Raw genomic sequence first — 57,671 nt, 5'->3', positions numbered from 1 at the left:
GCCTGCCGATGGACGCCGACCTGGTCTGCGACGTGCGCTTTCTGCCCAACCCACATTGGGTGCCCGAGCTGCGCGAACATACCGGCCAGGACGCGGACGTTCGCGATTACGTGTTGGGGCAGGACGGGGCACGCGATTACCTGCAGACGTACACGCACCTGCTGAATCTGACCATCGAGGGATACGTGCGGGAAGGCAAGAGGTACATGACGGTGGCCGTTGGCTGCACCGGAGGGAAGCATCGAAGTGTCGCGATGACCGAGGCACTGGCGGCAATTCTCGCCGACCAGGGTGATGTGTCGGTGCGCGTGCTGCATCGGGATCTGGGTCGCGAATGAGCGAGGTCGACACCGAGGTACCGGCAGCGGGCCCCAGGATCGTCGCGCTCGGCGGCGGGCACGGCCTGTACGCCACGCTGTCGGCGGCCCGGCTGCTCGGTCCCGACGTCACCGCCATCGTCACGGTCGCCGACGACGGGGGATCCTCGGGGCGTCTGCGGGCCGAGCTCGGCGTCATTCCGCCCGGAGACCTGCGCATGGCACTGGCTGCGCTGGCACGATCGGACGAGAGGACGCAGCTCTGGACGGACGTCCTGCAGCACCGCTTCGGCGGCACGGGCGCTCTGGCCGGACATTCGGTGGGCAACCTCATCCTCGCCGGCCTCACCGAAGTACTGGGCGATCCGATCGCCGCACTCGACGAGATGGTGCGGATGCTCGGAATCGACGGACGGGTGCTTCCGATGTCGCCGATCGCACTCGACATCGAGGCCGACGTCTCCGGTCTCGAGGACGACCCACGCGTGAGCCGCGTCATTCGCGGACAGGTTGCGGTGGCGACGACTCCGGGCAAGGTTCGCCGCGTTCGACTGCTGCCACCCGAGCCGCCTGCCTCGGCGGATGCACTCGCTGCGATCGAGAAGGCCGACCTCGTGGTGCTCGGACCGGGATCGTGGTTCTCCAGCGTCATCCCGCACGTGTTGGTGCCCGATCAGCTCGCCGCGCTCGCTCGCACCAGCGCGCCGAAGGTACTGGTGTTGAACCTCGCACCGGAGCTGGGGGAGACCACCGGATTCTCCGCCGAGCGCCATGTCCACGTACTCTCCCAACACGCACCGGATTTGGGAATCGACTACGTGTTGGTCGATTCCGCCTCGGTCCCGGAAGGCAGCAACCGCGAGCACGTGGCGCGGGCAGCGGCCCGGCTCGGTGCCGAGGTCGTCTACGTCGACGTTGCCGAAAACGGCACCCACGCACATCATTACGGCAAGCTTGCTGCGGCTCTCGGTTCCATCGTGTCGTCCACCGACGGCACCGCACCGACTACCGCACGCAGAGAGGGGATCACTTCGTGGCCATGACAGCGGAGGTCAAGGACGAGCTGAGCAGGCTCACCGTCAGTCAGGTCAGTTGCCGCAAGGCCGAGGTGTCCGCACTCCTGCGATTCGCCGGCGGATTGCACATCGTGGCAGGCCGAGTGGTGGTCGAGGCAGAGGTGGACCTCGGGTCCATTGCGAGACGGCTGCGTCGGGAGATCTTCGAGCTGTACGGCTACTCCTCCGACGTGCACATGCTCGGAGCGGGCGGGCTCCGCAAGACTTCTCGCTACGTGGTGCGCGTGGCCAAGGACGGCGAGGCACTGGCGCGGCAGACCGGCCTGTTGGACCTGCGCGGTCGCCCGGTTCGCGGGTTGCCCGCCCAGGTGGTCGGCGGCACGGTGGGGGACTCCGAGGCGGCATGGCGGGGCGCATTCCTGGCGCACGGTTCACTCACCGAGCCGGGTCGGTCCTCGGCTCTGGAGATCAGCTGTCCGGGACCCGAGGCAGCTCTCGCGCTCGTCGGAGCCGCTCGACGCCTCGGCGTGGCCGCCAAGGCACGCGAGGTCCGCGGCACCGATCGAGTGGTCGTCCGCGACGGCGAGGCGATCGGGGCACTGCTCACCCGCATGGGCGCACAGGACACCCGGTTGATCTGGGAAGAACGACGGATGCGACGCGAGGTCAGGGCCACCGCGAACCGGCTCGCCAACTTCGACGACGCCAACCTGCGCCGCTCGGCCAGGGCCGCCGTCGCCGCCGCAGCGCGCGTCGAGCGGGCCCTGCACATCCTCGGCGAGGATGTGCCGGATCATCTGGCCGCCGCGGGCTCGCTCCGAGTGCAGCATCGCCAGGCGTCGCTCGAGGAACTCGGCCAGTTGGCCGACCCGCCGATGACCAAGGACGCTGTGGCAGGCCGAATTCGACGCCTGCTGTCCATGGCCGACCGCAAGGCGAAGGAAACCGGAATTCCGGACACCGAGTCCGCCGTCACCGCCGAGTTGCTCGACGAGGCATGACCGGCCCGATCACGTGATGCGCGCGCTCTGCCTGCGCGCACACTAGGGTGGGAACCGCGTGTGGCACCCCGCACGCAGGCACAATCAAACATCTGTTTTCACAACTTTTAGGAGCGAACAGTGACGATCCGGGTAGGCGTCAACGGCTTCGGCCGCATCGGGCGTAACTTCTTCAGGGCTGTCGATGCGCAGAAGGCGCTCGGTACCACCGACATCGAAATCGTTGCTGTCAACGACCTGACCGACAACGCATCGCTCGCACACCTGCTCAAGTACGACTCGATCCTGGGTCGCTTGCCGCACGATGTCTCGCTCGAGGGCGAGGACACCATCGTCGTCGGTGGCCAGAAGATCAAGGCGCTGTCGCTGCGTGAGGGCCCGTCCGCACTTCCGTGGGGTGACCTGGGTGTCGACGTCGTCGTCGAGTCCACCGGCATCTTCACCGACGCTGCGAAGGCACAGGGCCACATCGACGCCGGTGCCAAGAAGGTCATCATCTCCGCGCCCGCCAAGGGCGAGGACATCACCATCGTGATGGGCGTCAACGACGACAAGTACGACGGCAGCCAGAACATCATCTCCAACGCGTCGTGCACCACCAACTGCCTCGGCCCCATCGCCAAGGTTCTCGACGACGAGTTCGGCATCGTCTCGGGTCTGATGACCACCATTCACGCGTACACGCAGGACCAGAACCTGCAGGACGGGCCGCACAGCGATCTGCGTCGCGCCCGCGCCGCAGCCCTGAACGTGGTGCCGACCGGCACCGGCGCGGCCAAGGCCATCGGCCTGGTTCTCCCGCAGCTGCTCGGCAAGCTCGACGGCTACGCGCTTCGGGTACCGATCCCCACCGGCTCGGTCACCGACCTGACTGCGCTGTTGAAGAAGAAGGCCAGCGCCGACGACATCAACGCCGCCATGAAGGCCGCAGCCGAGGGCCCCCTCAAGGGCATCCTGAAGTACAACACCGATCCGATCGTCTCCTCGGACATCGTCACCGACCCGCACTCGTCGATCTTCGACGCGCCGCTGACGAAGGTCATCGACGACCAGGTCAAGATCGTCTCCTGGTACGACAACGAGTGGGGCTACTCCAACCGCCTCGCCGACCTCATCGGTCTCGTCGGCAAGTCCCTCTGACACCGATGGCTGTCAAGACACTGCAGGATCTGCTCGATGCCGGTGTCGAAGGCCGTGGCGTCCTCGTGCGATCGGACTTCAATGTCCCGCTCGAGGACGGCACGATCACCGACCCCGGCCGCATCCAGGCGTCGATCCCGACTCTTCGGGCACTGGTCGAGGCGGGTGCCAAGGTCATCGTGACCGCGCACCTCGGTCGTCCCGACGGCAAGCCGGACGCGAAGTACAGCCTGGCTCCGGTCGCAGCGAAGCTCGGCGAACTGCTGGGCCGCCACGTTCAGCTCGCGGGCGACGTGGTGGGTCAGGACGCCGAGGCTCGGGCCGAGGGTCTGACCGACGGCGACGTGCTGCTGCTCGAGAACATTCGCTTCGATCCGCGCGAGACCAGCAAGGACGAGTCCGAGCGAGCTGCTCTGGCTCGTGAGCTCGTTGCTCTGGCCGGCGACGACGCAGCATTCGTCTCCGACGGATTCGGCGTCGTGCACCGTAAGCAGGCATCGGTCTACGACGTGGCGCAGTTGCTGCCGCACTACGCGGGCACTCTCGTCGCTGCCGAGGTCGAGGTACTGGCCAAGCTCACCGAGGACGCCGCGCGTCCGTACGCGGTGGTGCTCGGCGGCTCCAAGGTCTCGGACAAGCTGGGCGTCATCGAGGCGTTGGCCCCCAAGGTCGACACCCTCGTCATCGGCGGCGGTATGGCGTTCACTTTCCTTGCCGCGCAGGGGTATTCGGTCGGCAACTCGCTGTTGCAGGAGGATCAGATCGGGGTCTGCAAGGACCTGCTCGAGCGTTTCGGCGACGTGATCCACCTGCCCGTCGACATCGTCGTCGGAGACAAGTTCGCGGCGGACGCCGAGGCGAAGACCGTGAAGGCATCCGAGATTCCGGACGGCTGGATGGGTCTGGACATCGGACCCGATTCGGGCAGCCGCTTCGCTGTTGTCCTCTCGAATGCCAAGACCGTCTTCTGGAACGGACCGGCCGGAGTGTTCGAGTTCGCCAAGTTCTCGGCCGGCACCAAGGGCATCGCCGAAGCGATCATCGGAGCCACCGAGAAGGGCGCGTTCAGCGTCGTCGGTGGCGGCGACTCGGCCGCGGCGGTACGCACCCTGGGACTGCCCGACGACGGCTTCTCGCACATCTCCACCGGCGGCGGTGCATCCCTCGAATACCTCGAAGGCAAGCAGCTCCCCGGCCTATCCGTCCTGGAGGCGTAACGCATGGCACGTAAGCCGCTCATCGCGGGCAACTGGAAGATGAACCTCAACCACCTCGAGGCCATCTCGCTGGTGCAGAAGATCGCATTCTCGTTGCCCGAGAAGTACTTCGACAAGGTCGACGTGACGGTGATCCCGCCGTTCACCGACATCCGCAGCGTGCAGACCCTGGTCGAGGGCGACAAACTGCTGCTCACCTACGGTGCACAGGACGTCTCGTCCGAGGACAAGGGTGCCTTCACCGGCGAGATCAGCGGATCGATGTTGGCCAAGCTGGGGTGCACCTTCGTCGTCGTCGGTCACTCCGAGCGACGCACGCTGCACAGCGAGGACGACGCCGTCGTGCTCGCCAAGACGAAGGCGGCCCTGAAGAACGGGCTCACTCCGATCGTGTGCATCGGCGAGGGTCTGAACATCCGTGAGGCCGGCGAGCACGTGGCCTACAACGTGGCACAGCTGCGCGGGTCGCTCGAAGGACTGTCGGCCGACGACATCTCCAAGGTCGTCATCGCCTACGAGCCGGTATGGGCCATCGGTACCGGCCGGGTCGCGTCGGCGTCGGACGCTCAGGAAGTGTGCGGTGCCATTCGTGAGGAACTGAAGGCGCTGTCCTCGGACGAGGTCGCCGCGGGCGTGCGAGTGCTCTACGGCGGCTCGGTCAACGCGAAGAACGTCGGCGAGATCGTCGGACAGCCCGATGTCGACGGTGCCCTCGTCGGTGGCGCCTCGCTCAAGGCGGACGAGTTCGCCACGTTGTCGGCCATCGCCGCAGGTGGACCCCTGCCCTGATCGGCCATCGGCAACGCTGTACCGAACGGTTTTCGGACACCTCGCTTCGGCGGGGTGTCCGAAGCCGTTCGCGGGGCCAGGTAGGCTGCTGAAGGCATCGAATCGAGTTTGAGGTGGACATGGATCTGTTTCTGGATATTCTGCTGGTCGTCACCAGCCTGGCACTGATCTTGCTGATCCTGCTGCATCGCGGCAAGGGCGGCGGATTGTCCAGCCTGTTCGGTGGCGGAGTGCAGTCCAGCCTCTCCGGTTCCACCGTTGTCGAGAAGAACCTCGATCGCCTCACGGTCTTCACCGGCATCATCTGGCTCATCGCCATCCTCGGTATCGGTCTGGAGATCAAATACACCTGATCGGATTCGGCTCCGAGTGCGAGTTGGTGACGGAGCGACGATACTGGGTGGATGAGCGAATCCTCCTACGAGTCAGTCGGTTCCCCAGCCTTCGTCCCACCGACAGCTCAGGGTCGGGAGTTGACAGAGCCTCTCCGTGAGGACATCCGCTATCTGGGCGGCATCCTGGGTGAGATCATTCGCGAGCACGAGGGCGACGACGTCTTCGAGCTGATCGAGTCGGCTCGCGTCGAATCCTTCGCGGTACGCAGGTCGGAGATAGAACGCGACGATTCCGTCGGTCGCTACACCGACGTCGAAGTGGCACAGGCAGTTCCACTGATTCGCGCGTTCAGTCACTTCTCGCTGCTGGCCAATCTTGCCGAGGACCTGCACCGCGAACGTCGTCGAGCGATTCACCTCGACCGCGAGGACCCGCCACAGGACAGCAGTCTCGACGCCACCTGGCTCAAGATCGATGCCGCAGCACCGTCGCGCGAGCAGGTGGCCGCGGCCCTGACAGATGCGTTGGTCGCGCCGGTGATCACCGCGCACCCAACCGAAACACGTCGACGCACCGTGTTCGATGTGCAGTCGAAGATCACCGAGCTGATGCGGCGCCGCGATGTCGCCGCTGCGGCACGTGAGGGCAAGGCCGCCACTGCGGCGAAGGAACTGGCCGCCATCGACGTGCAGATCCGCAGGCAAGTACTGACCCTGTGGGAGACGGCTCTGATTCGGTTGTCGCGGTTGAGGATTCAGGACGAAATCGAAGTCGGCCTCCGGTACTTCGAGTCCTCCCTGTTCGATGTCATGCCGGCGTTGAACGCCGACGTGCGGGCAGCGCTGCGGGCACGGTGGCCCGAGGACGATCTACTGCCTCGCCCCATTCTCCGGCCCGGTTCCTGGATCGGCGGCGACCGCGACGGCAATCCGAACGTGACCGCAGAGGTGGTCCACACCGCAACCCATCAAGCGGGATACGTGGCGTTCGAGCATTACCTCGACGAATTGGTCGCGCTGGAGAAGGAATTGTCGATGTCCGCGCGTCTGGTGGATGTCACCGAGGATCTCAAGGCTCTGGCCGGCGCATCGACCGAGCCGGACGACCGTCGATCGGACGAGCCGTATCGCGTCGCCGTCGCCGGTATCCGGGCGCGGCTCACGGCCACCGCCCGGGCGGTGCTCGACGCGGTGCCGGTCTCCGGGATCGACCTCGGTGCGCAGAAGTACGCCGGTCCGCAAGACGTTCTCGACGACCTCGACGTCATCGATCGGGCTCTGCGGGCCGACGGGGATGCATTGATCGCCGATGATCGTCTGCTCCGGCTTCGGCAGTCGGTCGAGACGTTCGGATTCCATCTGCAGGCGTTGGACATGAGGCAGAACTCCGAGACACACGAAGAGGTGGTCGCCGAGCTGTTGGCCTGGGCCGGTGTCCACTCCGATTACATGTCCCTCGGGGAGGACGAGCGGGTCGCGGTTCTGTCGCAGGATCTTGCGACCAGGCGGCCGCTGGTCGGCCCCAACGCGCAACTGAGTGAGCTCGCCACCAAGGAACTGGGCATCGTCAGGGCCGCCAAGGAGGCCATCGACCACCTGGGCCCCGACACCATCCAGAACTACGTCATCAGCATGTGTCAGTCGGTCAGTGACATGCTCGAAGCGGCGTTGCTGCTCAAGGAAGCGGGCATCTTCGACCCCGGCACCGACGGCTCGGCACCCACGTCGACGGTGGGTGTCGTGCCACTGTTCGAGACCATCGAGGATCTGCAGCAGGGTGCCGCGACCCTGCTCGCCACGCTCGACGTTCCGATCTATCGCGCGCTGGTCGCTGGGCGCGGCATGAACCAGGAAGTCATGCTGGGGTATTCGGACTCGAACAAGGACGGTGGATACCTCGCGGCGAACTGGGCGCTGTACCGCGCCGAGCTGGATCTGCTCGAGGCCTCACGCAAGACGGGTATTCGCTTGCGGCTGTTCCACGGTCGAGGCGGTACGGTCGGCCGCGGCGGCGGTCCCAGCTACGACGCGATCCTGGCGCAGCCGCCCGGAGTGGTACAGGGATCGTTGCGGCTCACCGAGCAGGGCGAGATCATCGCGGCGAAATACGCCGAGCCGTCCATAGCGCGCCGAAACCTCGAGTCTCTGGTCGCGGGAACTCTCGAATCGACTCTGCTGGATGTGGAGGGTCTCGGAGACGGCGCAGAAGCCGCATACGACATCCTGGACGACCTCGCCGCGAAGGCGCGTGCGGCCTACGGCCGGCTGGTGCACGAGGAGCCCGGTTTCGTCGAGTACTTCCGAACGTCGACGCCGGTAGCCGAGGTCGGTGAGCTGAACATCGGCTCCCGTCCGGCATCGAGAAAGCCGACGAACTCGGTGTACGACCTGCGTGCCATTCCTTGGGTGATGTCGTGGAGTCAGTGCCGCGTGATGCTGCCCGGCTGGTACGGCACCGGTTCGGCATTCGAGGAGTGGGTCGGCGACGACGAATCCAAACTCGAGGTGCTGACCGAGCTGTACCGAAAGTGGCCGTTCTTCCAGACCGTTCTGTCCAACCTCGCGCAGGTCATGGCGAAATCGGATCTGGGCATCGCGGCTCGGTACGCGGAGTTGGTTCCCGACGCGGACCTGCGCGCGCGGATCTTCGGGATGATCGAAGCCGAACATGCCACGACGGTGCGGATGTACCTGAAGATCACCGGTCACAGTCGCCTGCTCGAAGACAACCCGTCGCTCGAGCGCTCGGTGCACAATCGCTTCCCGTACCTCGAGCCACTGAATCAGATGCAGGTCGAGATGCTGCGTCGATACCGCAACGGTGACGACGACGAACGGGTCAAGCGAGGAATTCTGCTGACGATGAACGGTCTCGCGACGGCGCTGCGCAACAGCGGTTAGCCACGCACGAGGGGCGAGGAACCGGTTGTCGGTCGATCGCGTCCAACGAGGTATGACGCAGTGCAGCAGTTCGATCGATACCTGGAGAGACGGATCCGCCTACCGCATGAGCAGTAGGCGGATCGGTCGTTCGATATCAGGATATGCCCGGAGCGTCGGCGACTACGACTGCGAGCGGCCCGGATGTGACCCCGACGCTGCCGACCCCGATTAGTCGGGTGGGATCAGACGGTGTCCAGCTTGGACGCAGCGCCTGCATCGACGAACCAGACCGTCGATTCGGTGCCGAGCGCGCCTGCCGACGGGACGTCGTCGGAATCGGCTCCGCCCACCGCAGCGGCGACGGCGTCGGCTTTGTTCGCTCCCGAGACGAGCAACCACACGTGCTGTGCGCGGCGAACCGCAGGCAGCGTCAGTGTGATGCGCACCGGCGGGGGCTTGGGGGAGTCCTCGACCGCCACGACGAAGCGGTGCTGCTCACGCACTGCATCGGTGTGGGGGAAGAGTGAATTGATATGGCCTTCGCCGCCCATTCCGAGGAGATGGACGTCGAACCGGGGCGTCGGCTCACCCTCCGATCCGGAATGCAGGATCTGTGCGTACGTTGCGGCGGCCACCTCGGGGTCGCTTCCGTGTGGTCCGTCGGATGCGGCCATCCGGAACACCCGATCCGGGTGAACATCGACGTGATCGAGCAGCGCTTCCGAGGCCTGGACCTCGTTGCGTTCGGGATCACCCGAGGGCAGGAAGCGTTCGTCGCCGAAGTAGATGTCGACCTTGCCCCAGTCGATCGATCCGGAGTCCTCACGTAGCGCTTCCAGCAGCGCGATTCCGGTGCCACCACCGGTGAGCACCACCGATGCGAAGCCACGCTCGGCCTGCGCGGCCGTGACCACGTCGACGAAGCGAGATCGTGCAGCGTCGACCAGGGCCTGCGCGTCCAAGTACTGGAGTACCGATGTCTTACTCATAGCTCACTTTCGACAGTCCGTGCAGGGCGAGTTCGTAGATCTCGTCCGTGTCGAGTCTGCGCAGTTCCTCGGCGAGGCACTCGCGAGTGTTGCGACGCGCCAGTGCGACCTCCGCGTCGGGCTGACCGGTGCGTCGCAGGGTTGCGGTCTTGCCGGTCTGCGGACGCGTCAGCGAGATGCTGCTGTTCTCTCTGATCAGCTCCACCTTCAGCTCACCCGCACGGCGGTGGACCGGCACGTCGAGTTTGGCGGCCAGCCAACCTGCCAGGATGTCGAGTGCGGGTTCCTCGGCCAGTCCGGACACCGTGGCCGAGACGACCGCCTCGAACGGAGCCTGGTCGAGCGCGGTGGCCAACAGGCCGCGCCAGTACGTGATGCGACTCCAGGAGAGATCGGTGTCGCCCTCGGTGTAGCTGCTGAGCCGACCCTTGATCGTCGCCGTGGTGTCGGGCGAGTTCGTGGCATCGGTGATCCGGCGAATTGCCAAGCGTCCCAGCGGATCCTTCGCCGGAACGGTCGGTGCCTCGTCCGGCCACCACGCCACGATCGGGGTATCGGGCAGCAGGAACGGGATCACCACACTGTGCTCGTGATCGGCGAGTTCGCCGTTCAGGCGCAACACCACGACCTCCGATGCACCGGCGTCTCCGCCCACACGGATCTGTGCGTCGAGGCTCGATTCGGCGGATCGGTCTCCGTGGATGAGCACGATGACGCGGCACGGATGCTCGCGGCTGGCCTCGTTCGCTGCGTCGATCGCCCGTTCGGCCTTGGCCGGATCACGGCTGGCGACGATCAGTGTCAGCACCCGGCCGATGGTCACCGCACCGCCTGCTTCGCGCACCTCCACCAACTTCTTGCCGACCTCGGCCGTCGTCGTGGCGGGGATGTCGACAATCACGGTCTTCTCCATTCGCGTCCGGTGCGGTGCATCATCTCGTCACCCGAGGAAGGCCCCCAGGTACCGGCTTCGTACGGCTCCGCGGTGCCGCCGGAAGCCCAGAATTCCAGAATGGGGTCGAGGATCTTCCACGACAGTTCCACTTCGGCATTGACCGGGAACAGCGACGGCTCACCGAGCAGCACGTCGAGGATGAGGCGTTCGTACGCCTCGGGCGAGGATTCGGTGAACGCCTGGCCGTAGCTGAAGTCCATGCTGACGTCGCGCACCTGCATGCTCGAGCCCGGCACCTTGGAGCCGAACCGCATCGTCACGCCCTCGTCGGGCTGGACTCGGATCACCAACGCGTTCTGACCGAGTTCCTCGGTCATCGTGGCGTCGAACGGTAGGTGCGGAGCGCGTTTGAACACCATTGCGATCTCGGTGACCCGACGCCCGAGTGCCTTGCCGGTCCGAAGGTAGAACGGCACCCCACCCCAGCGTCGCGTATCCACCTCCAGGGTGATGGCGGCGTAGGTTTCGGTGTTCGACTCGGAGTCGAAGCCCTCTTCCTCCTTGAGGCCCTTCACTTTCTGGCTGCCCTGCCACCCCGCGGCATACTGACCGCGCGCCGAGGTTCGATCGAGTGGCTCGGCGAGTTTGGTGGCCGAGAGCACCTTGATCTTCTCCGATTGCAGCTCCTTGGGGTTGAAGCTGACCGGCTCCTCCATCGCAGTGATGGCGAGAAGCTGCAGAAGGTGGTTCTGGATGACGTCGCGGGCGGCACCGATTCCGTCGTAATACCCTGCGCGACCGCCCAATCCGATGTCCTCGGCCATCGTGATCTGAACGTGGTCGACGTAATGCGCATTCCAGATCGGATCGAACAGCTGGTTGGCGAAGCGCAGTGCCAGGATGTTCTGCACCGTCTCCTTGCCGAGATAGTGGTCGATACGAAACACGGTGTCCTCGGGGAACACTCGGTTCACGACCGCGTTGAGCTCTTTCGCACTCTGCAGATCGTGTCCGAACGGCTTCTCGATGACGACGCGTCGCCAGTTGCCGTCCTTGCTCTGCGCCAGGCCCGAGCGCGACAGCTGCTCGAGGACTACCGGGAACGCGCTCGGCGGGATGGACAGATAGAAGGCGTGATTCCCGCCGGTGCCGCGGGTCTCGTCGAGTTCGGTCAGCGTCCGTGACAGCTCGTCGAACGCGTCGTCGTCGTCGAAAGAGCCTTGGACGAACCGGAATCCTTCGGCGAGGGTGTTCCACACCTCCTCGCTGAACGGTGTTCGCGCGTGATCGCGCACTGAATCGTGCACGATCTTGGCGAAGTCCTGGTTCTGCCATTCCCGTCGGGCAAATCCGACCAGGGCGAAACCGGGGGGTAGCAGCCCCCGGTTCGCCAGGTCGTACACCGCAGGCATGAGCTTCTTACGCGCGAGATCGCCGGTCACCCCGAAGATGACCATGCTGCACGGGCCCGCGATACGGGGGAGCCGCTTGTCTCGGGCGTCGCGGAGAGGGTTGAGCCAGTCCGCGGAGTGGAGAGGTTCGGTTTCTGCGGTGGGCACAGTCGGTCAGCTCTTCTGACCTGCTTGGCGAAGCTGCTCGCCGGTGGCCTCGAGCAACTCGTTCCAGGCAGCCTCGAACTTCTGGACGCCTTCGTTCTCCAACGTCAGGAAGACATCGGAGATGTCGATACCGAGCGCCGAGATGCGGTCGAAGATTTCCTGGGATTCCGGTCCCTTGCCCGAGACCGTGTCGCCGACGATCTCGCCGTGATCGGCAACCGCGTCCATGGTCTTCTCCGGCATCGTGTTCACCGTGTTCGGCGAGACGAGCTCGGTGACGTACATGGTGTCGGGGTAGGCGTCGGACTTGACGCCGGTCGAGGCCCACAGCGGACGCTGCGGACGTGCGCCACTGCCGACGAGCTCGCGGAACCGAGGAGCGACCTCGAAGATCTGCTGGTACGCCACGTATGCGAGACGAGCATTGGCCAGCGCGGCCTTGCCCTTGAGCGCCTCGGCATCGGGAGTGCCGATCGCATCGAGCCGGGAATCGATCTCGCTGTCCACGCGGGAGACGAAGAACGACGCGACCGAGTGGATCTTGTCGAGGTCGTGACCGGCCGCGCGGGCCTTCTCGAGACCCTCGAGGTATGCGTTCATCACCAGCTCGTAGCGCTCGACGGAGAAGATCAGCGTGACGTTGACGCTGATGCCCTCGCCGATCACCTTGGCGATAGCGGGAATTCCTGCCTCGGTGGCCGGAATCTTGATGAGCAGGTTCGGGCGGTCGACGATCTTCCACAGCTCGACGGCCTGCTCGTACGTCTTGTCGGCGTCGTGGGCCATGCGGGGATCGACCTCGATCGACACCCGGCCGTCGACGCCTGCACTCGCCTCGTACTGAGGCATCAGGATGTCGCATGCTTCCCGGACGTCGTCCGTGGTGACCGTGCGGATCGTGGTCTCGACGTCGGCACCTTCACCGGCGAGCTTGTTCACCTGCTCGTCGTAAGCCTCGCCCGTGCTCAGGGCCGCCTGGAAGATCGACGGGTTGGTGGTCACTCCGACGACGCTCTTGGTGTCGATCAGGTCCTTGAGGTTGCCCGAGCGGATGCGGTCGCGGGACAGGTCGTCCAGCCATACCGAGATGCCGGCGGCGGAGAGCTCTGCAAGATTCTTGTTCTGGGTCATGAATTATCCCTTCACATTGGTGATGGAGCGCTGTGCGGCTGCGGTGACGGCCTCTGCCGTGAAGCCGAACTCGCGGAAAAGTGTTGCAGCGTCGGCAGATTCGCCGTAGTGCTCGAGCGAGATGATCTCGCCGAAGCCGCCGACGATCTTCCACCACGGCATCGCGATGCCGGCCTCGATCGACACCCGGGCCTTGACGGTGGGCGGGATCACCTGGTCGCGGTAGTTCTGATCCTGGCTCTCGAACCACTCGACGCACGGCATCGAGACGACGCGGGCGGCGATGCCCTGCGCCTCGAGCTGCTTCTGCGCCTCCACGGCGTACTGCAGCTCGGAGCCGGTGCCGATCAGGACGACGTCCGGGGTCGCCTTGGACGACTCGACGAGAATGTATCCACCCTTCGAGACGCCCTCGTAGCTGGTGCCCTCGAGAATCGGGATGCCCTGACGCGTCAGCGCGAGACCGACGGGTCCGCTGCTGCTGGACTTGGCCATCACGGCCTGCCATGCGAATGCGGTTTCGTTGGCGTCACCGGGGCGTACCACCGACAGGTTGGGGATGGCCCGCAGCGCGGCGAGATGCTCGACCGGCTGGTGCGTCGGGCCGTCCTCGCCGAGGCCGATGGAGTCGTGCGTCCACACGTAGATGGGGTCGATGTCCATCAACGACGCCAGTCGAACGGCCGGCCGCATGTAGTCGCTGAACTGCATGAACGTTCCGCCGTAGGCACGGGTCGGGCCGTGCATGACGATGCCGGACAGGATGGCACCCATCGCGTGCTCACGGATGCCGAAGTGCAGCGTGCGGCCGTACGGCTCGGCGTCCCAGTCGTCGGTGGAGATCGACGTGGGGCCGAAGGACTTCGCACCCTTGATCGTGGTGTTGTTGCTGCCGGCCAGGTCGGCGGAGCCGCCCCACAGCTCCGGGAGGACAGGTCCGACGGCGTTGAGAACCTCGCCCGACGCCGCACGGGTCGCGACGGCCTTGCTGCCGGGCTCCCAGGTGGGCAGAACGTCGGTCCAGTTCTCGGGCAACGTGCCCTGGGTCAGGCGGTCCAGTAGCTTCTTGCGCTCGGGCTCGCGCGCGGCCCAGGCGTCGAATTCGACGGTCCACTCGGCGTGGGCCTTACGGCCGCGTTCCTGCAGCTTGCGGGTGTGGCCGATGACCTCGTCGGTGACCTCGAACGTCTTGGCGGGGTCGAAATCGAGTGCCTGCTTGACCTTCGCGATCTCCTCGTCGCCCAGTGCGGCACCGTGAACAGCACCGGTGTTCATCATGGTGGGGGCCGGGAAACCGATGATGGTGCGCAGGACGATGATCGACGGCTTGTCGGTGACAGCCTTGGCAGCCTCGACGGCTTCTTCGATGGCAGTGACGTTCTCGCCGCCCTCGACCACCTGCACGTGCCAGCCGTAGGCCTCGTAGCGCGCGGCCGTGTTCTCGGACAGGGCGATGTCGGTGGAGTGCTCGATCGAGATCTTGTTGTCGTCGTAGAACAGGATCAGGTTGCCGAGCTGCTGTGTACCGGCCAGCGACGACGCCTCGGACGTGACGCCTTCTTCGATGTCGCCGTCGGAGGCGATCACGTAGATGAAGTGGTCGAACGGACTCTCGCCGAGTGCAGGCTCGGGATCGAACAGGCCACGCTCGCGGCGCGCCGCCATGGCCATACCCACGGCGGAGGCGAGTCCCTGACCGAGCGGACCGGTGGTGATCTCGACGCCGTCGGTGTGGCGGAACTCGGGGTGCCCGGGAGTCTTGGACTTGTAGGTGCGCAGCGCCTCGATGTCGGCGAGCTCGAGTCCGAAGCCGCCCAAGTAGAGCTGCAGGTACAGCGTCAGGCTCGAGTGACCGCACGAGAGGACGAATCGGTCGCGGCCGATCCAGTGCGTGTCGGTGGGATCGTGGCGCATGGTGCGCTGAAAGAGGGTGTAGGCGAGAGGGGCCAGGCTCATCGCGGTTCCGGGGTGGCCGTTGCCGACCTTCTGCACTGCGTCCGCTGCCAGAACACGAACGGTGTCGACCGCTCGGGTGTCCAGGTCCGTCCAGTCGCTCGGGTGGTGCGCCGTGGTGAAGACGTCAATATCGTCTGTGATCGACACGAGCAGAAATCTCCTGACATTCGTTCGAGTTGTGGCTCCGAGGAATCGTCGCTCGGCGACCTCTGCGATGCGCCTGGGTGGAGCGCGCACGCAGTCGGTGCCGAAGGACGTCCCCCACCAGCCTAGTTCCGTCCGACCCTACTGTCGTGCCTTCCCCCGGGCGATTGCGCACGGGTTACTCGTAGGCGACGTATTCCTCACTTTGGGTGCCCTGCGAATTGGAGGTGCAAACCCAGCCGTCTACCATCGGTCGTAGTAGGCGTACGTTCGTCGGCTGCCGCGGTAGTGAACGCGGGGGTCGGCGCGTGCGCGAAGGCGCCGAAGTGTCGCCATCGAGAGTCAACCCGCGTGCCGGTGGCATGCGAGCAAGTGGCCGAGCGCCAGAGAACGACAGTCGTGCGAGGAGACGCAGTGCGAATTGGGCAGCAGCCGGGCGGACACGGTTTCGCCGGCGGCCCCGGATTCGGAGCAGACGACGAGGGTGAGCCCACGCAGGCCGCGCCGGCGACGTCCGCCCCGCGCAGAGCATTCGCACTCTTTCTTGCGTATGTCGCGCTCACGAAGCCCCGGGTCATCGAACTCCTCCTCGTCACGACCATTCCGGCGATGCTGCTGGCCGACCGAGGAAACGTCGATCCCTGGCTGATCCTCACCACACTCTTCGGCGGAATGCTGGCCGCAGCCAGCGCCAACACTCTGAACATGGTCGTCGACGCAGACATCGACAAGGTGATGAAGCGCACCGAGAAGCGCCCACTCGCGCGCGGTGCCATGCCCGTCTCGCACGCCCTGATCTTCGGGCTCGTCCTGGGCGTGTTCTCGTTCTTCTGGCTGTGGGCCACCACGAATCTGCTCAGCGGTGTGCTCGCCGTCGTGACGATCTGCTTCTACATTTTCGTCTACACGCTCGTGCTCAAACGGCGCACCTCGCAGAACGTGGTGTGGGGCGGCGCGGCCGGATGTATGCCGGTGATGATCGGTTGGTCCGCCGTGACCGGCACGATCGGGTGGCAGGCGCTGGTCATGTTCCTGGTGATCTTCCTGTGGACACCGCCGCACACCTGGGCGCTCATGCTCCGCTACAAGGAGGACTACCAGGCCGCCAACGTGCCGATGCTGCCTGCTGTCGCCTCGGAAACGAAGGTCACCAAGCACATCGTGCTCTACGCGTGGGCCACGGTTGCCGCAACGCTCGCGTTGGCCCCGGGCTCGGGCATCGTCTACGCAGCCGTCGCTGTGGCCTCGGGAGTGTGGTTCCTCGTCGTGGCCCACCGTCTCTACGCAGGCGTGCGAGCGGGAACTCCGGTCAAGCCGCTCAAGCTGTTCATTCTCTCGAACGAATACCTGGCACTGGTGTTCTGCGGCTTGGCCGTCGACTCCGTTCTGGGCTGGCAGACGCTCGCTCAGATCCTTTCCTGAGCGAGCCGTCCGGCACAGTCGGCGTCAGGGAACCAGCACGATGGACCCCATCGTATTGCGTGACTCCAAATCGATGTGGGCCTGAGCAGCATCCTCCAGCGCGTACTGCGCACCGATCTCGACCGTCAGAGCTCCGCTGGCCATCGCTGCGAACACATCTCCGGCGCGCCACTCCAGCTCGGCCCGGTTTCGGATGTGATGTGCGAGCGTGGGCCGGGTCAGGAACAGGGAGCCCGCGCCGTTCAGGCGCTGTGGATCCATGGGCGGGACGGGACCGCTCGCGGCACCGAACAGAGCCAGTGTCCCTCTGATCCGAAGCGACGCAAGACTCGCCTCGAACGTGTCGGCGCCCACGCCGTCGTACACCGCATGGACACCCTCGCCGTCGGTGATCTCACGCACGCGGGCGGCGATGTCGTCCTCGTAGCGCAACACGTGGGCGGCACCGGCCTGCGTCGACCGCTCGGCCTTGGCATCCGTGGAGACCGTGGTGATCACGTTCACGCCCTTCGCCACCGCCATCTGCGTCAACAACAGTCCGACGCCACCTGCGCCTGCGTGTACCAGCACTGTGTCGCCCCGCTGGGCAGGATAGGTGGACTCGATCAGGTAATGCGCAGTCATGCCCTGGAGCAGCGCCGAGGCGGCCTGATCGGCCGGAACGCCGTCGGGAACCGCGATGGCCGACGAAGCGTCCACCAGGACGTATTCGGCGTAGCTGCCGGGTGCTGCGGCCCAGGCGACGCGAGCTCCCGGAGCAAAGTCCGTGACGTCCGACCCGACCTGATCGATCACTCCGGACCCTTCGTCGCCGGGAACGTAGGGGAGTGCGCGCGGATACAGGCCGCGCCGAAAGTACGTATCGATGTAGTTGATGCCGATGGCGTCCGTCCTGACCAGGAGTTGAGCAGGTCCTGGCGTCGGTATCGGAACATCGACGACGTTCATGACCTCGGGTCCGCCGGTGTTGTCTATTCGAATGGCACGCATGAAGACCGTTCTACACCGGCGCGTCGCACCCGGTGGCACGGATCCGCTCGATGCACGCACGCGGGCGAAGTTACCGATCAGTAACGACTCGACGGGTCGATGCGGGAATTGCGAACGGTCTCGGTATCGTGTCGGCATGGCTACCGAAATCGACAGTGCGGGCATCGAGAAGAACGAGTCGAACGACGTTCCCAAGGGAACGCTCGCGGCGGTGAAGAGCTTCCTCGCCGACCACGGCAACTCTGCCGACGTGGTGATTCAGCCGGTCGGTCGCGCCGGGACTCGGCTCACCATGGTCGGTGCCGACGGAGTTCTGGGGGACCAGGTGGTGGCGAGTACCGCCATCGCCCGCGCGATCGTCGACGGTCTCGACCAGTTGACCGAGGCCGAATGGGACCGCGAGTTGACCAGTTCGGTCAATCCGGCACCCGGACACCACGAGAAGATGGCCGGGTGGGTAGCCCATCAGAAGAAGTTTCCGAAGGCGCGTAACCAGGCGATCGTCTGAGCGGAGACAAGTCGCAAAACTTGTTCGATCAGGCGGGAACCATCTGGGCACCCGGTGCGTCGAAGTCAGTGGAGGGGCAGTCGGCCATCTGAGGGGGAGGTCGGCTGCCCCTCCACCCTGTTCGAAGATCGATCGATCGTCACGAGTGAACTGCGACGTCCTCGGTGGTCTCGATCTTGTCGGCCGCGGCCGGGCCGCGAGTTCGGCAGGCCGCCCAGACGGCTGCGGTTGCGGCGGTACACGCGCCCGCACCGGCCACATGGAAGGCGACGAGTACGGCCGGAACTCCGGTGAAGTACTGGACCAATCCGATCAGAGACTGTGCCAACACCAGGACGATCAGGACATTGAGTCGAAACGTGACCGTCTTGGGCGCACGAACGGCATACAGGGCGAAAGCCAGTCCGACGAGCAACGCCAGGTAGCCGACGAGGAACTGCGAGTGCGCGTGCACCAGCGTCACGATCTCGATACCGAGGCGCGGTACTGGTTCCTCGATGCTCTTGTCGCCTGCGTGCGGACCGGCTCCGGTCACCATGGTGCCCGCGATCAGCACACCCGCCAGAGCAATCCCGGACAGTCCCGTCAGCGCTCGCAGAGCACCGGGCACCGTCGGCGTCGACTCCGATGCCGAATCGCTCTCGCCCACCTTGGCGTACAGCAGCGTGGCCAGCCAGACCATCGCCATCGAGACGACGAGGTGAACGGCGACGGTCCACCACAGCAGTCCGGTCAGCACGGTGAATCCGCCGATAACGGCCTGCACGACGGTACCGAGTGGCATCAGCCATGCGAAGAACAGCACTCCGCGACGACGCCGCGCCCTGGTGACTGCGATCACGACAGCGGCGGCCGCGAGAACGACGACGAACGTGAGCAGGCGGTTACCGAACTCGACGGCCTGATGCAATATCGGTACCTCGGACACCCCGACGGGAGTGAAACTACCGGGGAAGCACTGCGGCCAGGTGGGGCAGCCGAGACCGGATCCGGTGACGCGAACGACTGCACCGGTGACGGCGATGCCGCCCTGCGTCAGGATTGCGATGAAAGCCAGAATTCGCTGCACACGAAGCGACGGCAGTGGCAGGAGATCGACGACGCGCAGGAATACGCCATAGAGCTTCCGTAGGAGGTAAGGCACTCCACGATGGTAAACGCCGATCAACTACACAGCGTCGTTGGGTAGCGAGCGTGACTCAGGTGAACTTGAACGTGCGCACGGCGAGCGTGCTGCACACCGCAGCCCACACCAGCAGGACGACCACACCGAACACGTCGAACGACGACGCCACACCCCTGCTCAGTGCCTCGCCCAGTGCGCCGGACGGAACGATGCGCGCCACGTTCTGCAGGCCCTGCGGGATCTGGTCGTCCACGAACACCACGCTGCCGACGCCCAGCATCACGAACCAGGCGATGTTCGCCAGCGCCAACACGATCTCGGCGCGCAGGGTGCCGCCCAGCAGCAACCCCATGGACGCGAAGGTGACGGTTCCCAGAGCGATGATGACGGCACCGAGCAACAGCCCCGTCGCGCTCGGGCGCCATCCGAGAGCGACGCCGATCGAGCCGAGCAGAATCGTCTGCAGGACCACCACGATCACCACGGCGGCGGATTTGCCGCCGATGATGCCGCACCGCGGAAGTGGTGTCGCCCCGAGCCGCTTGAGAGCGCCGTAGCGGCGATCGAAGCCGACGGCGATCGCCTGACCGGTGAACGCCGTCGACATGATGGCAACCATCATCACAGCCGGAACCACTCGGGCAACGCGGTCGACGCCGAGCTCGCCGAAGGGCAGCAGGGTCAATCCGATCAGCAACGTGATCGGGATGAACATCGTCAGCAGCAACTGTTCACCGTTGCGCAGCAACAACTTCAGCTCGAGGCGGGTCTGCGCGAGCAACATACGTGCAGCCGACGCGGGCTGCGGGCGAGGCGCGAACAGACCTGTCTCGAATCGGTTGTCGGCGAGCCGGGCTTCTCTGCGCACGGTCACTTCCTCAATTCTCTGCCGGTCAGTTCGAGGAACACGTCCTCGAGGCGGCGCTGGTCGACCTGCAGTTCGGTCGCCAACACGTCCTGCTGTGCACACCAGGACGTGACGATCACCAGGATCTGCGGCTCGATCACACCGGCGACCACATAGGAACCGGGCGTCGGTTCCGACGGTACGTACCCCGGGGGAAGAGCCGCGTCGAGCATGGAGAGTTCGAGTCCAGGGGGTGCGGTGAAGCGCAGTTGGCCCTCGGCACCCTGCTTGGTCAGCTCCGAGGGAGTGCCCGAGGCGACGACGCGACCGTTGTCGATGATCGTCAGCCGGTCTGCGAGCTGCTCGGCCTCGTCCATCAGATGTGTCGTGAGCAGAACGCCGACTCCGTCGCGGCGCAGGGCGTCGATCAGCTCCCACACGAGCAGCCGGGCCTGGGCGTCGAGCCCGGCGGTCGGTTCGTCGAGGAACACCAGTTCGGGTCGTCCGACGATGGCGCACGCCAGGGCGAGCCGCTGCTGCTGCCCACCGGAGAGTCGCCGGTACGGGGTGCGGACGGCCGAGGTGAGGCCGAGGCAGTCGAGCAGCCATGCCGGATCGAGGGGGTCGGCCGAGTACGAGGCGACGAGTTGGAGCATCTCGCCGGCTTTGGAACCGGGGTACGCACCTCCGCCCTGGAGCATGACCCCGATGCGTGGCCGCAGCTGCGCCGACTGCGCGACGGGGTCGAGTCCGAGGACTCGGACCGAGCCGCCGTCGGGTACGACGAATCCTTCGCACATCTCGACGGTGGTGGTTTTTCCGGCACCGTTGGGGCCCAGCAGTGCGAGAACCTCGCCGGGGCCGATGTTCAGGCTGAGTCCGTCGACGGCACTGACACCGTCGTACGACTTGCGTACGTCGGTCAGCTGTACGACAGGTTGCGTCGCGTCGGACGTCCCGGAGATCACGAGGACTCAGCGTATTCGTCTGCGCTGCGGTCGCGTGCCGGTGGTCCGGTGCGGGTGGGCCACGGCATTCGGTTTCGCGTGAACAGGTAGAGCACCGCGATCGTCAGGATGGTCATGACTGCGGCCTGCACGATCTGGAACGGCTGATACTCACTGCCGTTCGGCATCAGGATCACACTCACCAACGACGAGAAGGCGATGGCCGGACGCCGGAACGAGGAAGTGGTGGCCCATGCCGCGAGCGGAATCACCGCCCACAGCAGGTACCAGGGTTGGACCACGGGGAACAACAGGACGACGGCACCGAGCGCGACGCCGAGTGCGCCGACCGGATGCAGACGGCCGCGCAGAACGGCGATGAGCATGCGGACGACGATGATTCCCGCGACGACGGCAGCGATCGGGCGAGTGAGACCCAACACAGCGGTGGTGTGGTCGCCGAGGCCGAGGAGTACGCCGACGAATCCGGTGCCCAGCCCGAGAATCGTGGGAATCGACATCCAGCTGCGCACCACGCCGGCGGTCCCCAGAGTGTTGATCCAGCCGAAGCCGAGCCCACTGCCCAGGCTCACCGCGACTTGGACCGCGACGGCTATGGAGCCGAGCAGGATTGCGGCGTACACCACGGATCTGAGGGTCCCGCCCCACCTCCTCGACAGGGCCATTCCCACGAAGCCGAGCGCGATGAGCGAGGGGATCTTGATCGAAGACGACAGTGCGATCAAGCCTGCACCGCCGACGAGGAACGCGATATCGCTGTTGCGGAGGGGACCCGAGCGCTCGATCGCGCGAAGCGCCAGTTCGGTACCGGCCAGCATCAGCCCGATCATCAGGGCCTCGTTGTGGATACCGGCCACCAGATGGAAGAGCAGCAACGGATTCGCGGCACCGAGCCACAGTGCCGTCACCGACGCAACCCCGCAGCGTCGGGCGAGGCGGGGCAGCGACCAGACGATCAACGCCACGCCCGCCAATGCGAGCAGGCGATGCAGAAAGATGCCGGCGACGATGTTCTCGCCGGTCAGGTACGTGATGCCACGCCCCATCCACAGGAACAGCGGGCCGTAGGGTGCCGGGGTCTCCCGCCAGATGTTGGGAACCGTTCGGGTCAGTACGTTGTCGGCCCCGAGTGCATCGACCGGACCGACCTCGTACGGGTCGAGTCCGCGTGCGGTGATCTCGCTCTGAGCCAGGTACGAGTAGACGTCGCGCGAGAACATCGGCGGTGCCACGCACAACGGCAGGATCCACAGCAGCAACGTGCGGTCCATCTGGGAGCGGGTGAGTCGCCGCGGGGTCGCTCCCGATCGCAAGCGTCCCAACGCGAATCTTCCCAGCAGCAACCACGCGAGCACCACGATGACGGTTCCGGTCATCGTGACGGTCAGTGCGGTGGTCGCCATCCGGGACGGCAGGCTCAGGAGTCGGACGCCTGCGATCGGGTTCTGCAGCACCGGCTGCGCGCCCGCGCCGAGTGCTCCGATCGCCATCAGCAGTGCGCCCGCGGCACCGAAACGGCGGATGTTCCTGAGCTGGTTCGTCTCCGCCGGATTCAGCCCCGGTGCCTCCTGCTCGTCTCCGTGCAGGGTGGCGACCACCCCGCCCGGAGGCGTGGGCTCGAGGCCGATGACTCGACGTGCCGGGGCCACGACGAACCTGTGGACGAATGCAGCCGGCGCGGACTTCGATGTGCCGGACACCGGGGGAGAACCGGGACCGCCCGCGGAAGGTGAGCTCTCGAAACTGGGCTCACTGTCGGTCGATGGCACAGTGGGAGCGTAGCGGGGCACTCGGTCACCACCTGCACGGTGCTCCACCCGACGACATGTGCATCGGCCACCGCGCTGGGTGAGTAGCCCGCATAGGGCACCCTTGCTGGACCGAGTACAGCAATTCCGTCACACTGGTGTTGTGAAAACAACCGAGAGCTCGCTCGTGCGTCCGGGAAGTGTCGAGTCGTCGGCCTCCGGCGCAGGCGTTTCGTCGGTGCGACTCACGTCGGCGCCCGAGGGGCAGACGCGGAGCGCAGTGGTCACGCTGCTGCTGGAGGAAGGCCCCATCACCGCCTCCGACATCGGCACTCGACTGGGGTTGAGCGCGGCGGGTGTCCGACGTCACCTGGACGCACTCATCGACGCGGGCGAGGCCCGCATCACAACCCCCGCAGGTGCCCGGCAACGGGGCCGAGGCCGACCGGCGAAGCACTTCCAGCTCACCGCAGCCGGGCGTAACCGTCTCGGCCACACCTACGACGATCTTGCCGGTGCCGCCATGCGGCAGTTACGCAAGATCGGCGGGGACGCGGCCATCGAGACATTCGCGCGGCAACGCGTCAACACCATCGTGGCCGACGTGGAGCCGGCCACGGGTTCCGATGCGCATGCCGTGGAGGACGCTGCCGACCGGATCGCCGACGCGTTCAGCGCGGCGGGCTTTTCTGCCACCACCCGTCAGGTGGGCAACGGTGTGCAGATCTGCCAGCACCACTGCCCGGTGTCGCACGTCGCCTCCGAGTTTCCGGAGCTGTGCGAGGCCGAGCAGACCGCGTTCGCCGAGATCCTCGGCACGCACGTGCAGCGTTTGGCGACCATCGCCAACGGCAATTGCGCATGCACGACGCACGTACCGCTGTCACCGACGCGGTACTCGAACACCAATAGTTCCGACAAGAAGACTCCCGACGCGCAGCTCCGTGTCGGAGAACGCCCACGCCTCCGGAAGGAGCCCGCATGACCGTCACACCAGACCAGGTGACACCCACCGCGCCGCTGACCCAGGACGAGACCATCGCCTCGCTCGGCACCTACGGATACGGCTGGGCCGACTCGGACGTAGCCGGTGAGAGTGCCAAGCGCGGTCTTTCCGAGGCCGTCGTTCGGGACATCTCGCAGAAGAAGAGTGAGCCCGAGTGGATGCTCGAGGCGCGCCTGAAGGCGCTCAAGACGTTCGAGCGCAAGCCGATGCCGAACTGGGGTTCCAACCTCGACGGCATCGATTTCGACAACATCAAGTACTTCGTGCGCTCCAGCGAGAAGCAGGCTGCCACGTGGGAAGACCTGCCGGAAGACATCAAGAACACGTACGACAAGCTCGGCATCCCCGAGGCGGAGAAGCAGCGCCTCGTCTCCGGTGTCGCTGCTCAGTACGAGTCCGAGGTGGTCTACCACTCGATCCGTGAGGATCTCGAGGCCCAGGGAGTGTTGTTCCTCGACACCGACACCGCCCTGAAGGAGCAGCCGGAGCTGTTCCGGGAGTACTTCGGCACCGTCATCCCCGCAGGCGACAACAAGTTCTCCGCATTGAACACCGCGGTGTGGTCCGGTGGATCCTTCATCTACATCCCGCCGGGCGTCCACGTGGACATCCCGCTGCAGGCCTACTTCCGGATCAACACCGAGAACATGGGTCAGTTCGAGCGCACGCTGATCATCGTCGACGAGGGTGCCTACGTGCACTACGTCGAGGGCTGCACCGCACCGATCTACAAGTCGGATTCGCTGCACTCCGCCGTGGTCGAGATCATCGTCAAGAAGGGTGGTCGGTGCCGCTACACGACCATCCAGAACTGGTCGAACAACGTCTACAACCTCGTCACCAAGCGTGCCAAGGCCGAGGCGGGCGCAACCATGGAGTGGGTCGACGGCAACATCGGCTCCAAGGTCACCATGAAGTACCCGGCCGTGTGGATGACCGGTGAGTACGCCAAGGGTGAGGTTCTCTCGGTCGCGTTCGCAGGCCCGGACCAGCACCAGGACACCGGCTCGAAGATGCTGCACCTGGCACCGCACACGTCCTCGAACATCGTCAGCAAGTCCGTCGCTCGCGGCGGTGGCCGGACGTCGTACCGCGGTCTGATCCAGATCAACAAGGGTGCACACGGTTCGCGCTCGACGGTCAAGTGCGACGCATTGCTCGTCGACACGATCAGTCGTTCCGACACGTACCCGTACGTCGACATCCGCGAGGACGACGTGTCGATGGGCCACGAGGCCACCGTCTCGAAGGTCAGCGACGATCAGTTGTTCTACCTGATGAGCCGCGGCATGACCGAGGACGAGGCCATGGCGATGGTCGTGCGCGGCTTCGTCGAGCCGATCGCTCGCGAACTGCCGATGGAATACGCGCTCGAGCTCAACCGGCTCATCGAGCTGCAGATGGAAGGGTCGGTCGGATAAGTGAACAACCCCCTCACCGGAGTCATGGGTGCTGTGGCATCCGAGAATCCAGAGTCGGCCAAGGAAGACAAGTCGAAGCTCGTCGAGAACAAGGGCGCTCAGTTCACGTCCTACGACGTGAATGCGTTCGAGATCCCGTCCGGCCGTGACGAGCAGTGGCGTTTCACACCGCTGCGTCGGCTGCGCGGCTTGCACGACGGTTCCGCTGTCGCCGACGGGGCCGCTCGGGTCACCGTCGGCGCCCCGGAGTCGGTGGTCGTGGAGACCGTCGGCCGCGACGACGAGCGACTGGGCAAGGCCGGTGTCCCGGCCGATCGTATTGCCGCGCAGGCATTCTCGGCGTTCACCGAGGCCACGATCGTCTCCGTGCCGAACGAGGTCGAGGTGGCCGATCCGATCGAGATCACCGTCGACGGTCCCGGTGTCGACCACGTCGCCTACGGCCACGTGCAGATCAGGCTCGGCACGTTCGCTCGCGCCACCGTCGTGATCGACCAGCGGGGTAGCGGAACGTACGCCGAGAACGTCGAGTTCGTTCTCGGCGACAGCTCGCAGTTGCACGTCGTACTGATCCAGGACTGGCAGTCCGACGCCGTGCACGTCGCAGCACACCACGCCATGCTCGGACGCGACGCCGTGCTGCGGCACTACAACGTCAGTCTCGGCGGCGATCTGGTGCGCATCAGCCCGACCGTGCGCTACAGCGCACCCGGCGGCGACGCGAACATGCTCGGTGTGTATTTCGCCGACGCAGGCCAGCACCTCGAGCAGCGACTGCTCGTCGACCATTCGGCACCGCATTGCAAGTCCAACGTGATGTACAAGGGCGCGCTGCAGGGCGAAACCGGACCCGGAACCGTCGACGCGCACACCGTGTGGATCGGAGATGTTCTGATCCGAGCCGAGGCCGAGGGCACCGAGACCTACGAGCTCAACCGGAACCTGGTCCTGACCGACGGCGCTCGCGCCGACTCGGTGCCGAACCTCGAGATCGAGACCGGGGAGATCGTCGGAGCAGGCCACGCCAGCGCCACCGGCCGTTTCGACGACGAGCAGCTGTTCTACCTGCGCGCTCGTGGCATCTCGGAGGAGGTTGCTCGTCGACTCGTCGTCCGCGGCTTCTTCCACGAGATCATCGACAAGATTCCGGTCCCCGCCGTACGCGAGCGTCTCGACGCCGCCATCGAGACCGAACTCGCCGTCGCCGGCGCGTAGGTCTCACCCGAACCTTTCTCGACTGCACAAAGGAACTGTGATGTCCACACTCGAAATCCGCGATCTGCACGTCAGCGTCGCCAACTCCGACTCGACCGCGGAGCCCATCAACATCCTCAAGGGTGTCGACCTCACCGTGAAGTCCGGTGAGACGCACGCGATCATGGGGCCCAACGGTTCCGGCAAGTCCACGCTGTCCTACGCCATCGCGGGCCACCCCAAGTACACGGTGACCTCCGGCACCATCACTCTCGACGGTGAAGACGTGCTCGAGATGAGTGTCGACGAGCGCGCCCGTGCCGGCCTGTTCCTGGCGATGCAGTACCCGGTGGAGGTGCCCGGCGTCTCGATGTCGAACTTCCTGCGTACCGCCGCCACCGCCGTGCGCGGTGAGGCCCCCAAGCTTCGGCACTGGGTCAAGGAAGCCAAGACCGCCATGAGCGAATTGGAGATCGAGGCCAACTTCCTCGAGCGCAACGTCAACGAGGGCTTCTCCGGCGGCGAGAAGAAGCGTCACGAGATTCTCCAGCTGGGACTGCTCAAGCCGAAGATCGCCATCCTCGACGAGACCGACTCCGGCCTCGACGTCGATGCTCTGCGCGTGGTGTCCGAGGGCGTCAACAAGTACAAGGAGCGTGAAGACGGCGGAGTGCTACTGATCACGCACTACACCCGCATCCTGCGCTACATCAAGCCCGACTTCGTCCACGTCTTCGTCAACGGCGAAATCGTGAAGTCCGGCGGTGCAGAGCTGGCCGACGAGCTCGAAGCCAACGGATACGCCGGTTACGCGCAGGCCGCGACCACCGGAGCATGAGTATGGCTGCACCCGCAGCTGCGGCGGTGGCGACATCGTTCGATGTCGCCACGGTTCGCCGCGATTTCCCCATCCTCTCGCGCACCGTCCGCGACGGGAAGCCGTTGGTGTACCTCGATTCCGGTGCAACTTCGCAGCGGCCCGTGCAGGTACTCGACGCCGAGCGTGAGTTCCTGATTACGTGCAACGCCGCTGTGCATCGCGGGGCGCATCAGTTGGCCGAAGAGGCCACCGACGCCTACGAGGGTGCGCGCGCGGCCATCGCGTCGTTCGTCGGGGCGGATGTCGACGAGATCGTGTTCACCAAGAACGCGACCGAGTCGCTCAACCTCGTGACGTACGTGCTTGCCGATCAACGATTCGATCGTCACCTCGGTCCCGGCGACGAGATCGTCGTCACCGAACTCGAGCACCACGCCAATCTCGTTCCGTGGCAAGAGCTTGCTGCTCGAACCGGTGCAACGCTGCGCTGGTACGGCGTGACCGACGACGGACGCATCGATCTCGACTCGCTCGAATTGTCTTCCGCCGTCAAGGTTCTCGCCTTCACGCATCAATCGAACGTGACCGGCGCGGTGGCCCCGGTCGAGGAATTGGTCCGTCGAGCCAGGGCGGTCGGTGCGCTCGTCGTCCTCGACGCATGCCAATCGGTACCACACATGAAGGTCGATTTTCACGCGCTCGATGTCGACTACGCCGCGTTCTCGGGTCACAAGATGCTCGGTCCCTCGGGAGTGGGCGTGCTGTACGGCAAGGCTGCACTCCTCGCAGCGATGCCTCCGTTCATCACCGGCGGTTCGATGATCGAGACCGTCACCATGGAGAAGACGACGTTCGCAGCGCCTCCGCAACGATTCGAGGCCGGGGTTCCCATGACCTCGCAGGTCGTCGGACTCGGTGCCGCTGTGCGGTACCTGGAGAACATCGGCATCGATGTCATCGCCGCGCACGAAAAAGCCTTGGTCGCAGCAACTCTCGCCGAGTTCGCGAAAATCGACGGTGTTCGCGTGATCGGCCCGACCGAGAACGTCGACCGCGGTTCGGCAGTGTCGTTCGTGGTCGACGGCATTCACGCCCACGACCTCGGACAGATCCTGGACGACGAGGGCGTCGCCATTCGCGTCGGGCATCACTGCGCGTGGCCTTTGCACCGACGGTTCGGTGTGGCTGCGACAGCGCGCGCCTCGTTCGCGCTGTACAACACGGTCGAGGAAGTGCAGGTTCTCGCACAGGCGATTCGCCGCGCACAATCGTTCTTCGGAACCGCTCGCTCCGACGACCACGGCGGGGGAGGGCAGCTCTAGATGCGGATGGAACAGATGTATCAGGAAGTGATCCTCGATCACTACAAGCACCCGCACGGCCGTGGGCTGCGTGAGCCCTTCGGCGCGGAGGTCCACCACGTCAACCCCACCTGCGGCGACGAGGTCACCCTGCGCGTGCAGATCGAGGACGGCACCGTTGCAGACGTCTCGTACGACGGCCAGGGTTGTTCGATCAGTCAGGCAGCGACGTCCGTTCTCACCGATCAGGTCGTCGGCCTGAGCGTGGCCGACGCGCTGAAGACGGTAGACGCATTCAGTGACATGGTCGGCAGCAGAGGTACCGTCGAGGGTGACGAGGACGTCATCGGCGATGGAATCGCATTCGCCGGTGTGGCCAAATACCCGGCCCGCGTGAAATGCGCTCTGCTGGGTTGGATGGCTTTCAAGGACGCGGTTGTTCAAGTAGTGGACGCAGATTCGACAGCCACGACGGGCGAGACCGCCCAGTCGGCACTTTCCGGAGGACAGCAATCATGACCGAAGCAACAGAGACGACGCAGGCAGTGACGACTACAGCCGAGACCACGCCGGTGGAATTGACCGCCGACGAGATCAAGGTGCTCGAGGACCTCGAAGAAGCGATGCGCGACGTCGTCGATCCCGAGCTCGGAATCAATGTCGTCGATCTGGGACTGGTGTACGACATCAAGATCGACGCCGACGACATCGTCACCGTCGACATGACGCTCACCTCGGCGGCATGCCCGTTGACGGACGTCATCGAGGATCAGGCGCGCGGCGCGCTCGTGCGCAGCGGACTGGCCGCCGATCTCAAGATCAACTGGGTCTGGATGCCGCCATGGGGCCCGGACAAGATCACCGACGACGGTCGCGAGCAGCTCAGGGCCCTCGGCTTCACCGTCTGACGCACGGCCGAATCGGCCCCTTCACGCACCCTTCGCTTCGTCGGCTTTCGAGTCGGCGGACTTGGCCGAGGCTTTCTTCGCAGCAGCCTTCTTGGCCGGAGCCTTCTTCGCAGCTGCCTTCTTGGCGGGTGCCTTCTTCGCCGGAGCCGATGTGGCCGACCCGGACTTCGCGTTCTTGCCGGCCGCCTCGACGCTCCGTTGCAAGGCCGCCACGAGATCGACGACCTCGGCGTCCTCGCCGTCGTCGTCTTTTTCCGTTTCGGTGTGGATGACCTTCTCACCGCCGTTGGCGAGCGTCTCGTCGATCAGCTTGCGCAGTTCTGTCTGATAGTCGTCCGTGTACTCGGTCGGATCGAATTCCGAGGACATGCTTTCCACCAGGGACGTCGCCATTTTCACTTCCTGCGGGCGCGCGGACGGCGCGTCCTCGAGCGAAGGAAATTCAGCGGCCCTGACTTCGTCCGGCCACAGCAGTGTCTGGATCACCAGGACGTCGTCGCGCACACGCAGTGCGGCCAGGCGGGTCTTCTGTCGCAGAGTGAAATGCACCAACGCGGTGCGTTCTGTTTCTTCGAGAGTCTCGCGCAGCAGCACATAGGCCTTCGGTGAGGCAGAGTCCGGCTCGAGGAAGTAGCTCTTGTCGTACAGGATCGGATCGATCTGCTCGGTCGGCACGAATTCGAGAACCGGAATCTCGTGTTTCTCCGCCGCAGGCAGCTTGTCGAAGTCCTCGTCTGTGAGAATGACGCGTTCACCGTCGGGGGAGTCGTAGGCCTTGTCGATATCGGCGAACTGCACCGACTTGCCGCATTCCTGACAGATCCGGTCGTACTTGATACGACCGCCGTCCTTCGCATGCACCTGATGGAACCGAATGTCGTGCTGCTCGGTGGCCGAGTAGACCTTCACCGGAACATTGACCAGTCCGAAGGCGATCGAGCCCTTCCAAATGCTGCGCATCTGTCCATGATCGCCGACCGGGCGCCCGCGTGTCGACCGTTGGCGAGAAACTCAGCCGCGGCCCGGCGTGCGCACTATCGTGCGCGCGATCGCGAGCCTGGCCGACGCCGGAAGCGTCGGAAACATCTTCAGCATCGCGGTCATCGTCCCGAATGCGTCGTCGTGGCCGGACAGGTACGAGCGTTGCAGTTCGACCGGGAGCGAGAAGAAGCTGGAGAAGAACTGGGGGACCATCTCGGGTTCGAGAGCCAGTGCCGTGCGCAGTCCGAGGTTACGAAGCTTCTGGACCGTCCAGACGTGCACCGGGCGGATCGGGCGCGACCGACCGCCACCTCGGAATCGCTCGACGAGGTGATCCGCCGACGCCAGCGACGCCGCGACGCTGTACCCGGTGGCGGGATGCATCAGATTCGAGCGAGAGCCGAACAGCACCGGACCGCCTCGGCCGGTGTGCTGTTGCGACCGAGGCGGCGGTTCGACCGAGAAGCGGACTCGTTCGACATCCTCCTTGCCGGTCGGTTCCAGGTTGCGATACGTCAGACGGTGGTGCAGCCGCGATCGAAGAACTGCGAGTTCCAGCGGGGGTCGGCCCACCAAGCAGGTCTCTTCGAGCAGGATTCGATCGTCGTCGAGTGCCACGGCGTACAGAAAACTCGGGGCTTCGCCGTGCCGAGCGCCGTTGTCGGTGCGCCAGTCCATGAACCACGCGTCGGCCCCTTCGAGGATCGGTTCGGCGCGGTCGCGTTCGACGACGATCCCGTAGGCGGTCTGCTGGGCGAGGTCGCGCGAATCGAGTGTGCCACGGGCGTCGACGACGTGACGGGCATCGACGATCGAGCCGTCGGCGGTCGTCACCCGGGAACCGGTGACGTCGACAGCCGTGGCGGCCAGCACCCGCACGCGGTCGACCGACAAGGCCGCTTGCAGCGCAGGTGTGTCCAGCACGCAGTACGTCCGGTCGATGATCCGCTGGTGATCGGTCCACACCGCGGGTTTGCGCGCAGTCGAGGCGACCGCGGTCTCGGGCAACCACGACGGCAACTCGTCGGCCCAGGCGGAGTACGTCGGTGTCCACGTGCGCGACGGGTGTGGATCGACTGCGATCACATCGAGTCCGGCCTCGGCACATCGATGGGCGACCGCCCGCCCGGCTGGACCGAGTCCGACGACCGCGACGTCGGCCGAGAAATCGTTCACATTCCGCCGGTGGCGAGCAAACCACCGTCCACGCGCACGGTCTCTCCGGTGATCCAGGAGGAGGCGTCCGAGACCAGGAAGGCCACCAACGCAGCCACGTCCTCCGGGTTTCCCAGACGCTTCATCGGGTAGCCGGCCGCTGCCGCGTCTTCTCCGTTGGCGACGAGGGCCTCGGCGAATTTGGTCTTCACCACGCCCGGTGCCACGGCATTGACGCGAATTTTCGGACCGAGCTGCCAGGCGAGCTCCTCGGTGAGGCGGATCAGAGCGGCCTTGGATGCGCCGTACGCGGCGATCACCCCGGTCGAGCGGATGCCGGCCACGCTCGCGATGTTGACGACCGCGCCGCCGTGCTCGCCCATCCAGGCATGGAAGGCCTGCTGGACGAAGCCGAGAGTCCCCACCACGTTCGTGTCGAAGATCTTGCTCACGCCCGCCAGGTCGGCATCCATCAGCGAGCCGTAGACGGGATTGATACCGGTGTTGTTGACCAGGATGTCCAGCGAACCGAAGGTCTCCACCGTGCTCGCCACCGCGGTGCGTCGGTGCTCCGGGTCGCCGGCGTTGCCGTCGATCGCGAGCACGGAATCGCCGAGCTCTGCTGCCGCCGCAACGAGTGGTTCGCGCTTGCGGGCGGTGATGGCGACGTTCGCGCCGCGAGCGAGCAGTTCCGCGGCGATGGCCTTGCCGATGCCTCGGCTGCCGCCGGTGACGAGTGCGGTGCGCCCGGCCAGGTCGGGGATCGGCGCGCTGGACGGGCTGACGGTTTCGGGGGCGTCGGTCATCGATCAGACGTTACCGGTGTCACCGTCGTTCCTGGGTGAGGGCACGTGAATGCTGAGCTAAAATGGGGGTTTGCTGTGCCGTTCGACGGCACACCTGAGTTCGCCCGTCGGTCGACGGGCAACGGTCTTGTTCGGCAATCGCTAGGAGCGCACGCGTGATCACCGCCACCGACCTGGAAGTTCGTGCCGGTGTGCGGACCCTTCTGTCCACCGAGGGGCCCGCGCTCCGCGTACAGGCAGGCGACCGCATCGGGTTGGTGGGCCGCAACGGTGCAGGCAAGACCACCACGCTGCGCATCCTGGCAGGTGAGGGAGAGCCGTACGCGGGCGAGGTCGTGCGTACCGGAGAGCTCGGCTACCTTCCGCAGGATCCCAAAGAAGGCGACCTCGACGTGCTGGCCAAGGATCGAGTGCTCTCGGCCCGGGGCCTGGACACCCTCCTGCACAGCATGGAGAAGCAGCAGGCACTGATGGCCGAGGTGGCCGACGAGGCGCTGCTCGACAAGGCCGTGCGCAAGTACGGCGAACTCGAAGAGCGGTTCGCATCCCTCGGCGGCTACGAGGCCGAGAGCGAGGCGGCCCGAATCTGCAACAGCCTCGGTCTGGCCGACCGCATCCTCGGTCAGCCGCTGCGGACCCTCTCCGGTGGTCAGCGCCGACGCGTCGAACTGGCTCGAATTCTGTTCGCCGCGTCCGACGGCAGTGGCGGACGCTCGAACACCACATTGCTGCTCGACGAGCCCACCAACCACCTCGACGCCGACTCCATCACCTGGTTGCGCGGATTCCTGCAGAGCCACGAGGGCGGACTCATCGTGATCAGTCACGATGTCGAACTGCTCGGAGACGTGGTGAATCGGGTGTGGTTCCTCGACGCAGTACGCGGCGAAGCCGACATCTACAACATGAACTGGAAGAAGTACCTCGACGCCCGCGCCACGGACGAGCAACGCCGCCGCCGTGAGCGCGCCAACGCGGAGAAGAAAGCCGGCGCGCTACGGGTGCAGGCCGCCAAGATGGGGGCCAAGGCAACGAAAGCCGTTGCGGCACAGAACATGGCGAAACGCGCGGACAAGCTGCTCGCCAACCTCGACGCCGAACGGGTGTCCGACAAGGTCGCCCACATTCGTTTCCCCGAGCCCGCACCGTGCGGCAAGACGCCGCTGATGGCCAAGAACCTGACCAAGATGTACGGATCGCTGGAAATTTTCGCGGGCGTCGATCTCGCGATCGACCGAGGCAGCCGCGTTGTGGTGCTCGGGCTCAACGGTGCGGGCAAGACGACGCTGCTCCGAATCCTGGCCGGAACCGAGAAGGCCGACACCGGCGAGATCGAGCCGGGCCACGGCATGCGCGTCGGGTACTTCGCACAGGAACATGACACCCTCGACGACCACGCGTCGGTCTGGGAGAACATCCGGCACGCCGCACCGGACACCGGCGAGCAGGAACTGCGGTCGCTCCTGGGAGCCTTCATGTTCACCGGGCCCCAGCTCGAGCAGCCGGCAGGGACACTGTCGGGCGGTGAGAAGACCCGCCTGGCACTCGCCGGATTGGTGTCCTCGGCGGCGAACGTGCTGCTGCTCGATGAACCGACCAACAACCTCGACCCGATCTCACGCGAGCAGGTCCTCGACGCGCTCCGCAGCTACAAGGGTGCCGTCGTGCTGGTCACGCACGATCCCGGTGCCGCCGAAGCGCTCTCACCCGAGCGGGTGATTCTGCTTCCCGACGGTACCGAGGACCACTGGTCGCAGGAGTACCTGGAACTGATCCAGCTGGCCTGACCCGCTCGCCAGGGTCATTCCGATCGATCCTGCCTGCGAACCGATTCCTCGACCAGGTCCAGGATCGCCGAGAGGTTGGACCTACCGTGGCCCGACGCGATGCGCGCCACCAGGCCGTCCAGCACGAGATCCAGGTAGTCGGCGAGGACGTCGTTGGGAATGTCGTCGCGCAGTCTTCCTGCGGTCTTCTGACGCTCGAGTCGCCCCAGCGTCGCGTCGGTCAGCTCTGCAGACCGTTCGGCCCAGCTGCTCCGGAAGTCCGCGTCCGTGCGTAGTCGTCGGGTGATCTCGAGCCGCGTTCCGAGCCACTCGAATTGTTCGGGTTGCGCCAACATGTCTCGCATCACCTGCACCAGACCCTGGGTGGACGCGACCTCGGCCATGCGTCGGGCATCTTCCTGCGCCAGCGCGAGGAAGAGACCGTCCTTGTCCTTGAAGTGGTGGAAGATCGCTCCGCGCGACAGGCCAGTGGCCTCTTCCAGGCGCCGTACCGTCGCGCCCTCGTAACCGAACTCGCCGAAGCACTTGCGCGCGCCGTCGAGAATTTCGCTTCGACGGGCGGCCAGGTGGTCTTCGCTGACCTTGGGCACGTGTGGGTTTCCTACTTTCGATGAGGGCCTCGACCGATACGGCGATGGGCCCGGAAACACGTTGTCGGTTCCGGGCCCATCGCCGTTCGAGGCATACGTCAGACGACGCGCACTCAGCCTCTGATCATGTTGCGCAGCACGTACTGCAGGATGCCGCCGTTGCGGTAGTAGTCCGCTTCACCCGGGGTGTCGATGCGAACCACGGCCTCGAATTCGACCTTCGTGCCGTCTTCCTTGGTGGCGATGACGGTCATCGTCTTCGGGGTGGTGCCTTCGTTCAGCTTCGCGACGCCGACGATGTCGAACGTCTCGGTGCCGTCCAGCTTGAGCGACGCTGCGCTCTCACCGGCCGGGAACTGCAGGGGAACGACGCCCATGCCGATGAGGTTGGAGCGGTGGATGCGCTCGAACGACTCGGTGATGACGGCCTTGACTCCGAGGAGCGAGGTGCCCTTGGCCGCCCAGTCGCGCGAGGAGCCGCTGCCGTACTCCTTGCCGCCCAGCACGACCAGCGGGATGCCGGCCTTCTGGTAGTTCTGCGACGCGTCGTAGATGAAGGACTGCGGTCCACCGTCCTGCGTGAAGTCACGGGTGTAACCGCCCGAGACGTCGTCGAGGAGCTGGTTCTTCAGGCGAATGTTCGCGAACGTTCCGCGAATCATGACCTCGTGGTTTCCACGACGCGAACCGAGCGAGTTGTAGTCCTTGCGCTCGACACCGTGTGAATCGAGGTACTGCGCGGCAGGCGTGCCTGCCTTGATGGGGCCTGCCGGGCTGATGTGGTCGGTGGTGACCGAATCGCCGAGCAGGGCCAAGACGCGTGCGCCCTTGATGTCCTCGACCGGAGCCGGATCCATCGTCATGCCGTCGAAGTACGGAGGCTTGCGAACGTACGTGGAGTTGGGATCCCACTCGAACGTGTCGCCCTCGGGGGTGGAGAGATTCTGCCAGCGGCTGTCGCCGGCGAAGATGGTGTCGTAGGACTTGGTGAACATGTCCCGGCTGATCGAGGACTGGATGGTCTCTTCGATCTCCTGCGTGGACGGCCAGATGTCCTTCAGGAACACCGGGTTGCCCTCGTGATCCTCACCGAGGGCGTCGGTCTCGAAGTCGAAGTCCATCGTGCCCGCGAGGCCGTAGGCGATGACCAGCGGCGGTGAGGCCAGGTAGTTCATCTTGACGTCGGGGGAGATGCGGCCCTCGAAGTTGCGGTTACCCGACAGCACAGCGGTGACCGAGAGGTCGTTGTCGTTGATCGCCTTCGAGATCGGCTCGAGCAAGGGACCGGTGTTGCCGATGCACGTGGTGCAGCCGTAACCGCCGAGGTAGTAGCCGAGCTTCTCGAGGTACGGCCAGAGGCCGGCCTTCTCGTAGTAGTCGGTGACGACCTGCGAGCCGGGTGCCATGTTGGTCTTGACCCAGGGCTTGGTGGACAGGCCCTTCTCGACGGCGTTGCGGGCGAGCAGTGCCGCGCCGAGCATGACCGACGGGTTCGAGGTATTGGTGCAGGAGGTGATGCCCGCGACCACGACGGCGCCGTGATCGAGCACGAATTCGCCTGCCTCGTCGGTGGTGACGCGAACCGGCTTGCTCGGACGACCCTCGGAGCCGTATGCGGCAGAACGAACGTCGACGGAATCCTCTTCGGCGAAGCTCAGCGAAGCGGAGTCGCTGGCCGGGAAGGATTCGTCGAGGGCCTCGTCGAGCTTGCTGTCACCCTCGTGCTTGGGGTGGTTCTCCTCGACGTAGTTGTGGATGTCCTTGCGGAACGCAACCTTGGACTCGGACAACAGGATTCGGTCCTGCGGGCGCTTCGGGCCTGCGATGGACGGCACGACCGTGTTGAGGTCGAGTTCGATGTACTCGGAGTACACGGCCTCGTTCTTCGGGTCGTGCCACATGCCCTGTTCCTTGGCGTACGCCTCGACGAGAGCGAGCTGCTCGTCGCTGCGGCCGGTCAGGCGCAGGTAGTTGATGGTTTCCTCGTCGATCGGGAAGATCGCTGCGGTGGAACCGAACTCGGGGCTCATGTTGCCCAGGGTGGCGCGGTTCGCCAGCGGAACCTCGGCCACGCCTTCGCCGTAGAACTCCACGAACTTGCCGACGACGCCGTGCTTGCGCAGCATCTCGGTTGCGGTCAGCACCACGTCGGTCGCGGTGACGCCGGGCTGGATCTCACCGGAGAGCTTGAAGCCGACGACGCGGGGGATGAGCATCGAGACGGGCTGACCGAGCATGGCCGCCTCTGCTTCGATGCCGCCGACGCCCCAGCCCAACACGCCGAGGCCGTTGACCATCGTGGTGTGCGAGTCGGTGCCGACGCAGGTGTCGGGGTAGGCCTGGCCCTTGCGGGTCATGATCGTCGGTGCGAGGTACTCGATGTTGACCTGGTGCACGATGCCCATGCCCGGGGGGACGACCTTGAAGTCGTCGAATGCGCCCTGTCCCCAACGCAGGAACTGGTAGCGCTCACCGTTGCGCTCGTACTCGAGGTCGACGTTGCGCTCGAGAGCATCGGCGCGGCCGAAGACGTCGAGGATGACCGAGTGGTCGATGACCATGTCGGCGGGGGAGAGGGGGTTGACCTTGTTGGGGTCGCCGCCCAGGGTGGTGACGGCTTCACGCATCGTGGCGAGGTCGACGATGCACGGAACACCGGTGAAGTCCTGCATGATGACGCGTGCAGGGGTGAACTGGATTTCGAAGCTCGGCTCTGCGGACGGATCCCACGAGGCAATCGAACGAATGTGGTCGGCGGTGATGTTCGCACCGTCCTCGGTGCGAAGGAGGTTCTCCGCGAGGACCTTCAGTGCGTAGGGCAACTTCTCGGCACCGGGCAAAGCCGACAGTCGGAAGATCTCGTACGAGTTCTCGCCGACTTCGAGGGTGCCCTTTGCACCGAATGAATCTTTACTTGCGGTCACTTCAGCTCCACTCGTCTATGAGGCACACCGCCGACGGGGCTGTGTCGACGGTTGAAGCGAGGCTCCGACTGCGGGCCTCGGCCTCGAATCTCGGCAACGAGAGTTCGAGGCGGACGCACAGTCGGTGTCTCGATGGAAGTCTAACAGTACGCTTGTCCTGTGAAAACCTGCGGTCCGGTCCTCGGTGGGTGTCGCGAGACCGATCCACAGGACGATCCTCACGTAGTGCTCCCGGCTGCGCAATGAAGGGCGACCTCAGTAGTTGCGTCGGACCTGCGGGCCTACCAGGTACGGGCGCGGCGGTGACGTAGGGTTCGATCCGACTGGTTCCTACCGACTGGACGAGAGATGCCTGAGCCGATTCACGCCGTTTCCCCACTTGCCACCGACATACCGGCAGGTCTGGACGTCGACAGCATCGTCGCCACGGTCCGCGAGTCCGGTGTCAGTGCCCCCGCCGACGAAGAAGCAGGGTTGTCTACGGCCGTTGCGCGCGCCGAGGACCACGGCATCGACCTGAGCATCGTGATCGTGCCGACCGAACCTCGCCACGACTCGCAACTTCGAGACCTCGCCACCGCTGTCGGAGCGCGTGAGGGCGGCACGGTTCTCGTGCTCAGTCCCGGTCAGGTGGGCACGTTCAGCGACTCGATCAGTCGGGTGACCCTCGAAGCAGGCCAGGACCGTACCTACACCGGCAACCACGTCGTCGCCGCGGACAACTTCGTCGACACCCTCGTCGAGGACCAGACGCCGTGGGGCCTGCTCACCGGCGGCCTGGTCATCGTCGTCGCCGCGGTTGCGACCCTGACCGCTGCCGTCAAGGTCCGCAGATACCGTTCTCGTTCGGAGTCGAAGGATCACGCTCACAGCGAGTCCGTCAGCGACTGAGCACTCTCCTGCGCGTGTCGTTCGAGTGACCGACACCCGCACTGTCGGACCCGGTCGCGAGCATGACCGTGAGGTCGTCCGAAAAAGTCGGAAAAATTGTTTCCGGTAAACCCCGAGTTCACGGCGTTGTGCCTGGTGGAATTACCAATGTGTCATTTGTGACTGGAGTTTCCTTAGGGTGCGAAGTGTCGTACGGTGCCATTGGCACTGCTGGGGAAGGAGTGTCGCAGAAGGCGGTTGTCATCCGTGGGGAACTCGGGAGGCCACTGCTTCGGGTGTGACTGACGTGGTTCGCACCTGTCGTATCGCTGCGTGTTTCTTTCCTGCCCGGCGAGAACGCTCACCGTCACCTGCGATCGGGGTGGAGGACGGAGAGCACCTCGACGGCACGACGGTTCGACGCGAACCCGAGTGAGTGCCGGACCCGAGGGAGACATTTGTGAGCCGACGTCAAGTCCGCGGAACTCACCGCCGTGCACTCGTCCGTACCCGATTCGTGCTGGTGGGCGTAGGCCTCGTTCTCGCGTTGACGGCGACCCTTCCCGGGGTTGCCGCCGCGGTACCTCCGCCACCGCCCAACCCCTCGGACACCGATCTCGCCGCCGCGGGCAGCGCCGTCGATTCGAGCCTCGGCCAGGTGGGTCAGCTGATCGACGCGATCGCGTCGGCCAACCAGCAACTCGCCCAACTCGACGACGAGGTGGCGTCGAAGCGGGAAGGCGTCAACAAGGCCCTCGTCGATCTGCAGAATGCGCGTGACGCGGCCGATGTCGCTGCGGCCGTCGTCGGTGCCGCGCAGCAGGCTCTTGCCGATGCGGGCACCCAGATCCAGGCAGCCCAGAAGAAGTTCGACGAGTTCGCCAAATCCAGCTACACCCAGGGCTCCGGGGTTGCCTCGATGGCATCGTTCCTCGGATCCAGCGGACCCGACGATGTCCTGGACCGCGCCCAGGTCCTCAAGGTGCTCTCCAACAGCCAGAACGCGGTACTCGACGGCTTGCAACGGGCCCGTACCGAGCAGGCGAACCGCGATTCGGCGGCGCGTGAATCCAAGCAGCAGGCCGACGCGGCCGCCTCGGAAGCCGAGGCCAAGAAAGCAGAGGCCGAACAGGCCATCGCCGAGGCGCAGGCAGCGCTGCAGGCAGAGGCCGATCGTAAGGCCACGATCGAATCACAGCGCGACTCGGCGCAGTCCGAACTCGACGCCGCCCGCAGCAACGTCGCCGGTCTGCAGGATCAGCGTGCGGCGTACGGCACCTGGGAGGCGCAGAAGGCGGCCGAGGACGCGGCCATCGCCGCCGCCACGGCCGCAGCGAAGGAAGCTGCCGTGCAGGCAGCGGCGCGAGTATCGGCCAACCTGGCGGCGCAGCAACGTGCGGCGGCCATCGCCGAGGGCCAGCGTTCACATGTGGACGTGGACGAGGATTCGAGCTCATCGACCGACTCGGACAGTTCCACTGCGACCACCCCCACCGCGCCGAGCACTCCCACCACGCCGAAGACGCCCGCCAAACCGAAGACGTCCACGACCCCGTCGGTGACCGGAAGCGCAGCCGTCGAATTGGCGATCGACCGCGGCATGAGTCAACTCGGCGTGCCGTACTCGTGGGGTGGCGGCGACGAGAACGGACCGACCAAGGGCATCAGGGACGGCGGAGTCGCGGACAGCTACGGCGACTACAACAAGGTCGGCTTCGATTGCTCGGGGCTGATGATCTACGCCTTCGCGGGCCTGGGGATCTCGCTGCCGCATTACACCGGTTACCAGTACACAGCGGGCAAGCAGGTGCCGTCCTCGGAGATGAAGCGGGGCGACATGATCTTCTACGGACCCAACGCCAGCCAACACGTCGCGCTCTACCTCGGCGACGGCAAGATGCTCGAAGCTCCGCAGTCGGGTTCGGTGGTCAAGGTGTCCGACGTGCGATACAGCGGAATGACGCCGTACGCCGTGCGCATGGTGTCCTGAGCGCGGATCCGGCGCGCGCGTCGGGGGTGCCTTTCGGCGCGCGTGCCGAACACCTGGAATAGTTGATTGCGGCGGTATGAAACGTGCCCGACGACGATCGACTGAAAGCGGTGAATTCTTGGTGACATCACGTGACGGCCGGATTTCGAACGACGAGGGGTCGACGCGAGTCGAGTCCGAGACGTCGAATCCACCGGGTGTGGAGCCGAAGCGGGTGGACAGTCCGGCCTTGGCCGAGGACGTCCAGCTTCTCGAGAAAGCCGTGTACGAGGTCAAGCGCGTGATCGTCGGTCAGGATCGGCTGGTCGAGCGCATTCTGGTGGGGTTGCTCGCCCGCGGACACGTGTTGCTCGAGGGTGTTCCCGGCGTCGCGAAGACCCTTGCCGTCGAGACGTTCGCACGTGTGGTCGGTGGCTCGTTCTCGCGAGTTCAGTTCACGCCCGACCTGGTTCCCACCGACCTCGTCGGCACTCGCATCTACCGTCAGGGTCGTGAGGAGTTCGACACCGAACTCGGACCCGTCGTGGCCAACTTCGTGCTGGCCGACGAGATCAACCGTGCGCCGGCCAAGGTTCAGTCCGCTCTGCTCGAGGTCATGGCAGAACGACACGTGACCATCGGCGGCAAGACGTTCCCGATGCCGGATCCGTTCCTGGTGATGGCAACGCAGAACCCCATCGAGAACGAGGGTGTCTACCCCCTTCCCGAAGCGCAGCGAGACCGATTCCTGTTCAAGATCGTCGTCGACTACCCGACGGTCGAGGAAGAGCGCGAGATCGTCTACCGCATGGGAATCAAAGCCCCCGAGCCCAAGCAGATCCTGGACCCGGTCGAGTTGGTTCGCCTGCAGAATCTGGCCAGCTCGGTGTTCGTGCACCATGCGCTCGTCGACTACGTGGTCCGGGTCATCTCTGCTACTCGAACTCCCGAGCAGTTCGGCATGGACGACGTGGCCAGCTGGATCGCCTACGGTGCATCGCCGCGTGCGACGCTCGGCATCATCGCCGCCTCCCGCGCACTGGCTCTGCTCCGTGGTCGCGACTACGTCGTTCCCCAGGACGTTCTCGAGGTCATCCCCGATGTGCTCCGGCACCGTCTCGTGCTGTCCTACGACGCTCTGGCCGACGAGGTGACCCCGGAGACGGTCATCTCCCGGGTGCTGCAGACCGTCGGGTTACCGCAGGTGTCACCGCAGGCGGTACCGGTGCCGCAGAGCAACGGAGCCGCTCCGGACGGCCCGCACTTCGACGGACGTCAGCCACAGGGCCCCTACCCGAGCCAGGGTCAGCATCCCGGCCAGTTTCCCGCTCCGGGGCAGTTTCCCGCGCAGGGCCAGATGCCTCCGTCGCAGCAGCCCGGACCCCAGCAGCAGCCGGGACCTCAGCAGCCACAGGGCGGTCAGTACGGTCAGCCGGCACCGTCGTTGCAGAAGCCGTCGGGTGACGGATCGGCGATCGGTACGCCGGGGCAGTGAGCGGATCCGACACCGCTTCCGTGACCGCATCCCGTGCCGTCGTCTCTCGGCCGCCGTCCTTCCGATCGGGTGAACTGCGCGATCCGAAACTGGCTGCCGCGCTGCGGACCTTGGAGCTGACCGTCCGCCGCCGATTGGACGGGGTGCTGCACGGCGATCATCTCGGGCTGATTCCCGGTCCCGGTTCGGAACCGGGCGACGCCAGGGAATACCAGCCGGGCGACGACGTCCGCCAAATGGACTGGTCGGTCACCGCGCGTACGACGCATCCGCACGTGCGGCAGTCCGTGGCCGACCGCGAGCTGGAGACCTGGCTCGTCGTCGACTTGTCGGCCAGCCTCGACTTCGGCACCACCGGGTGCGAGAAGCGCGATCTCGCGGTCGCGGCCTCGGCCGCCATCACTCATCTTTCCGGCGGCGGCGGTAATCGAATCGGCGCGGTGGTGGCCACCGGTTCCGAGACCAACCGCATTCCGGCACGCGGCGGCCGCGTGCACACTCAGTCGATGCTCCGTGCCATTGCCACGACGCCGGCTGCGGCCGACGGTGTGCGCGGTGACCTGCGCGCTGCCATCGAGGCGCTGCGACGGCCCGAACGCCGCCGCGGTATGGCTGTGGTTATCAGTGACTTCCTCGGGCCGATCGATTGGGAGCGCTCGCTTCGGGCCATCTCCGCTCGACACGACGTGCTGGCCGTCGAGGTACTCGACCCACGTGATCTGGAACTGCCCGACGTCGGTGACGTGGTTCTCCACGATCCGGAATCCGGCCGCACTCGCGAATTCAGTACCACGCCTCGGCTGCGTGCAGATTTCGCGCGCGCAGCTGCAGCACACCGCGACGATGTCGAGAAGGCGCTACGTCGGTGCGGTGCACCCCGATTGACGCTCCGCACCGACGGTGACTGGATCGCAGACGTCGTTCGGTTCGTGACCGCACGCAGGCACACCATCGGGTCCGGGTTCACCAACACTGCGCGGGCACCGCGATGAGCCTGACCGATTTCGCCTCGCCGTGGTGGCTGGGCTTTCTCCTCGTCGTTATCGCACTGACGGTCGGCTACGTCGTGATCCAGCGGCGCAAGCAGAAGCACGTGCTGCGGTTCTCCAACATGGAACTGCTCGAGTCCGTTGCGCCGGATCGGCCCAATCGACTGCGACACCTGCCGACGGCACTGGTTCTGGTCGGCCTGATGTTCCTGACCGTCGCGTTGGCCGGTCCCACGGCGGACCAGCGGGTGCCACGGAACCGAGCGACCGTCATGCTCGTCATCGACGTGTCGCTGTCGATGGAGGCCACCGACGTGGAGCCGACTCGGTTGGCAGCCGCGCAGGAAGCAGCCAAATCCTTCGCCGACGGTCTGACGCCCGGCATCAATCTCGGGTTGGTCGCGTTCGCCGGAACGGCGTCCGTCCTGGTCTCGCCCACGGCCAACCGCGAGGCCACCAAATCCGCCATCGACAGGTTGCAACTCAGCGAACGAACGGCCACCGGCGAGTCGATCTTCACCTCGCTCCAGTCGATCGACACTCTCGGCGCGATACTCGGCGGCGGCGACGCGGCGCCGCCTGCGCGCATCGTGCTGCTCTCGGACGGTAAGCAGACCGTTCCGCAGAACCTCGACGACCCCCGCGGCGGGTACACCGCGGCGCGTGCCGCCAAGGACAAGAACGTGCCCATCTCGACCATCTCGTTCGGCACGAGCTACGGCTCCGTCGAGATCGAGGACGAGAACGGCGTCGAACGTGTACCCGTACCGGTCGACGATCCGTCATTGCGGGAGATCGCGAATCTGTCCGGCGGCAGCTTCTTCTCCGCGTCGTCGCTCGAGGATCTCAGAGACGTCTACGACACCCTCGAGGAACAGATCGGGTTCGAGATCACCCGCGGAGACGCGTCGCGTCCGTGGCTGATACTCGGCGTCCTGTGCATATCGGCTGGCCTCGGTTCGGCATTGGTGATGCGGCAACGTCTCCCGTGATCGTTGTTCTTACTCACCAGTAAGTTTCGCTTTGTCATTCCAGGACGAACAGATAGGTTGCTAGGCATGTCCACACCTGACTTCATCGCGCGATCGGTACTCGTCACCGGAGGTAACCGGGGAATCGGTCTTGCCATCGCCCAGCGGCTCCAAGCCGACGGCCACAAGGTGGCCGTCACCCACCGTGGCTCCGGCGCTCCCGACGGGCTGTTCGGAGTCGTCTGCGACGTCACCGACTCCGCCTCGGTGGACGCGGCCTTCAAGGAGGTCGAAGAGAAGCAGGGACCGGTCGAGGTGCTCGTGGCCAACGCCGGCATCACCGACGACACGCTGCTGATGCGTATGACCGAGGACCAGTTCCAGCGTGTGATCGACGCGAACCTGACCGGAGCCTTCCGCGTCGCCAAGCGCGCCAACCGAGCCATGTTGCGCGCGCGCTGGGGTCGGATGATCTTCCTGAGTTCTGTCGTGGCCATGGCCGGCGGACCGGGGCAGATCAACTACGCAGCGTCCAAGGCGGGCGTCATCGGAATGGCTCGATCGATCACGAGGGAACTGGGTTCGCGTTCCATCACGGCGAACGTCGTGTCCCCGGGTTTCATCGAAACCGACATGACGGCAGAACTCTCGGACGACTTGCGCGGCAAGGCGAAGGAATACATCCCCCTCCAGCGTCTCGGTCAGCCCGAGGACGTTGCGGCAGTGGTGAGCTTCCTTGCCGGACCTGACTCGTCGTACGTGTCCGGTGCGGTCATTCCCGTCGACGGTGGTATGGGCATGGGGCACTGAAGTCCTACTCGCACAACGATTTCGACAGACGTACACCTCCGAATTAAGGAATACAGCACTATGGGCGGATTGCTCGAAGGCAAGACCATTCTCATCACCGGCATCATCACCGACGCCTCGATCGCTTTTCACGCTGCAGCCATGGCGCAGGAGCAGGGTGCCAAGGTGATCATCACCGGGTTCGATCGACTCCGACTCATCGACCGCATCGCGCAGCGTCTGCCCAAGGAGGTGCCCCCGGCGATCGAGCTCGACGCCACCAACGAGGAGCACCTCGCGGCGCTGGCCGACCGCGTACGCGAAGTGGCACCGGAAGGTATCGACGGGGTTCTGCACTCGATCGCATTCGCGCCCCGCACCCTCATGGGCCCCGATGCGAAGCCGTTCCTCGACGGCCCCGGACCCGATGCCGCGAGGGCATTCGAGATCTCTGCGTGGAGTTACGCGTCGCTGGCGCGCGCCGTGCTCCCGGTCATGAACGAGGGTGGCTCCATCGTCGGAATGGACTTCGATCCGCGCACCTCGATGCCGTACTACAACTGGATGGGTGTGGCGAAGGCCGCCCTCGAGTCCGTGAACCGTTACGTGGCACGGGAAGTGGGCGCAGCCAAGCGCATCCGCTCCAATCTTGTTGCAGCAGGGCCGATCAGGACTCTTGCCGCCAAGGCAATTGCGGGTACTGCGACCGGTGATGCCGCCAAGATGGACCAGCTCAACGTCTACTGGGACGGCGCCGCTCCCATCGGTTGGGACGTCAACGATCCCACTGTCGTCGCGAAGTCGATCGTCGCGCTGCTGTCCGATTGGCTGCCCGGCACCACCGGATCCATCGTGTACGTCGACGGTGGAGCCAGCCACAACACGTACCTCCCCGAGAACATGTGACACCGCGGTGGGCGGAACCGCACGTGGTTTCGCCCACCTAGAGGTTTCGATCGCCGATCGGACCCCCACCGGGGCCGGTCGGCGACGGGGGCACAATGGACACATGACCACCCCTGGAGACTTCGACGCATTGTTGGTGCTCTCGTTCGGCGGGCCGGAACAGCCCGCCGACGTACGCCCTTTCCTGGAAAACGTCACTCGCGGACGTGGAGTGCCGCCCGAGCGGCTCGACGCGGTCGTCGAGCATTACATGCACTTCGGGGGCGTCTCGCCGATCAACCGGCTCAACCGAGACATCATCGACGCCCTCCGTGTCGAATTCGATTCCGCCGGAGTGGATCTGCCGATCTACTTCGGAAACCGCAACTGGCATCCGATGATCGAGGACACCGTCGCGACCATGAAGTCGGACGGAATCAGGAACGCACTCGTGTTTCCCACCTCCGCGTGGGGCGGATACTCCGGATGCAGGCAGTACCACGAGGACATCGCCCGGGCCCGCGCCGCCGTCGGTGACGATGCGCCGCATCTGCTCAAGATCCGGCAGTACTACGACCACCCGCTGATGGTCGACGCGTTCAGCGACGCCGTCGCATCGGCGCGAGCCACACTGCCCGAGGAGCACCGCGCCGGCGCGCGTCTGGTGTTCACCGCACACTCCATTCCCTCGGCCGCCGACGCCAACGCCGGTCCGCCCGAGGACGGCGGTCACCTCTACAGCCGTCAGGTGGCAGAGGCCTCGAGGCTGGTCGCAGCCGCGTCGGGCGTCGACGACTACGACCTGGTCTGGCAGTCCCGCTCCGGGCCCCCGCAGGTGCCGTGGCTCGACCCCGACATCTGTGATCATCTCGAAGCGCTGTCGGAGAAGTCCGTCGACGCCCTGATCGTGTGTCCGATCGGATTCGTGTCCGACCATCTCGAGGTCGTGTGGGATCTGGACACCGAAGCGGAGGAGAAGGCCCGCGAACTCGGCATGGCCTTCGCGCGCGCAGGCACTCCCGGATCCGACGCGCGTTTCCCACGGATGATCCGCGAGCTGGTGGACGAATACCGAGTCGGCGGCCGATGCCGCGGTCTCGGCAGTGTGCCCGGCTACGGCTCGACACTGGACGGCAGTCGCTGCGCCGTCGGTTGCTGTGAGCAGCCCACCAGGCCCTCCCGGCCCGCCGCTGCCACGTCGTGAACGTTACCGCCTGACACCGCGTCCGGACGTCGGTGTCAGGCGGAATGCATCGCCGCTTCGATGCTCGTCGCGACCGCGATGGTGCGTGCGGTGCGCACCGCAGCCCAGAGCGGTCGAACGAGTTCTTCCCGTGCTGCAGCTGCCGACGCGGTCGGCGCCTCCGACGGAGCCGATCCCGCCGCGACCGTCAGAATGGCGGCCACCCGATCCGCCGATTCGAGGACGCGGAACGCCCTGTCGGACATGTCTGCGGGGTAGCGATGCCGCGCCGCGTCGGCGATCAACTCGGCGATACGAGTGCGAGGATCGGCGTCGAGGGTTCGGGTGGGTAGCGACTGCATCCGTGCGAGAGCGTCGGCCGCACCGCGGACGGCCTCACGCATCTCGTACTCGGCCTCACCCAACCCCCGATCCCGATGACCGTGCTCGGGGACGACGATCGAGTAGACGGTCCAGCGCAACACATCCGGCCCCTCGACGACGGGTACCAACCCGATCCCGCTGTTGCCCGAGGTACCGATCACCACCGCTTGACCGGTGTTCAGGGCAGCTCGGGAGAAGTCGGTGTTGGCGGGGAGGCCGCTCACCGCGCCGGGGGCGGGCAGAACGAGCTTGATCCGGTCGTCCCCGGCCGTGGGCGTCGACGCAGTTGCGGCCGCTCTGATCGCATGCAGCAGGCCCGCTATTCCCTCGGCGTAGCCGGGGTACTGCAGCCCGAAATCGTCGGCTGCGTCCACATCACCCGCACCGACGAGATGCATCGGAGCCCACTCGGACATCGCGTCGATGACGTCGTCGGGAGAGCTGGAACCGGCCAGCCAGGAACCGGCCCACAGGGCGAGACTTGCGCTAGAGGAACACACGACTCACGAGCATAGGTCGGCGTGGCGAACCGTGCTGGAGACGCCGGTGTCGCTAGCGTTGGTCGCCGTGAACGACATGTACGGCGGAGACATTCTCAGAGGGCACAGTCGCATGCGCAAGGTTCCGGCACCGGAGGTGTCGGCCGACCGTGGATTGGTCGTCGAAGATGCCGGCACCGGGTACTGCGGTGCCGTGGTCGGCTTCGAGCGCACCTACGACGGAGATTTCGTCCGTCTCGAGGACGGTGCCCGTACGACGCGGCTGTTCGCCCTGCGCGAGGCAGCATTCCTGATCGACGGACGTCGGGTGACTCTGGTGCGTCCGAAGCCTGCCGCTGCAACGCCGCAGCAGACGCGCTCCGCGTCCGGGTCGACAAAAGTCGAGGGGCTGCGGGCACGGACGGCCCGTGCCAGCCGCATCTGGGTCGAGGGCGTGCACGACGCGGCCCTGGTGGAAAGTGTGTGGGGACACGATCTTCGGGTGGAGGGCGTGGTCGTCGAACATCTGGAGGGTCTGGACAATCTGGGGGAGCGGTTGGCCGATTTCGGTCCTGGCCCCGGCCGTCGCGTCGGAGTGCTGGTGGATCATCTGGTGACCGGGTCCAAGGAGTCGAAGCTGACGAGGTCGCTGGGTGAGCACGTGTTGGTCACCGGTCATCCGTTCATCGACGTCTGGGAAGCGGTGAAGCCTGCGGCCGTGGGAATCGCTGCGTGGCCGAAGATTCCGCGCGGCGAGGATTGGAAGACCGGGATCTGCCGAGAGCTGGGGTGGGGTATTCCCAGGGAGGGGTGGCGTCGGGTGTATTCGTCGGTGTCGAGCTTTCGGGATCTCGAGGCACCGTTGATCGGTGCCGTCGAACAATTGGTCGACTTCGTGACCGAGTAGGGCTGTGTCCAGCAACGCACCGGCAATTGTCCGATTCATGATTGTATGGAGGCTGTGGCAGCGATCATTTGGCTCATAGCGGCAGTGGTGCTCGCCGGTGCCGAGGCACTGACGGGCGACTTCTTTCTTCTGATGATTGCCGGCGGTGCGCTCGGCACTGCCGGTGTCTCTGCTCTGACGGATTTCCCGGTGTGGGCCGATGCGATCGTCTTCGGTGTCCTCTCACTGGCGTTGGTGCTCGGGTTGAGGCCGATTCTGTTGCGGCGCTTCGCGAATCCGCCCGATACCCCGATGGGCATGGCGGCGCTCACCGGTAAGAGTGCGGTCGTTCTCGAACAGGTCACTGCCCACGAAGGCCAGATCAAGCTCGGTGGTGAGGTGTGGACGGCTCGTCCTCTCGACGAGACCGAGGTCTATGCCCCTGGCACCACCGTGACCGTGATGGAAATTGACGGCGCTACCGCCGTCGTATGGAAGGGACCGTAGCCAGTGGAAGCACTCATCGCACTGGCTGTCATCGTCGCGTTCGTTGCGGTGTTGATGGCCAAGTCCATCTCGATCGTCCCGCAAGCCGAGGCCGCCGTCATCGAACGGCTGGGCCGCTACACACGCACCGTGTCCGGACAGCTCACGTTCCTCGTGCCGTTCGTCGACCGCATCCGCGCCAAGGTCGACCTGCGCGAGCGGGTCGTGTCGTTTCCCCCGCAGCCGGTGATCACCAAGGACAACCTGACCGTGTCGATCGACACCGTCGTGTACTTCCAGGTGACGAACCCGCAATCGGCCGTGTACGAGATCAACAACTACATCGTCGGCGTCGAGCAGTTGACGACCACCACACTGCGTAACGTCGTCGGCGGAATGACGCTGGAGGAGACGCTCACCTCGCGTGATTCGATCAACGGTCAACTCCGCGTCGTGCTGGACGAGGCGACCGGCCGCTGGGGTCTGCGAGTGGCCCGAGTGGAGCTCAAGAGCATCGATCCGCCGCCCTCGATCCAGGAATCGATGGAGAAGCAGATGAAGGCCGATCGCGAGAAGCGAGCGACCATCCTCACTGCCGAGGGCCATCGCGAATCAGCGATCAAGACCGCCGAGGGCGACAAGCAGAGTCGGATTCTCGCGGCAGAGGGTGGCAAGCAAGCGTCCATCCTCACCGCCGAGGGTGAGCGGCAGTCCCGCATCCTGCGGGCGCAGGGTGATCGAGCTGCGAAGTATCTCGAGGCCCAGGGCCAGGCCAAGGCCATCGAGAAGGTGTTCGGTGCCATCAAGGCCGGCAAGCCGACCCCCGAGTTGCTCGCGTACCAGTACATGCAGACCCTGCCGCAGATGGCGCAGGGCGATGCGAACAAGGTGTGGATGATTCCGAGCGATTTCGGCGATGCGCTCAAGGGCTTCGCCAAGACCCTCGGTGCGCCCGGCGAGGACGGTGTCTTCCGCTACGAGCCCAACGAGTCGGCGGGCAACGAGCCCAAGCCGGAGGACGACTCCGACGAGGTCGCCGAATGGTTCGAGACCAAGACCGATCCGGCGGTCGCCGAGGCGGTCAAGGCGGCAGAAGCAGTGGCGCGCAAGCCGGTCGACACGTCGCTGGCTGCGTCTCCCGAACTCTCCAAAGGGCTGGACCTCGGTGCCCTGGCGGCGTCACCCGAGGCGGAGCCGGAACAGCGCTGAGGTCCGCCCTGATCAGCTGATCAGGGCAGTTCCGACGCCGGCAGCGGCCAGGGCCCACAGCACGCTGGCGAAGGTGCCGATGATGAACTGTTCGGAGGCATGGGATTCGCGCAGTTCGGGATAGCGCGCGAGTCCCTTGACTGCCAGCACGATGGCGATCCCTTCCGGCCAACCGGCGAGAATCGACACGGCAACGGCCACGCGTTCGAGGATGCCGATGGTCAGTCCACCACGAAGCGGCTCGACCGGATCTTCTCCGGTCGAGTCGCTTCGTCGTCGTGCGACGCGAAAAACGGTGGGCACCATCGCTGTTCCACCCAAGGCCGCAGCGACGACGCTCAGGACCACTCCGATGGCGTGGCCGAGACCGTAGGCCGGTCCGGCGACAGTGGCCAGGACTGCCGCTGCCGCGAGCAGACTCGACGCGGCGGCGGTGGGCAACCATCGGCGAATTCCGGTGCCGGCGGGGACCGTAGCGGCGATTGCGGTCAGTGCAAGCAGTACGAGGGTGGCGACGATCATGACCGATGGCTTTCCGTCGTGTTCGCGGTGTCGAGCAAGCGAGTCGCCAGGATGCGGCCCGCGTTCTCGACGTGCCAGCCGGCTACCGAGAGTCGTTGCGACATGGCTTGTTTGCTGATCTTCAGTCGTTCGGCCGCGTCGGTCTGCGACAACCCACGAGCCATGAGTTCGACTGCTTCTCGGCCCTGGTCCGAGCGTCTGCCGACGAGCAGCGCAACCAGGGTCGATGCGGTCTCCGCATCCTCGGCGGCAGCGGCGTCGGGGCCGCTGACGGCGAGTGCAGCCGGTGCGTTCTTGGCTCTGGTCACGGCTTCCCGGGCTGCCTCGAACGCCGGTCCGCGTCCGGCGCGCGTGGTCTCGGGCAGCGGGAGTTCGACGGAGCCGATGCCGATGCCCACGCTCCAGTGCGGGGTGGATACCAGTTCGAGGGCGATCGAGACGACGATGGCGGCCTCCTCGCAGACGGCTTGCACTTCGTCTCCTGCGGTTCGCTCGAAGGGACGGATCAGCTCGTGGTCGCGGTAGCGATCGAGCAGTTCGGGTACGCGATCGATATCGCGCCTACTGCGGCGCTGGTCCACGGTCAGTACGAACATCGGACAAGGCTAGATCGTTGATGTGACCCAGTCAAGCTTCAAGGCTTGATTAGTCAGAATCAAGGTTCCCGGCCTGTCGACTGCCCGCGGGTGTGGGCTCGGGTCGCGAACCGCGCGACAGACGCCAATCCACGACCAGCCCACTGAGGCCGATCGCGATACAGACCGCGGACAGCACCAGCAGCGCCGGATGTGTCTCGCCCCCGATCGCTCCGCCGATCACGACGATTCCGAGAGTGCCCGGCAGCATCCCGACGGCCGTCGCCAGCGCGAACGGGACGGGCCGAACCGCCGACACGCCACACGCGTAGTTCACCACCGAGAACGGCACCGGCGCTATCAGGCGCAGAGAGCCGACGGCCAGCCATCCGCGCCGCCGCAGACTCTCGTCCACCGAATCCAGGACCGAGTGCGACATCCGCGCTGCCACGGCTTCTCGACCTATCGCGCGGACCAACAGCAGAGCCAGAATCGCACTGACCGTCGACGCGCCGATGGTGACCGCCAATCCGGTCAGGGGCCCGAACAGCACTCCTGCGCTGAGCGTGAACAGTGTTCTCGGGACGGGTGCGACGGTCACGATCGCGTGCACGCCGAAGAACACGAGCGGGAATGCCGGGCCGACTGAGACGCCCCAATCGCGAATCTGTTCGACACTCGGATGGGGAGCGAACACCGCCACGAGAGCGAAGACGGCAACAACCGCCAGCAGCGCGATCAGTCGAACGTCACGCAGGTGCCGGGTCACGAGAGACCAGCGTACCGGCGCGAGACGACACCTCGTTGTTTCGGCGAGTGCGAGAGCTGAGCCGTCCTACCGAACGTGAGGTGATCCTCACGATAACCTGCAAGGCGGTGGGGTTAGCATCACTTCAAGTCGGGCGCAGGACTACCCGCCGAACCGAGGGAGCAGCACACGTGTCCATCGCGTCGCACGAAGATGCCGCACGCAGCGCTCATGCGGCCTGGCAGAAGGCAGTGGCCGGTGTCCTGGCCAAATCTCGTCGGGTCGAGGTGGCCGATCTGCCCGCCGACGCCGAACATCTACTCGATTCGACGACGTACGACGGGGTCACCGTGTCCCCGCTGTACACCGCGTTCGACGAGCGCCCGGAAGGTCCACTGCCGGGGCAATTTCCCTACTTGCGGGGCCGCGACCCCCACCGCGACGTCAACGCCGGCTGGAAGGTGTGCACCCGCCACGGCTCGGTCCGCGGCGACGGTGCCGACGACGCGTCGACCCTCAACACGCAGATACTCGATTCCCTCTCCAACGGCACCAGCGCTCTGTGGTTGACGGTCGGCACCGGTGGTGTGGATCCGACTGCGCTCCCGGAGGTTCTCGGTGGAGTGTTTCTCGAGCTCGCACCGCTGACGCTCGATGCGCGCGGGGATGTTCGGGCAGCAGCTGCAGCAGTGTTCGGGGTGCTCGACTCGGCCGATATCGACGATCGCGCCGCAGTCGACATCCGACTCGGCGCGGCCACTCTCACAGCGCCGTTGGGTGGAACCGAGTCGATCGAGATGGACGAGGCACTCGAACTGGTTCGTGAATCGATCGGTCGCACCGAGACAGTTCGTGCGATCACCGTCGACGGCACCGTGTTCCACAATCTCGGAGGCGGCGACGCGCAGGAGCTCGGTGCTGCGATCGCCGCAGGCCTCGAGTACCTCCGGTCCATGACCGATGCCGGTATCGGCATCTCGGATGCCCTGAGACAGATCGAGTTCCGATTCTCCGCCACCGACGACCAGTTCCAGACCATCGCCAAGTTCCGGGCCGCTCGCACGTTGTGGGCGCGCATCGCGCAGGTCTGCGGAGCCCCCGACGCCGGTGACGCTCCTCAGCACGCGGTGACCTCGGAGGCGATGATGTCGCAGCGGGATCCGTGGGTGAACATGCTGCGGACCACGCTGGCGTCGTTCGGCGCGGGAGTCGGCGGTGCCGATGCGGTGACCGTGCTCCCGTTCGATGCGGCACTCGACGGCGGCGCAGCCGGGGTGTCGAAGACGTTCGCGGCACGCATCGCCCGGAACACCCAGCTGCTGCTGCTCGAAGAGGCGCATCTCGGACGGGTCCTGGATCCGGGTGCCGGGTCCTGGTACATCGAAGAACTGACCGCTGCGGTCGCCGCGAAGGCCTGGGAGTTCTTCCAGACCATCGAAGCGTCGGGCGGATTCCGTGCCGCTGTCGCCGACGGTTCGCTCGTGGCCGCGATCGAGAAGACCCGCGCCGAACGCGATTCCGACATCGCTCACCGAGTGACCCCGCTGACCGGCGTCAACGAATTTCCCAACCTGGCCGAGGCACCACTGACCCCGGAGCAGACCGAGCCGCAGGATTCGGCAACCGTGTACAGGTACGCCAGGGCTTTCGAAGCTTTGCGGGATCGCTCGGATGCTCATCTGGCTCAGCATGATTCAAGGCCGACCGTGCTTCTGGTACCGCTGGGCAGCGTTGCCGAACACAACGTCCGGACGACATTCGCGTCGAATCTGTTGGCGTCGGGCGGGATCGAGGCCGTCAACCCGGGTCCGCTGACCGTCGAGGCTGTTGCCGGAGCAGTGGAGGCGTCCGGAACTCACATAGCGGTGGTGTGTGGAACCGACAAGAGGTACACCGACGAGGCCGCCACTGCCGTGGAGGCACTGCGGGCAGCAGGCGTCACGCAGGTGCTGCTCGCCGGCCCCGAGAAGATCTTCACCGGCGTCGAGGGTGACTCGCGTCCCGATGGATTCCTGACCGCGAAGGTCGACGCCGTCGCCGTGCTGACCGAACTTCTCGACACCCTGGGAGCCTGAGATGAGCGAGCCTGAAGTGAATACCGACGAGCGCAGAATCTCGCACACCATCGGCAGTTTCGCCGAGGTGCCACTGGTCGATCCCGACGAGCCGACTCCGCCGCCGCCGTCGGCCGAGGACGTCGCCGCTCACGTGGAGAAGGGTGCGAAGGCCAACTTCTACACACCCGAGCAGGTGGTGTGGTCCACCCCCGAGGGCATCGACGTCAAGCCCGTCTTCACCGAGGCCGATCGAGCCGCCGCCGAGGCCGAGGGCTACCCGCTGCACAGTTACCCGGGTGCCCCGCCGTTCCTTCGCGGGCCGTATCCCACGATGTACGTCAACCAGCCGTGGACGATTCGTCAGTACGCGGGCTTCTCCACCGCCGCCGAGTCCAACGCGTTCTACCGTCGGAACCTCGCGGCCGGCCAGAAGGGTCTGTCGGTTGCGTTCGACCTGGCCACCCACCGCGGCTACGACTCCGATCACCCGCGAGTGCAGGGCGACGTCGGAATGGCCGGTGTCGCCATCGATTCCATCTACGACATGCGTCAGCTGTTCGACGGCATCGACCTGGGCAGCGTCTCGGTCTCGATGACCATGAACGGTGCGGTGCTGCCGATCCTGGCGCTGTACGTCGCGGCCGCCGAAGAGCAGGGCGTCGGGCCGGAGAAGCTCGCTGGCACCATCCAGAACGACATTCTCAAAGAGTTCATGGTGCGCAACACCTACATCTATCCGCCCAAGCCGTCGATGCGCATCATCTCGGACATCTTCGCGTACACCAGCGAGAAGATGCCCAAGTACAACTCGATCTCCATCTCCGGCTACCACATCCAAGAAGCCGGAGCCACTGCCGATCTCGAACTCGCGTACACCCTCGCCGACGGCGTCGAGTACATCCGGGCCGGTCTGGATGCGGGCATGGACATCGATACGTTCGCGCCGCGACTGTCGTTCTTCTGGGCCATCGGAATGAACTTCTTCATGGAGGTCGCCAAGCTGCGGGCCGGGCGTCTGCTGTGGGCCGAGCTCGTCCAACAGTTCGAGCCCAAGAGCGCCAAATCCCGTTCGCTGCGTACCCATTCGCAGACGTCGGGTTGGTCGTTGACGGCACAGGACGTGTTCAACAACGTCGCCCGCACCTGCGTGGAGGCGATGGCCGCAACCCAGGGCCACACCCAGTCGCTGCACACCAACGCCCTCGACGAGGCACTCGCCCTGCCGACGGACTTCTCGGCGCGGATAGCCCGCAACACCCAGCTGCTCATCGCTCAGGAGTCCAACACCGTTCGCCCGATCGATCCGTGGGGCGGCTCGCACTACGTCGAATGGCTCACCCACCAGCTCGCGAATCGGGCCCGGGCACACATCGCCGAGGTCGAGGAAGCAGGCGGCATGGCTCAGGCCATCGGCGAGGGCATCCCCAAGCTGCGCATCGAAGAGGCCGCGGCCCGCACGCAGGCGCGAATCGACTCCGGTCGTCAGCCCCTGGTGGGCGTCAACAAGTACGTGCCCGACGAGCCCGACACCATCGAGGTGCTCAAGGTCGAGAACTCCAAGGTTCGACGTGAGCAGATCGAGAAGCTCGAGCGGCTGCGGGCCGAGCGGGACACCGCCGAGGTCGAGGCCGCTCTGGCGAACCTGACCAGAGCTGCGGCGTCGGATCAGCCGGGGATGGAGAACAATCTGCTGGCCCTCGCCATCGACGCGGCACGCAAGATGGCCACCGTCGGCGAGATCTCCGACGCGCTCGAGAAGGTCTACGGGCGCCATCAGGCCGAAATCCGGACAATCAGTGGTGTGTATCGCGACGAGGCAGGCAAATCCGAGAACATCACCCGCGCCACCGCGCTGGTCGAGCAGTTCGCCGAGGACGAGGGCCGTCGGCCTCGCGTCCTGGTGTGCAAGATGGGTCAGGACGGACACGACCGCGGTCAGAAGGTGATCGCCACGGCGTTCGCGGACATCGGCTTCGACGTGGACGTCGGCCCTCTGTTCCAGACCCCCGAGGAGGTGGCCCGCCAGGCCGCCGACAACGACGTTCACGTCGTCGGAGTGTCGTCACTGGCGGCAGGCCACCTGACGCTGGTGCCCGCCCTGCGGCAGGCCTTGGCCGACGTCGGGCGCGAGGACATCATGATCGTCGTCGGTGGCGTCATCCCGCCCGGCGATTTCGACGAGCTGTACGCCGCGGGCGCCGCGGCGATCTTCCCTCCGGGCACCGTCATCGCCGACGCAGCGATCGGCCTGGTGGAGAAGCTGTCCGTTGCGCTCGGGCACGCACCACGCGAGGCCAACGCCTGAGCATGGGTTCTCCGAACGGCAACACGAGTTCCTCGACCGGTGCAGCGTCGCCGAGAGGCCGAATCATCGACATCGATGCGGTGGCCGACGCTGTCCGAGCGAACGAGCGATCCGGTTTGGCGCGTGCCATCACGCTGGTCGAGTCGACCCGATCGGATCATCGAGACCTGGCTCAGCAGTTGCTGCTGCGGGTTCTGCCCGATGCCGGTGGCTCCCATCGAGTCGGCATCACCGGCGTGCCGGGGGTCGGCAAATCGACCTTCATCGACGCGCTCGGAATGCGGTTGATCGAGAAGGGGCACCGAGTCGCGGTGCTGGCCGTCGACCCGTCGTCGACGCGGACCGGTGGCTCCATCCTGGGTGACAAGACCCGGATGTCGCGTCTCGCGGTGCAGGAGAACGCGTACATTCGGCCGTCTCCGACGTCGGGAACCTTGGGCGGGGTCGCACGTGCGACGCGGGAGACGATCGTGCTCCTCGAAGCAGCAGGCTTCGACGTCATTCTGGTCGAGACGGTGGGCGTCGGGCAGTCCGAGGTGACGGTCGCGAACATGGTCGACTGCTTCACGTTCCTGACGCTCGCGCGCACCGGAGATCAGTTGCAGGGCATCAAGAAGGGCGTTCTCGAACTCGCCGATCTGGTGGCCGTCAACAAGGCCGACGGCAAGCACGCGACCGACGCGAAGAACGCGGCGAGGGAGTTGGCGGGTGCGCTGCGGCTGATCTATCCGCACGACGCGATCTGGAAGCCCCCGGTGTTGACGATGAGCGCCATCGAGGGCACCGGTCTCGACGAGTACTGGGACACAGTGCTACGCCATCAGCAAGTGCTCAGCGACGCAGGCGAATTCGCCGAGAAGCGTCGCAAGCAGCAGGTCGATTGGACGTGGACGATGGTCAACGATCAACTGCTGCGCAGGCTGGCGCAGAATCCCTCCGTCAAGGCGATACGCGGCGACGTCGAAGCCCGGGTACGTGACGGTTCACTGACCGCC

51 protein-coding genes (2 of these 51 only partly in view) are annotated in these 57,671 nt (G+C 65.6%); 32 read left to right on the top strand and 19 right to left on the bottom strand.

Features of this window, described 5'->3' with window-relative positions:
• The 8 genes from rapZ to ppc all read left to right on the top strand — a co-directional run.
• Positions 1–338 carry the 3' end of an RNase adapter RapZ gene (rapZ, locus tag QM615_RS01365; protein WP_094642373.1) on the top strand. It extends 556 nt beyond the left edge of the window, so only the last 338 of its 894 coding nucleotides appear in the window; its start codon lies beyond the left edge, outside the window; its stop codon occupies positions 336–338.
• Positions 335–1,360 carry a gluconeogenesis factor YvcK family protein gene (locus tag QM615_RS01360; RefSeq protein WP_149405832.1) on the top strand — a complete coding sequence of 342 codons (1,026 nt, stop codon included), beginning with the start codon at positions 335–337 and terminating at the stop codon, positions 1,358–1,360. Before rapZ ends, QM615_RS01360 begins: the two co-directional genes overlap by 4 nt.
• Positions 1,351–2,334, top strand: a complete 984-nt coding sequence (gene whiA / locus QM615_RS01355) for a DNA-binding protein WhiA (protein ID WP_068050529.1) — start codon at positions 1,351–1,353, stop codon at positions 2,332–2,334. The genes QM615_RS01360 and whiA overlap by 10 nt, the downstream gene beginning before the upstream one ends.
• 120 nt (positions 2,335–2,454) lie before the next feature.
• Complete coding sequence (gene gap / locus QM615_RS01350) at positions 2,455–3,474, top strand: type I glyceraldehyde-3-phosphate dehydrogenase (protein WP_032365753.1); 1,020 nt, start codon at positions 2,455–2,457, stop codon at positions 3,472–3,474.
• A gap of 5 nt (positions 3,475–3,479) precedes the next feature.
• A complete protein-coding gene (locus tag QM615_RS01345; protein ID WP_269594155.1) occupies positions 3,480–4,691 on the top strand; it encodes a phosphoglycerate kinase in 1,212 nt (403 codons plus the stop codon).
• A 3-nt stretch (positions 4,692–4,694) separates the two neighbouring features.
• Positions 4,695–5,480, top strand: a complete 786-nt coding sequence (tpiA, locus tag QM615_RS01340) for a triose-phosphate isomerase (protein WP_068050527.1) — start codon at positions 4,695–4,697, stop codon at positions 5,478–5,480.
• A 119-nt stretch (positions 5,481–5,599) separates the two neighbouring features.
• A complete protein-coding gene (secG, locus tag QM615_RS01335; protein WP_068050526.1) occupies positions 5,600–5,833 on the top strand; it encodes a preprotein translocase subunit SecG in 234 nt (77 codons plus the stop codon).
• A 51-nt stretch (positions 5,834–5,884) separates the two neighbouring features.
• Positions 5,885–8,716 (top strand): phosphoenolpyruvate carboxylase, encoded by a 2,832-nt coding sequence (gene ppc, locus QM615_RS01330; RefSeq protein ID WP_269594154.1) that lies wholly within the window; start codon positions 5,885–5,887, stop codon positions 8,714–8,716.
• A 224-nt stretch (positions 8,717–8,940) separates the two neighbouring features.
• Here the strand turns inward: ppc and pgl are convergent, their stop codons facing one another.
• The 5 genes from pgl to tkt are packed head-to-tail and all read right to left on the bottom strand — an operon-like array spanning position 8,941 to position 15,375.
• On the bottom strand, positions 8,941–9,687 hold the full coding sequence (gene pgl, locus QM615_RS01325; protein WP_269594153.1) for a 6-phosphogluconolactonase: 747 nt from the start codon (positions 9,685–9,687) through the stop codon (positions 8,941–8,943).
• Positions 9,680–10,588 carry a glucose-6-phosphate dehydrogenase assembly protein OpcA gene (gene opcA, locus QM615_RS01320; RefSeq protein ID WP_170946023.1) on the bottom strand — a complete coding sequence of 303 codons (909 nt, stop codon included), beginning with the start codon at positions 10,586–10,588 and terminating at the stop codon, positions 9,680–9,682. Before opcA ends, pgl begins: the two co-directional genes overlap by 8 nt.
• A complete protein-coding gene (zwf, locus tag QM615_RS01315) occupies positions 10,585–12,141 on the bottom strand; it encodes a glucose-6-phosphate dehydrogenase (RefSeq protein ID WP_283346935.1) in 1,557 nt (518 codons plus the stop codon). Before zwf ends, opcA begins: the two co-directional genes overlap by 4 nt.
• A gap of 6 nt (positions 12,142–12,147) precedes the next feature.
• Positions 12,148–13,272: a transaldolase gene (tal, locus tag QM615_RS01310; RefSeq protein ID WP_149405828.1), complete on the bottom strand. Its 1,125-nt coding sequence runs from the start codon at positions 13,270–13,272 to the stop codon at positions 12,148–12,150.
• A 3-nt stretch (positions 13,273–13,275) separates the two neighbouring features.
• Positions 13,276–15,375 (bottom strand): transketolase, encoded by a 2,100-nt coding sequence (gene tkt, locus QM615_RS01305; protein ID WP_283346934.1) that lies wholly within the window; start codon positions 15,373–15,375, stop codon positions 13,276–13,278.
• A 411-nt stretch (positions 15,376–15,786) separates the two neighbouring features.
• On the opposite strand from tkt, the gene QM615_RS01300 reads away from it, so the two are divergent.
• A complete protein-coding gene (locus QM615_RS01300) occupies positions 15,787–16,794 on the top strand; it encodes a heme o synthase (protein ID WP_149405826.1) in 1,008 nt (335 codons plus the stop codon).
• 24 nt (positions 16,795–16,818) lie between these two features.
• Here the strand turns inward: QM615_RS01300 and QM615_RS01295 are convergent, their stop codons facing one another.
• Positions 16,819–17,784 (bottom strand): quinone oxidoreductase family protein, encoded by a 966-nt coding sequence (locus QM615_RS01295; protein ID WP_269594150.1) that lies wholly within the window; start codon positions 17,782–17,784, stop codon positions 16,819–16,821.
• Positions 17,785–17,920: 136 nt separating this feature from the next.
• Between QM615_RS01295 and QM615_RS01290 the strand changes: the two genes are divergently transcribed.
• On the top strand, positions 17,921–18,292 hold the full coding sequence (locus QM615_RS01290) for a hypothetical protein (RefSeq protein WP_149405824.1): 372 nt from the start codon (positions 17,921–17,923) through the stop codon (positions 18,290–18,292).
• A gap of 139 nt (positions 18,293–18,431) precedes the next feature.
• On the opposite strand, the gene QM615_RS01285 is transcribed toward QM615_RS01290, so the two are convergent.
• Genes QM615_RS01285 through mptB form a run of 4 tightly spaced genes read right to left on the bottom strand, consistent with a single transcriptional unit; the run spans position 18,432 to position 22,933 of the window.
• On the bottom strand, positions 18,432–19,436 hold the full coding sequence (locus QM615_RS01285; RefSeq protein ID WP_283346933.1) for a COX15/CtaA family protein: 1,005 nt from the start codon (positions 19,434–19,436) through the stop codon (positions 18,432–18,434).
• Between the two features lie 55 nt (positions 19,437–19,491).
• Entirely contained in the window at positions 19,492–20,286 is a 795-nt protein-coding gene (locus tag QM615_RS01280) for an ABC transporter permease (protein ID WP_411741291.1), read from the bottom strand.
• 2 nt (positions 20,287–20,288) lie between these two features.
• Entirely contained in the window at positions 20,289–21,233 is a 945-nt protein-coding gene (locus tag QM615_RS01275; RefSeq protein ID WP_176460513.1) for an ABC transporter ATP-binding protein, read from the bottom strand.
• Positions 21,230–22,933, bottom strand: a complete 1,704-nt coding sequence (gene mptB / locus QM615_RS01270; protein ID WP_411741292.1) for a polyprenol phosphomannose-dependent alpha 1,6 mannosyltransferase MptB — start codon at positions 22,931–22,933, stop codon at positions 21,230–21,232. The genes QM615_RS01275 and mptB overlap by 4 nt, the downstream gene beginning before the upstream one ends.
• 286 nt (positions 22,934–23,219) lie before the next feature.
• On the opposite strand from mptB, the gene QM615_RS01265 reads away from it, so the two are divergent.
• The 7 genes from QM615_RS01265 to QM615_RS01235 are packed head-to-tail and all read left to right on the top strand — an operon-like array spanning position 23,220 to position 29,631.
• Positions 23,220–23,966 (top strand): helix-turn-helix transcriptional regulator, encoded by a 747-nt coding sequence (locus QM615_RS01265; protein ID WP_411741293.1) that lies wholly within the window; start codon positions 23,220–23,222, stop codon positions 23,964–23,966.
• Positions 23,963–25,408 carry a Fe-S cluster assembly protein SufB gene (sufB, locus tag QM615_RS01260; RefSeq protein WP_032377835.1) on the top strand — a complete coding sequence of 482 codons (1,446 nt, stop codon included), beginning with the start codon at positions 23,963–23,965 and terminating at the stop codon, positions 25,406–25,408. The genes QM615_RS01265 and sufB overlap by 4 nt, the downstream gene beginning before the upstream one ends.
• A gap of 24 nt (positions 25,409–25,432) precedes the next feature.
• Positions 25,433–26,623 carry a Fe-S cluster assembly protein SufD gene (gene sufD, locus QM615_RS01255; protein ID WP_269594237.1) on the top strand — a complete coding sequence of 397 codons (1,191 nt, stop codon included), beginning with the start codon at positions 25,433–25,435 and terminating at the stop codon, positions 26,621–26,623.
• A 40-nt stretch (positions 26,624–26,663) separates the two neighbouring features.
• Positions 26,664–27,440 (top strand): Fe-S cluster assembly ATPase SufC, encoded by a 777-nt coding sequence (gene sufC / locus QM615_RS01250; RefSeq protein ID WP_094641863.1) that lies wholly within the window; start codon positions 26,664–26,666, stop codon positions 27,438–27,440.
• Between the two features lie 2 nt (positions 27,441–27,442).
• A complete protein-coding gene (locus QM615_RS01245) occupies positions 27,443–28,744 on the top strand; it encodes a cysteine desulfurase (protein WP_269594147.1) in 1,302 nt (433 codons plus the stop codon).
• A complete protein-coding gene (sufU, locus tag QM615_RS01240; protein ID WP_269594146.1) occupies positions 28,745–29,242 on the top strand; it encodes a Fe-S cluster assembly sulfur transfer protein SufU in 498 nt (165 codons plus the stop codon).
• Positions 29,239–29,631 (top strand): metal-sulfur cluster assembly factor, encoded by a 393-nt coding sequence (locus QM615_RS01235; protein ID WP_269594145.1) that lies wholly within the window; start codon positions 29,239–29,241, stop codon positions 29,629–29,631. Before sufU ends, QM615_RS01235 begins: the two co-directional genes overlap by 4 nt.
• Positions 29,632–29,652: 21 nt before the next feature.
• Here the strand turns inward: QM615_RS01235 and ku are convergent, their stop codons facing one another.
• From ku to QM615_RS01220, 3 genes are read right to left on the bottom strand one after another with little or no spacing between them, the layout of a single operon-like run.
• Positions 29,653–30,591, bottom strand: a complete 939-nt coding sequence (ku, locus tag QM615_RS01230; RefSeq protein WP_283346932.1) for a non-homologous end joining protein Ku — start codon at positions 30,589–30,591, stop codon at positions 29,653–29,655.
• A 51-nt stretch (positions 30,592–30,642) separates the two neighbouring features.
• Entirely contained in the window at positions 30,643–31,788 is a 1,146-nt protein-coding gene (locus QM615_RS01225; RefSeq protein WP_283346931.1) for a lycopene cyclase family protein, read from the bottom strand.
• Positions 31,785–32,573, bottom strand: coding sequence for an SDR family oxidoreductase (locus tag QM615_RS01220; protein WP_068050504.1), 789 nt, complete (start codon positions 32,571–32,573; stop codon positions 31,785–31,787). The genes QM615_RS01225 and QM615_RS01220 overlap by 4 nt, the downstream gene beginning before the upstream one ends.
• A gap of 155 nt (positions 32,574–32,728) precedes the next feature.
• Here QM615_RS01220 and QM615_RS01215 point away from each other — a divergent pair, with 155 nt between their 5' ends.
• The gene (locus tag QM615_RS01215; RefSeq protein WP_283346930.1) at positions 32,729–34,360 is read left to right on the top strand and encodes an ABC-F family ATP-binding cassette domain-containing protein; all 1,632 of its coding nucleotides are present in this window, start codon (positions 32,729–32,731) and stop codon (positions 34,358–34,360) included.
• Positions 34,361–34,374: 14 nt separating this feature from the next.
• On the opposite strand, the gene QM615_RS01210 is transcribed toward QM615_RS01215, so the two are convergent.
• Together QM615_RS01210 and QM615_RS01205 are read right to left on the bottom strand one after the other, a co-directional pair.
• Entirely contained in the window at positions 34,375–34,950 is a 576-nt protein-coding gene (locus tag QM615_RS01210) for a TetR/AcrR family transcriptional regulator (protein ID WP_068282405.1), read from the bottom strand.
• Positions 34,951–35,063: 113 nt separating this feature from the next.
• Entirely contained in the window at positions 35,064–37,874 is a 2,811-nt protein-coding gene (locus tag QM615_RS01205) for an aconitate hydratase (RefSeq protein WP_283346929.1), read from the bottom strand.
• Positions 37,875–38,222: 348 nt separating this feature from the next.
• On the opposite strand from QM615_RS01205, the gene QM615_RS01200 reads away from it, so the two are divergent.
• The 8 genes from QM615_RS01200 to QM615_RS01165 all read left to right on the top strand — a co-directional run bounded on the left by QM615_RS01200 (position 38,223) and on the right by QM615_RS01165 (position 47,046).
• Positions 38,223–38,765 carry an Rv1476 family membrane protein gene (locus QM615_RS01200; RefSeq protein ID WP_283346928.1) on the top strand — a complete coding sequence of 181 codons (543 nt, stop codon included), beginning with the start codon at positions 38,223–38,225 and terminating at the stop codon, positions 38,763–38,765.
• Between the two features lie 439 nt (positions 38,766–39,204).
• Positions 39,205–40,734, top strand: coding sequence for an NlpC/P60 family protein (locus QM615_RS01195; RefSeq protein WP_283346927.1), 1,530 nt, complete (start codon positions 39,205–39,207; stop codon positions 40,732–40,734).
• A gap of 121 nt (positions 40,735–40,855) precedes the next feature.
• Positions 40,856–42,208 (top strand): AAA family ATPase, encoded by a 1,353-nt coding sequence (locus QM615_RS01190; protein ID WP_283346926.1) that lies wholly within the window; start codon positions 40,856–40,858, stop codon positions 42,206–42,208.
• 20 nt (positions 42,209–42,228) lie between these two features.
• A complete protein-coding gene (locus QM615_RS01185) occupies positions 42,229–43,200 on the top strand; it encodes a DUF58 domain-containing protein (RefSeq protein ID WP_068050497.1) in 972 nt (323 codons plus the stop codon).
• Positions 43,197–44,189 carry a VWA domain-containing protein gene (locus QM615_RS01180; protein WP_068050495.1) on the top strand — a complete coding sequence of 331 codons (993 nt, stop codon included), beginning with the start codon at positions 43,197–43,199 and terminating at the stop codon, positions 44,187–44,189. The genes QM615_RS01185 and QM615_RS01180 overlap by 4 nt, the downstream gene beginning before the upstream one ends.
• A 66-nt stretch (positions 44,190–44,255) precedes the next feature.
• A complete protein-coding gene (fabG1, locus tag QM615_RS01175) occupies positions 44,256–44,978 on the top strand; it encodes a 3-oxoacyl-ACP reductase FabG1 (RefSeq protein ID WP_068050494.1) in 723 nt (240 codons plus the stop codon).
• A 60-nt stretch (positions 44,979–45,038) separates the two neighbouring features.
• A complete protein-coding gene (inhA, locus tag QM615_RS01170; RefSeq protein WP_032377850.1) occupies positions 45,039–45,863 on the top strand; it encodes an NADH-dependent enoyl-ACP reductase InhA in 825 nt (274 codons plus the stop codon).
• Between the two features lie 103 nt (positions 45,864–45,966).
• Positions 45,967–47,046 carry a ferrochelatase gene (locus tag QM615_RS01165; protein ID WP_283346925.1) on the top strand — a complete coding sequence of 360 codons (1,080 nt, stop codon included), beginning with the start codon at positions 45,967–45,969 and terminating at the stop codon, positions 47,044–47,046.
• A gap of 35 nt (positions 47,047–47,081) precedes the next feature.
• On the opposite strand, the gene QM615_RS01160 is transcribed toward QM615_RS01165, so the two are convergent.
• Entirely contained in the window at positions 47,082–47,909 is an 828-nt protein-coding gene (locus QM615_RS01160; protein WP_283346924.1) for an Rv1486c family protein, read from the bottom strand.
• A 76-nt stretch (positions 47,910–47,985) separates the two neighbouring features.
• Between QM615_RS01160 and QM615_RS01155 the strand changes: the two genes are divergently transcribed.
• From QM615_RS01155 to QM615_RS01145, 3 genes are read left to right on the top strand one after another with little or no spacing between them, the layout of a single operon-like run.
• The gene (locus tag QM615_RS01155; protein ID WP_283347153.1) at positions 47,986–48,795 is read left to right on the top strand and encodes a DUF3097 domain-containing protein; all 810 of its coding nucleotides are present in this window, start codon (positions 47,986–47,988) and stop codon (positions 48,793–48,795) included.
• A gap of 54 nt (positions 48,796–48,849) precedes the next feature.
• Positions 48,850–49,281 (top strand): NfeD family protein, encoded by a 432-nt coding sequence (locus tag QM615_RS01150; protein ID WP_032378478.1) that lies wholly within the window; start codon positions 48,850–48,852, stop codon positions 49,279–49,281.
• Between the two features lie 3 nt (positions 49,282–49,284).
• Positions 49,285–50,469 carry an SPFH domain-containing protein gene (locus tag QM615_RS01145; RefSeq protein ID WP_068050491.1) on the top strand — a complete coding sequence of 395 codons (1,185 nt, stop codon included), beginning with the start codon at positions 49,285–49,287 and terminating at the stop codon, positions 50,467–50,469.
• Between the two features lie 12 nt (positions 50,470–50,481).
• On the opposite strand, the gene QM615_RS01140 is transcribed toward QM615_RS01145, so the two are convergent.
• The 3 genes from QM615_RS01140 to QM615_RS01130 are packed head-to-tail and all read right to left on the bottom strand — an operon-like array spanning position 50,482 to position 52,335.
• The gene (locus QM615_RS01140) at positions 50,482–50,991 is read right to left on the bottom strand and encodes a hypothetical protein (RefSeq protein ID WP_149405813.1); all 510 of its coding nucleotides are present in this window, start codon (positions 50,989–50,991) and stop codon (positions 50,482–50,484) included.
• Positions 50,988–51,587 (bottom strand): hypothetical protein, encoded by a 600-nt coding sequence (locus tag QM615_RS01135; RefSeq protein ID WP_149405812.1) that lies wholly within the window; start codon positions 51,585–51,587, stop codon positions 50,988–50,990. The genes QM615_RS01140 and QM615_RS01135 overlap by 4 nt, the downstream gene beginning before the upstream one ends.
• 49 nt (positions 51,588–51,636) lie before the next feature.
• Positions 51,637–52,335, bottom strand: a complete 699-nt coding sequence (locus QM615_RS01130; protein ID WP_149405811.1) for a TVP38/TMEM64 family protein — start codon at positions 52,333–52,335, stop codon at positions 51,637–51,639.
• Between the two features lie 170 nt (positions 52,336–52,505).
• On the opposite strand from QM615_RS01130, the gene mutA reads away from it, so the two are divergent.
• The 3 genes in view from mutA to meaB are tightly spaced (at most 2 nt apart) and all read left to right on the top strand, a layout consistent with a single transcriptional unit that may run on beyond the window.
• Entirely contained in the window at positions 52,506–54,389 is a 1,884-nt protein-coding gene (gene mutA / locus QM615_RS01125; protein WP_149405810.1) for a methylmalonyl-CoA mutase small subunit, read from the top strand.
• A 1-nt stretch (position 54,390) separates the two neighbouring features.
• A complete protein-coding gene (scpA, locus tag QM615_RS01120; protein ID WP_149405809.1) occupies positions 54,391–56,676 on the top strand; it encodes a methylmalonyl-CoA mutase in 2,286 nt (761 codons plus the stop codon).
• A gap of 2 nt (positions 56,677–56,678) precedes the next feature.
• A protein-coding gene (gene meaB / locus QM615_RS01115) for a methylmalonyl Co-A mutase-associated GTPase MeaB (protein WP_262498332.1) crosses the window boundary here: on the top strand, positions 56,679–57,671 show its 5' portion. 42 nt of this gene lie beyond the right edge of the window; the window shows 993 of its 1,035 coding nt (coding positions 1–993); its start codon is at positions 56,679–56,681; its stop codon lies beyond the right edge, outside the window.

Source organism: Rhodococcus sp. IEGM 1341 (genome assembly GCF_030056895.1).
Lineage (GTDB): Bacteria > Actinomycetota > Actinomycetes > Mycobacteriales > Mycobacteriaceae > Rhodococcoides.
This window is presented reverse-complemented; position numbering and strand designations above follow the sequence as displayed.

Coding starts and splice junctions, on each gene's coding strand:
- QM615_RS01290 (WP_149405824.1), top strand. CDS start 17,921: ATGGCTACCGAAATCGACAGTGCGGGCATCGAGAAGAACGAGTCGAAC.
- QM615_RS01165 (WP_283346925.1), top strand. CDS start 45,967: ATGACCACCCCTGGAGACTTCGACGCATTGTTGGTGCTCTCGTTCGGC.
- sufB (WP_032377835.1), top strand. CDS start 23,963: ATGACCGTCACACCAGACCAGGTGACACCCACCGCGCCGCTGACCCAG.
- inhA (WP_032377850.1), top strand. CDS start 45,039: ATGGGCGGATTGCTCGAAGGCAAGACCATTCTCATCACCGGCATCATC.
- pgl (WP_269594153.1), bottom strand. CDS start 9,687: ATGAGTAAGACATCGGTACTCCAGTACTTGGACGCGCAGGCCCTGGTC.
- secG (WP_068050526.1), top strand. CDS start 5,600: ATGGATCTGTTTCTGGATATTCTGCTGGTCGTCACCAGCCTGGCACTG.
- QM615_RS01140 (WP_149405813.1), bottom strand. CDS start 50,991: ATGATCGTCGCCACCCTCGTACTGCTTGCACTGACCGCAATCGCCGCT.
- QM615_RS01135 (WP_149405812.1), bottom strand. CDS start 51,587: ATGTTCGTACTGACCGTGGACCAGCGCCGCAGTAGGCGCGATATCGAT.
- sufC (WP_094641863.1), top strand. CDS start 26,664: ATGTCCACACTCGAAATCCGCGATCTGCACGTCAGCGTCGCCAACTCC.
- QM615_RS01155 (WP_283347153.1), top strand. CDS start 47,986: ATGTACGGCGGAGACATTCTCAGAGGGCACAGTCGCATGCGCAAGGTT.
- ppc (WP_269594154.1), top strand. CDS start 5,885: ATGAGCGAATCCTCCTACGAGTCAGTCGGTTCCCCAGCCTTCGTCCCA.
- tal (WP_149405828.1), bottom strand. CDS start 13,272: ATGACCCAGAACAAGAATCTTGCAGAGCTCTCCGCCGCCGGCATCTCG.
- QM615_RS01200 (WP_283346928.1), top strand. CDS start 38,223: ATGCCTGAGCCGATTCACGCCGTTTCCCCACTTGCCACCGACATACCG.
- sufU (WP_269594146.1), top strand. CDS start 28,745: ATGCGGATGGAACAGATGTATCAGGAAGTGATCCTCGATCACTACAAG.
- QM615_RS01235 (WP_269594145.1), top strand. CDS start 29,239: ATGACCGAAGCAACAGAGACGACGCAGGCAGTGACGACTACAGCCGAG.
- QM615_RS01360 (WP_149405832.1), top strand. CDS start 335: ATGAGCGAGGTCGACACCGAGGTACCGGCAGCGGGCCCCAGGATCGTC.
- sufD (WP_269594237.1), top strand. CDS start 25,433: ATGGGTGCTGTGGCATCCGAGAATCCAGAGTCGGCCAAGGAAGACAAG.
- ku (WP_283346932.1), bottom strand. CDS start 30,591: ATGCGCAGCATTTGGAAGGGCTCGATCGCCTTCGGACTGGTCAATGTT.
- scpA (WP_149405809.1), top strand. CDS start 54,391: ATGAGCGAGCCTGAAGTGAATACCGACGAGCGCAGAATCTCGCACACC.
- QM615_RS01295 (WP_269594150.1), bottom strand. CDS start 17,784: ATGCGTGCCATTCGAATAGACAACACCGGCGGACCCGAGGTCATGAAC.
- QM615_RS01245 (WP_269594147.1), top strand. CDS start 27,443: ATGGCTGCACCCGCAGCTGCGGCGGTGGCGACATCGTTCGATGTCGCC.
- QM615_RS01220 (WP_068050504.1), bottom strand. CDS start 32,573: ATGACCGACGCCCCCGAAACCGTCAGCCCGTCCAGCGCGCCGATCCCC.
- fabG1 (WP_068050494.1), top strand. CDS start 44,256: ATGTCCACACCTGACTTCATCGCGCGATCGGTACTCGTCACCGGAGGT.
- QM615_RS01345 (WP_269594155.1), top strand. CDS start 3,480: ATGGCTGTCAAGACACTGCAGGATCTGCTCGATGCCGGTGTCGAAGGC.
- QM615_RS01180 (WP_068050495.1), top strand. CDS start 43,197: ATGAGCCTGACCGATTTCGCCTCGCCGTGGTGGCTGGGCTTTCTCCTC.
- tpiA (WP_068050527.1), top strand. CDS start 4,695: ATGGCACGTAAGCCGCTCATCGCGGGCAACTGGAAGATGAACCTCAAC.